Origin of the sequence: Corallococcus terminator (genome assembly GCF_003611635.1) — a bacterium.
Lineage (GTDB): Bacteria > Myxococcota > Myxococcia > Myxococcales > Myxococcaceae > Corallococcus > Corallococcus terminator.
The window spans coordinates 1-57,112 of the sequence record NZ_RAVZ01000005.1; the positions used below are offsets into that span (position 1 = coordinate 1).

General features: G+C 69.3%; 47 protein-coding genes (1 of these 47 cut by a window edge). 29 read left to right on the forward strand and 18 right to left on the reverse strand.

The genetic code is table 11. From position 1 onward, the window contains the following. Window positions 1-119: 119 nt before the first annotated feature. The 3 genes from D7V88_RS01480 (at window position 120) to D7V88_RS01490 (ending at window position 1,311) form a co-directional block, all read left to right on the forward strand. Entirely contained in the window at window positions 120-458 is a 339-nt protein-coding gene (locus D7V88_RS01480; RefSeq protein WP_120538786.1) for an ArsR/SmtB family transcription factor, read from the forward strand. After that, window positions 439-939, forward strand: a complete 501-nt coding sequence (locus tag D7V88_RS01485) for an SRPBCC family protein (RefSeq protein ID WP_120538787.1) — start codon at window positions 439-441, stop codon at window positions 937-939. The genes D7V88_RS01480 and D7V88_RS01485 overlap by 20 nt, the downstream gene beginning before the upstream one ends. Before the next feature lie 84 nt (window positions 940-1,023). After that, window positions 1,024-1,311 carry a hypothetical protein gene (locus tag D7V88_RS01490; protein ID WP_120538788.1) on the forward strand — a complete coding sequence of 96 codons (288 nt, stop codon included), beginning with the start codon at window positions 1,024-1,026 and terminating at the stop codon, window positions 1,309-1,311. Here the strand turns inward: D7V88_RS01490 and D7V88_RS01495 are convergent. The 5 genes from D7V88_RS01495 to D7V88_RS01515 all read right to left on the reverse strand — a co-directional run bounded on the left by D7V88_RS01495 (window position 1,306) and on the right by D7V88_RS01515 (window position 6,307). Next, window positions 1,306-1,971: a TetR/AcrR family transcriptional regulator gene (locus D7V88_RS01495; RefSeq protein WP_120538789.1), complete on the reverse strand. Its 666-nt coding sequence runs from the start codon at window positions 1,969-1,971 to the stop codon at window positions 1,306-1,308. The two genes, D7V88_RS01490 and D7V88_RS01495, sit on opposite strands and share 6 nt — an antisense overlap. Beyond that, entirely contained in the window at window positions 1,971-3,062 is a 1,092-nt protein-coding gene (locus D7V88_RS01500) for a saccharopine dehydrogenase family protein (RefSeq protein ID WP_120538790.1), read from the reverse strand. The genes D7V88_RS01495 and D7V88_RS01500 overlap by 1 nt, the downstream gene beginning before the upstream one ends. Window positions 3,063-3,151: 89 nt before the next feature. Next, on the reverse strand, window positions 3,152-3,907 hold the full coding sequence (locus D7V88_RS01505) for a class I SAM-dependent methyltransferase (RefSeq protein ID WP_120538791.1): 756 nt from the start codon (window positions 3,905-3,907) through the stop codon (window positions 3,152-3,154). 76 nt (window positions 3,908-3,983) lie between these two features. Then, a complete protein-coding gene (locus tag D7V88_RS01510) occupies window positions 3,984-5,144 on the reverse strand; it encodes a glycosyltransferase family 4 protein (protein WP_158624964.1) in 1,161 nt (386 codons plus the stop codon). A 17-nt stretch (window positions 5,145-5,161) separates the two neighbouring features. Next, a complete protein-coding gene (locus D7V88_RS01515) occupies window positions 5,162-6,307 on the reverse strand; it encodes a glycosyltransferase (protein ID WP_158624965.1) in 1,146 nt (381 codons plus the stop codon). A gap of 517 nt (window positions 6,308-6,824) precedes the next feature. Here D7V88_RS01515 and D7V88_RS01520 point away from each other — a divergent pair. The 3 genes from D7V88_RS01520 (at window position 6,825) to D7V88_RS01530 (ending at window position 11,999) form a co-directional block, all read left to right on the forward strand. Beyond that, a complete protein-coding gene (locus D7V88_RS01520; protein WP_244237901.1) occupies window positions 6,825-8,990 on the forward strand; it encodes a DUF4082 domain-containing protein in 2,166 nt (721 codons plus the stop codon). A gap of 34 nt (window positions 8,991-9,024) precedes the next feature. After that, window positions 9,025-10,467, forward strand: a complete 1,443-nt coding sequence (locus tag D7V88_RS01525) for a PDZ domain-containing protein (RefSeq protein ID WP_120538795.1) — start codon at window positions 9,025-9,027, stop codon at window positions 10,465-10,467. A gap of 74 nt (window positions 10,468-10,541) precedes the next feature. Continuing rightward, a complete protein-coding gene (locus D7V88_RS01530) occupies window positions 10,542-11,999 on the forward strand; it encodes a S41 family peptidase (protein WP_120538796.1) in 1,458 nt (485 codons plus the stop codon). A 64-nt stretch (window positions 12,000-12,063) separates the two neighbouring features. Here the strand turns inward: D7V88_RS01530 and D7V88_RS01535 are convergent, their stop codons facing one another. Further along, window positions 12,064-13,329: an RNA polymerase sigma factor gene (locus tag D7V88_RS01535; RefSeq protein WP_120538797.1), complete on the reverse strand. Its 1,266-nt coding sequence runs from the start codon at window positions 13,327-13,329 to the stop codon at window positions 12,064-12,066. Between the two features lie 136 nt (window positions 13,330-13,465). Here D7V88_RS01535 and D7V88_RS01540 point away from each other — a divergent pair, with 136 nt between their 5' ends. The 3 genes from D7V88_RS01540 to D7V88_RS01545 all read left to right on the forward strand — a co-directional run bounded on the left by D7V88_RS01540 (window position 13,466) and on the right by D7V88_RS01545 (window position 16,314). Next, window positions 13,466-14,095: a hypothetical protein gene (locus D7V88_RS01540; protein ID WP_120538798.1), complete on the forward strand. Its 630-nt coding sequence runs from the start codon at window positions 13,466-13,468 to the stop codon at window positions 14,093-14,095. 261 nt (window positions 14,096-14,356) lie between these two features. Continuing rightward, window positions 14,357-14,515, forward strand: coding sequence for a hypothetical protein (locus D7V88_RS42845; protein ID WP_158624966.1), 159 nt, complete (start codon window positions 14,357-14,359; stop codon window positions 14,513-14,515). A gap of 272 nt (window positions 14,516-14,787) precedes the next feature. After that, window positions 14,788-16,314, forward strand: coding sequence for a phospholipase D-like domain-containing protein (locus D7V88_RS01545; protein ID WP_120538799.1), 1,527 nt, complete (start codon window positions 14,788-14,790; stop codon window positions 16,312-16,314). Between the two features lie 98 nt (window positions 16,315-16,412). Here D7V88_RS01545 and D7V88_RS01550 read toward each other — a convergent pair whose 3' ends face one another. Next, a complete protein-coding gene (locus D7V88_RS01550) occupies window positions 16,413-17,219 on the reverse strand; it encodes a helix-turn-helix transcriptional regulator (protein WP_120538800.1) in 807 nt (268 codons plus the stop codon). A 207-nt stretch (window positions 17,220-17,426) separates the two neighbouring features. On the opposite strand from D7V88_RS01550, the gene D7V88_RS01555 reads away from it, so the two are divergent. From D7V88_RS01555 to D7V88_RS01580, 6 genes are read left to right on the forward strand one after another with little or no spacing between them, the layout of a single operon-like run. Then, entirely contained in the window at window positions 17,427-18,482 is a 1,056-nt protein-coding gene (locus D7V88_RS01555) for a hypothetical protein (protein ID WP_147448563.1), read from the forward strand. After that, window positions 18,455-19,729: a condensation domain-containing protein gene (locus tag D7V88_RS01560; RefSeq protein ID WP_120538802.1), complete on the forward strand. Its 1,275-nt coding sequence runs from the start codon at window positions 18,455-18,457 to the stop codon at window positions 19,727-19,729. Before D7V88_RS01555 ends, D7V88_RS01560 begins: the two co-directional genes overlap by 28 nt. Then, entirely contained in the window at window positions 19,726-20,337 is a 612-nt protein-coding gene (locus D7V88_RS01565; RefSeq protein ID WP_120538803.1) for a methyltransferase family protein, read from the forward strand. Before D7V88_RS01560 ends, D7V88_RS01565 begins: the two co-directional genes overlap by 4 nt. A 6-nt stretch (window positions 20,338-20,343) precedes the next feature. After that, a complete protein-coding gene (locus D7V88_RS01570) occupies window positions 20,344-21,327 on the forward strand; it encodes a fatty acid desaturase family protein (RefSeq protein WP_120538804.1) in 984 nt (327 codons plus the stop codon). Beyond that, window positions 21,324-22,553, forward strand: a complete 1,230-nt coding sequence (locus tag D7V88_RS01575) for a CapA family protein (RefSeq protein ID WP_120538805.1) — start codon at window positions 21,324-21,326, stop codon at window positions 22,551-22,553. The genes D7V88_RS01570 and D7V88_RS01575 overlap by 4 nt, the downstream gene beginning before the upstream one ends. 1 nt (window position 22,554) lies before the next feature. Next, the gene (locus D7V88_RS01580) at window positions 22,555-23,163 is read left to right on the forward strand and encodes an iron-containing redox enzyme family protein (protein ID WP_120538806.1); all 609 of its coding nucleotides are present in this window, start codon (window positions 22,555-22,557) and stop codon (window positions 23,161-23,163) included. Window positions 23,164-23,421: 258 nt separating this feature from the next. On the opposite strand, the gene D7V88_RS01585 is transcribed toward D7V88_RS01580, so the two are convergent. From D7V88_RS01585 to D7V88_RS01595, 3 genes are all read right to left on the reverse strand, one after another. Then, a complete protein-coding gene (locus tag D7V88_RS01585; RefSeq protein WP_244237902.1) occupies window positions 23,422-23,898 on the reverse strand; it encodes an SRPBCC family protein in 477 nt (158 codons plus the stop codon). A 10-nt stretch (window positions 23,899-23,908) separates the two neighbouring features. Continuing rightward, the gene (locus D7V88_RS01590) at window positions 23,909-24,268 is read right to left on the reverse strand and encodes an ArsR/SmtB family transcription factor (protein WP_120538808.1); all 360 of its coding nucleotides are present in this window, start codon (window positions 24,266-24,268) and stop codon (window positions 23,909-23,911) included. A gap of 118 nt (window positions 24,269-24,386) precedes the next feature. Then, window positions 24,387-25,292, reverse strand: a complete 906-nt coding sequence (locus tag D7V88_RS01595; protein ID WP_120538809.1) for a LysR family transcriptional regulator — start codon at window positions 25,290-25,292, stop codon at window positions 24,387-24,389. Window positions 25,293-25,739: 447 nt separating this feature from the next. On the opposite strand from D7V88_RS01595, the gene D7V88_RS01600 reads away from it, so the two are divergent. Further along, window positions 25,740-26,738, forward strand: coding sequence for an aldo/keto reductase (locus tag D7V88_RS01600; protein ID WP_120538849.1), 999 nt, complete (start codon window positions 25,740-25,742; stop codon window positions 26,736-26,738). Continuing rightward, the gene (locus tag D7V88_RS01605; protein WP_120538810.1) at window positions 26,735-27,577 is read left to right on the forward strand and encodes an SDR family oxidoreductase; all 843 of its coding nucleotides are present in this window, start codon (window positions 26,735-26,737) and stop codon (window positions 27,575-27,577) included. Before D7V88_RS01600 ends, D7V88_RS01605 begins: the two co-directional genes overlap by 4 nt. Before the next feature lie 150 nt (window positions 27,578-27,727). Here D7V88_RS01605 and fusA read toward each other — a convergent pair whose 3' ends face one another. Next, a complete protein-coding gene (gene fusA / locus D7V88_RS01610; protein WP_120538811.1) occupies window positions 27,728-29,833 on the reverse strand; it encodes an elongation factor G in 2,106 nt (701 codons plus the stop codon). Between the two features lie 457 nt (window positions 29,834-30,290). Here fusA and D7V88_RS01615 point away from each other — a divergent pair, with 457 nt between their 5' ends. Together D7V88_RS01615 and D7V88_RS01620 are read left to right on the forward strand one after the other, a co-directional pair. Continuing rightward, on the forward strand, window positions 30,291-31,547 hold the full coding sequence (locus D7V88_RS01615) for a hypothetical protein (protein WP_120538812.1): 1,257 nt from the start codon (window positions 30,291-30,293) through the stop codon (window positions 31,545-31,547). Window positions 31,548-31,751: 204 nt separating this feature from the next. Next, on the forward strand, window positions 31,752-32,993 hold the full coding sequence (locus D7V88_RS01620) for a zinc metalloprotease (RefSeq protein WP_120538813.1): 1,242 nt from the start codon (window positions 31,752-31,754) through the stop codon (window positions 32,991-32,993). A 100-nt stretch (window positions 32,994-33,093) separates the two neighbouring features. Here the strand turns inward: D7V88_RS01620 and D7V88_RS01625 are convergent, their stop codons facing one another. Then, entirely contained in the window at window positions 33,094-35,733 is a 2,640-nt protein-coding gene (locus D7V88_RS01625; protein WP_120538814.1) for a DEAD/DEAH box helicase, read from the reverse strand. Window positions 35,734-35,905: 172 nt separating this feature from the next. On the opposite strand from D7V88_RS01625, the gene D7V88_RS01630 reads away from it, so the two are divergent. The 3 genes from D7V88_RS01630 to D7V88_RS01640 all read left to right on the forward strand — a co-directional run bounded on the left by D7V88_RS01630 (window position 35,906) and on the right by D7V88_RS01640 (window position 38,947). After that, complete coding sequence (locus tag D7V88_RS01630) at window positions 35,906-37,411, forward strand: zinc metalloprotease (RefSeq protein ID WP_120538815.1); 1,506 nt, start codon at window positions 35,906-35,908, stop codon at window positions 37,409-37,411. Between the two features lie 137 nt (window positions 37,412-37,548). Beyond that, a complete protein-coding gene (locus tag D7V88_RS01635; RefSeq protein ID WP_120538816.1) occupies window positions 37,549-38,577 on the forward strand; it encodes a prephenate dehydrogenase/arogenate dehydrogenase family protein in 1,029 nt (342 codons plus the stop codon). A 130-nt stretch (window positions 38,578-38,707) separates the two neighbouring features. Beyond that, complete coding sequence (locus D7V88_RS01640; RefSeq protein ID WP_120538817.1) at window positions 38,708-38,947, forward strand: hypothetical protein; 240 nt, start codon at window positions 38,708-38,710, stop codon at window positions 38,945-38,947. Window position 38,948: 1 nt separating this feature from the next. Here the strand turns inward: D7V88_RS01640 and D7V88_RS01645 are convergent, their stop codons facing one another. Both D7V88_RS01645 and D7V88_RS01650 read right to left on the reverse strand, forming a co-directional pair. Beyond that, a complete protein-coding gene (locus D7V88_RS01645; RefSeq protein WP_120538818.1) occupies window positions 38,949-40,292 on the reverse strand; it encodes an alpha/beta hydrolase family protein in 1,344 nt (447 codons plus the stop codon). Between the two features lie 82 nt (window positions 40,293-40,374). Continuing rightward, the gene (locus D7V88_RS01650) at window positions 40,375-41,154 is read right to left on the reverse strand and encodes a class I SAM-dependent methyltransferase (RefSeq protein WP_120538819.1); all 780 of its coding nucleotides are present in this window, start codon (window positions 41,152-41,154) and stop codon (window positions 40,375-40,377) included. Window positions 41,155-41,254: 100 nt separating this feature from the next. Between D7V88_RS01650 and D7V88_RS01655 the strand changes: the two genes are divergently transcribed. From D7V88_RS01655 to D7V88_RS01670, 4 genes are all read left to right on the forward strand, one after another. Continuing rightward, entirely contained in the window at window positions 41,255-42,553 is a 1,299-nt protein-coding gene (locus D7V88_RS01655) for a citrate synthase family protein (protein WP_120538820.1), read from the forward strand. Window positions 42,554-42,698: 145 nt separating this feature from the next. Further along, window positions 42,699-43,238: a hypothetical protein gene (locus tag D7V88_RS01660; RefSeq protein ID WP_120538821.1), complete on the forward strand. Its 540-nt coding sequence runs from the start codon at window positions 42,699-42,701 to the stop codon at window positions 43,236-43,238. A gap of 51 nt (window positions 43,239-43,289) precedes the next feature. Next, window positions 43,290-43,838 (forward strand): hypothetical protein, encoded by a 549-nt coding sequence (locus D7V88_RS01665; protein ID WP_120538822.1) that lies wholly within the window; start codon window positions 43,290-43,292, stop codon window positions 43,836-43,838. 120 nt (window positions 43,839-43,958) lie between these two features. Beyond that, window positions 43,959-46,730 carry a PQQ-dependent sugar dehydrogenase gene (locus D7V88_RS01670; protein WP_120538823.1) on the forward strand — a complete coding sequence of 924 codons (2,772 nt, stop codon included), beginning with the start codon at window positions 43,959-43,961 and terminating at the stop codon, window positions 46,728-46,730. A gap of 154 nt (window positions 46,731-46,884) precedes the next feature. Here the strand turns inward: D7V88_RS01670 and D7V88_RS01675 are convergent, their stop codons facing one another. Beyond that, window positions 46,885-47,403 carry a GNAT family N-acetyltransferase gene (locus tag D7V88_RS01675; RefSeq protein WP_120538824.1) on the reverse strand — a complete coding sequence of 173 codons (519 nt, stop codon included), beginning with the start codon at window positions 47,401-47,403 and terminating at the stop codon, window positions 46,885-46,887. 359 nt (window positions 47,404-47,762) lie between these two features. Here D7V88_RS01675 and D7V88_RS01680 point away from each other — a divergent pair, with 359 nt between their 5' ends. Continuing rightward, on the forward strand, window positions 47,763-49,301 hold the full coding sequence (locus tag D7V88_RS01680) for an ice-binding family protein (RefSeq protein ID WP_208726057.1): 1,539 nt from the start codon (window positions 47,763-47,765) through the stop codon (window positions 49,299-49,301). 209 nt (window positions 49,302-49,510) lie between these two features. On the opposite strand, the gene D7V88_RS01685 is transcribed toward D7V88_RS01680, so the two are convergent. Beyond that, a complete protein-coding gene (locus tag D7V88_RS01685) occupies window positions 49,511-50,374 on the reverse strand; it encodes a hypothetical protein (protein ID WP_244237912.1) in 864 nt (287 codons plus the stop codon). 211 nt (window positions 50,375-50,585) lie between these two features. Between D7V88_RS01685 and D7V88_RS01690 the strand changes: the two genes are divergently transcribed. After that, complete coding sequence (locus D7V88_RS01690) at window positions 50,586-51,620, forward strand: oxygenase MpaB family protein (RefSeq protein ID WP_147448564.1); 1,035 nt, start codon at window positions 50,586-50,588, stop codon at window positions 51,618-51,620. An 84-nt stretch (window positions 51,621-51,704) separates the two neighbouring features. On the opposite strand, the gene D7V88_RS01695 is transcribed toward D7V88_RS01690, so the two are convergent. Continuing rightward, window positions 51,705-53,426 carry a hypothetical protein gene (locus D7V88_RS01695; protein ID WP_147448565.1) on the reverse strand — a complete coding sequence of 574 codons (1,722 nt, stop codon included), beginning with the start codon at window positions 53,424-53,426 and terminating at the stop codon, window positions 51,705-51,707. Between the two features lie 383 nt (window positions 53,427-53,809). On the opposite strand from D7V88_RS01695, the gene D7V88_RS01700 reads away from it, so the two are divergent. Continuing rightward, window positions 53,810-55,591 carry a M4 family metallopeptidase gene (locus D7V88_RS01700; protein ID WP_120538851.1) on the forward strand — a complete coding sequence of 594 codons (1,782 nt, stop codon included), beginning with the start codon at window positions 53,810-53,812 and terminating at the stop codon, window positions 55,589-55,591. A gap of 192 nt (window positions 55,592-55,783) precedes the next feature. Here the strand turns inward: D7V88_RS01700 and D7V88_RS01705 are convergent, their stop codons facing one another. After that, a protein-coding gene (locus D7V88_RS01705) for a protein adenylyltransferase SelO (protein WP_120538828.1) crosses the window boundary here: on the reverse strand, window positions 55,784-57,112 show its 3' portion. Its footprint extends 240 nt past the window's final position; the window shows 1,329 of its 1,569 coding nt (coding positions 241-1,569); its start codon lies off the right edge, out of view — the gene reads right to left on this strand; it ends in the stop codon at window positions 55,784-55,786.

The following is a 57,112-nucleotide window of genomic DNA, read 5'->3' on the forward strand; positions in this document are numbered from 1 at the left end:
CCCCTTCACGCTATCGCCCCCTTCCCACGCAGGCTGGACCGGAGCCCTCCCCCAGGGGGCACCCTGGCGAAGCATTATATTCCTTGACGAGAATATACCTCGTGAGGAATATATGAACCATGATCGAGACGTTCGCCGCGCTGTCCGACCCCCACCGTTTCCGCATCGTGGAGCTGTTGCGCTCCGGGCCTCGCGCGGTGAACGACATTGGCGAACGGCTGCGGCTCCATCAGCCCCAGGTGTCGAAGCACCTGCGGGTCTTGAAGGAGGCGGGGCTCGTCGACGTGCAGCCGCGGGCGCAGCAGCGCCTCTACGAGCTGCGCGCGCAACCGCTGCGCGAACTTCACGAATGGCTCGAGCGCTACCACCAGCTCTGGGATGCGCGCTTCGAGGCAATGGACGAGCTCCTGGAGGAGCTCCAGCAAGAGGAGAAGCCCCATGGCCGAAGCAAGAAGTGAGACCCCGAGGAGCGTCACCACCCTGGAGCTGAAGTCCGACCGGGAGGTCATCATCTCGCGGACGTTCCGGGCCCCGGCGCGCATCGTGTTCGACGCGTGGACGAAGCCTGAGTTCGTGAAGCGCTGGTGGGCGCCCCAGTCCCGCTGTGTCGAATTCGTGGACTGCCAGGCGGACGTCCGCGTCGGCGGCGCCTACCGCTACCACCTGAAGCACGACGGCAACGAGTTCAGCTTCTACGGCACCTATTCTGAAATCACGCCGCACACGCGGCTGGCCTACACGCAGATCTTCGAACCGTTCCCGGACGCGGCGGTGCAGGTGACCGTCACCTTCGAGGAGCGTGACGGCAAGACGCACCTCGTGTCGCATGAGGTGTATCCGTCGAAGGAAGCGCGCGAAGGCGCGCTGTCGTCCGGCATGGAGCACGGCCTGCGCGAGACGATGGATCAGCTCGACGAGCTCGTCGCGTCGCTTACCTGAGTGGCGAGCTTGGACAGGGGCCCTTCACCCGGCGTGGATTCTCTGTAGGATCCAGGCCTCCTCACCTGGCCCCTGGAGGCTCGCATGCTGCGTTCCCTGTGTTTCGTGGTCCTGTGCACCGTTGGACTCACCGCTTGCGGTCCGGAAGCCGTTGACGCGAACAGTGAGACGTTCGGTGAAAGCCAGCAGGGCCTCGCGTGCGAGACGGGCACCGGCGATTGCCCGAACTCCACGACGACCTGTGCCTGGTTGAGCAATGGCTCCGGTGAAGGGCTGTGTCGTCCCAAGTGCAGCCCCACCGGCACGTGTTCCTCCGGCACCTGCTGGTCGCAGCCGAACGGGCAGCCGTACTGCAACGGCGTCCGGCTATAGCGCCGGCTGGGGCAGCAACACCTGCTCCAGCAGCACCCGCAGTTCCTGCTCCAATCCCGGCACCGAGGCGGCGCGCAGATTTCCGCCGCCCCGAAAAAGGGACAGTCCTTCGAAGAAGGCGACCAGCAACGCCGCGCGCCGCTCCCGGCGCGCGGGCGTGAGGTCGGGGCAGAGCTGTCGCAGCAGCTCCACCACACCCGCGCGGTAGCCGGCGTAGAAGACCGCGAGCGCGTCCGCCACCATGGCGTCCCTCGCGGCCAGCGCCCACAGCTCCGCGAAGAACTGGCAGGCCTGGGGTGAGTCCTGATCCTCCAGCACGGCGTCCACGGCGTGCCGGAGCCGCTGCGCCGGTTCACCGCCTCCACCCTCCACCCGTGCATGGACCCGCTGGAGGGCCTGCTCCAGGTAGCGCGCCAGCAGCGCGCGCACCACGTCCTGCTTCGTGGGGAAGTAGTACTGGAGGTTGCCCAGGCTCACGCCCGCGCGCTGGGCCACGCCCCGCAGGCTGAGCCCCGCGTAGCCGTCCTGGACCAGGACATCCATGGCCGCGTCGAGGATGTGGCCCACGCGCTCGGTGCCCTTGGCGTGCACCGCCGTGCCCTCGCGGGGGTTGGACGAGGGAAGCTCCCCGGCGACCTTCTTGCTCGCGCGGCGCGGCATCACGCCACCTCGCGCGCCAGGGACTCGTCGATGCGGACCTCGACGCCGCAGGCGCGCAGCGTGGCCAGCGTCTCTTCGGGGCGGGGTTCGTGCTCCGGGAACCACACGCCCGCGGGCGGCGGCGGCGCTCCATCCAGCCCCAGGAGCCGCTCGGCGCCCAACAGCGCTCCGACCGCGGTGAGGTGGGCCTGTCCCTTGGGGTCCACCACTTCGATGCGGACATGGCCCCGTTCGCCCTCCACGTCCGCCACCCACGCGGCTTCGCCTCCCGTGTTGCTGCCGGTGAGCAGCGTCCGGCGCAGCGCCGTCCAGCGGGGGTGCTGGAGCAGCCGCAGGATGCCGAGCCGCTGGAGCACGACCAGCGTCCAGGTCGCGGAGCCCGAGTCGAAGCCCAGCCGCGTCGCCACCGTGCGCGCGCCCAGCACCCGGGGCAGCGTCGCCTGTTCAGGCGTGTCCAGCCGGAAGACCCGGGTGGCCCGGCCGTCGGAGAACGTCACCCGCCGGCCGTCCGTCAGCGGCTGCACCTGCCGCTCGCGGCCGTCCTCCGTCACCTCGAAGGACAGGCCCAGCCGGTCCATGTACTCCAGGGAGTCCGGCCCGGCTTGATCCGCGAGCGCGAAGCGGATGGCCACCTCCACGCGCTCCAGGCGCCCCACCCTTCCCGCCGCCAGGGCCACGAGGCGCGGCACCAGCCCCGCCATCCACGCGGAGCCGAGCAGCACCGGCGCGCGCGGCGGCGCCCCGGACAGCCGCAGCACCGTGGCCATCATCCGGGAGGTCCACCGGGTGATGTCCAACACGGGCACGCCGTCACCCGACGCCGCCATCAGCAGGACATCGTCCGGGTCGTTGACCAGCGACAGCACCGCCCGGGGCCGTCCCCCCAGCGCCGCCAACGCACCGGGTGTGCGGACCTCCAGCGCGACGCCCTCCGCCCCGCCCAGCCGCGCGGCCAGCTCCCGGGCCGGTTCTTCCCTGCGCCCGGCGATGAGCAGCGGCAGGTCCGGGTGACGCTCCCGCAGGAGCCCGGCGAGCTGGGCGCCCACCACCCCATAGCCCCCCACCAACACGACGCGGCCTTCGGCTCCCATGACGACTCCCACGTTCGGGCACGGCCGCTTGCCGTGCCCCACGGGGACAGATATAGGTCATATGACCTAATTCTTCACGACAATCGACTTCACGCCCGGGAGATGAGGATGAGGTCCTCGTCCTGCTCCAGGCGGTACACCCCGTCCGCGCCACGGCAGCGTTCGGCGTGCATGCGAATCTTCGCATCGAGTTCACGCACCTGGGCCGCGTCCAGGGCGGCGAGCTGCGCCGCGGTGAAGCAGCCTTCGAGCACGAGGAAGCGGCAGAGCGTGTACATCTCCTCGAAGCTCTGGGCGACGAACCCGCTCATCGTCGCGAACACCTCGTGCGGCAATCGCATCCGCTGGACTTCGGCGATCACGGCCTCGCTGAAGAGCAACGTCTCCGAGAAGTCCCTGCACAGCTCATAGGTCGGTCCCCTGCCCGCGGCCATGGCGATGAGACACGTTCCCCCGGGACGCACGAACGAGAGCAGCGTGTCGATGAACGCGCCCCATTCAGCGACAGGCACGTGGTACAGGACGTGCGAACACACGACGAGTTCATACCTGTCTTGTGATTCGAAGCGGGCCAGGGACTCGTGGTGGATTTTCGCCTTTGGATGGTGGAACCCGGCGATCTGCTCCGGATTGGGCTCCAGCAGGGTGAGCGAACCGAAGTGCGGTGCCAGCCTTTCGGCCACCTTGCCCGACCCCGCGCCCACGTCGAGCAGCGCGGGCTGCGCCGGCAGTCCGGGGAGGAGTCGCTCCTCGACGAGCTTCGCGATGTTCTGGGGATGCCGGGCGCCGACCGTGAGCAGGCGGAACGCCGTGGCGTATTCGTGCTGCGACATCGTGATTCCCATGGGAGGCCCGCTCTCCTGGTGGGACGGCCACGCCCCCACTGCCCCCGGGGCGTCGCTCGTCCGGAACCCGCGGACTCTACACGCTCATGCGCGGAGGATTCCCCTCCCCCATCACCGTGTGCGCGGCGGGGGCCTCCAGCGCCGGGAGGTAGAGCGCTTCGACATAGCGCTCCGCCATCCGCTCCGGCGCATGGTGCGTCACCACGTATTCGCGCGCGGCGCCGGCCATCCGCTCGCGCCAACCGGGCGCCGCCAGCAACCCCGCGAGCGCGGAGGCCAGCGTGCCCGCGTCACCGGGCGGCACCACTAGGCCGCGCCCCGTGCCCAGCACATGGGGCAGCTCACCGACACCGGAGGCGATCAACGGACGCCCCGCCGCCATCGCCTCCAGCGCGACCAGCGGCATGCCTTCCCGGAGGGACGGCATCACCACCGCGTCCGTCGCCGCGTACACCTCCCGCACGTCCGAACGAAACCCCAGGAAGTGCACCGGCAGCCCCTGCGCCTGGGCCTCCAGGGACTGCCTCAAGGGGCCATCCCCCACGAGCAGCAGCGTGGGCACCGTGGCGCCGGGGGTCCGGGCCAGGATGCGCAGGGCATCGAAGAGCACCTGGGGTCCCTTCTCCACCGACAGGCGTCCCACCAGCGCGATCACCGACACGTCGGGCGCCAGGCCCAGCACCTCGCGCGCGCGCAGGCGTTCCTCATGCGTGCAGGCCTTCGCGAGCGGCAGCGCGTTGGGGATGTAGACCACCGGCGAGCGGTGGACGTACCGGCGCAGGCGCGTGGCCAATTCCCGGGACACCGCCGCCACCGCGGTGGTGCAGTTGCCCAGCACGCGCGCCAGTCCCTCGTAGGCGACCAACGCGGGCGTGGCGCCCGTGTCCCCGTGGTAGGTGGCCACCAGCGGCACGCCCGACAGGGTGCTCGCGGCGGCGGCCAGGGTGAGGGACTTGTAGTCGTGCGCGTGCACCACGCCCACGCCGCGACGGCGGACCTCCGAGGCGAGCGTGGCCACGGCCATCGCGCTGAACCGTCCAGGCACTTCCAGCGTCAGGGCGTCCAATCCCTGCTCACGCGCGGCGCCCGAAAGGACATCCGCCCGGCCCGGGGACACCAGGCTGCACACCTGCGCCCGCCAGGGCGACGGCGTCGCTCCCGCCAGCGACAGCAACGCGCGCTCGGCGCCATACAGGCCGCACGTGCTGCGCACATGGAGGATGGTGGAGTGCGGCACCCGTGCACCTCCCGCGCTCACGCCTGGGCGTGCGCGGCGGCGCCCCGGTAGAGCTTCGCGTACGCATCCACCATGTTGGCGAGCGAATAGCGCTGGGACTCGAGCTTCGCCGCCGCGCCCAGGCGCGCACCCAGCTCCGCGTCGTGGGTCAGCCGCTTCACCGCGTCCGCGAGCGCCACCACGTCACCGGTGGGCACCAGGAGCGCCGTCTGGCCATCGCGGTGCACCTCCCGGATGGCCGGGACGGTGTGCGAAACCGTGGGCAGCCCCGCCGCCATCGCCTCCAGCAGCGACAGCGAGCGACCCTCGCGACGGGAGGGCTGCACGTAGACATCGAAGGCGGGCAGCAGCTTGCTCGCGTCCAGCAGGGCGCCCGTGAAGTGCACCCGTCCGGCGAGCGGCGACGCGGCGGCGCGCGCTCGCAGCGAAGCCTCCATCGGGCCGGGGCCAATCATCACCAGGTGCGTGTTCGGCTCCCGAGCGAAGTGGCCCAGGAAGGCGTCCACGAGCAGGTCCGGGCCCTTCTCCTCGGACAGGCGTCCCAGGTAGCCCACCACGGTGGCGTCCTGGGGAAGGCCCAGGCGCTCGCGCGCGTCCCGGCGGGCTTCGGCGCCCGTGGACACGGTGAGCGGCACGCCGTTCTCGATGGTGACCACGCGCGAGAGCAGCTTCGGGCTCCAGCGCTCCAGGCTGGCGCGCACTTCACTGCCGCACGCCACCAGCGACTGGGTGAAGACGGCGGCGGCCATGGCCGCGGGGCGCAGCTTGCCCTGCGGTTCCACCGTCTGATGGAAGGTGCCCAGCACGGGCGTGCGCGGACGCAACGTCCGGGTGGCGACAGCGTTGAGCCAGGGGCCCACGTCGTGGCCGTGCACCACGTCCGCGCCAAAGGCGTCCACCTCCTGCGCCAGCCGGCGGATCGCCGTGGGCGTCATGCCCGCCAGCCCCCCCAGCCACACGGTGGGGATGTTGGCCCGCTGGAGCAGCTCGCGCACCGGGCCATCCGGCCCCAGGGCCAGCACCACGGAGTCGATGCCCCGGGAGCGGCCATGCTCGGACAGGCGGACCACCAGTTGTTCCAGCCCGCCCATCTCCAGGCCGTACATCACATGAGCCACGCGCGTGGGACGCGCCGCCGCCGCCGGGTGCAGTTCGTTCTTCATGGACGCGGCCAAGCTAGGCACGCGCCCAGGGCCAACAACCCCCGCGACGGGCGCGCGTTCCGGTGGATGTCGGGCAGTGGAAGCTTTCGCCCACGGAGATTCGCGGCGGGCTACGGAAGCTCCGTCCGGATGGATGCATGACGTGCCACCGGGAAACACGTCCCGCGTACGAAAGGGCATCCGGCGCTGCCGGGCGCACACGCCCTGTCCGACAGCTCCGGGGCCGCCGCCACGAGACCGTCCCGGCTGCCGGTTGCGCGAAAGGGGCGCCCCGGAAACAAACGGCGGGACGTCCTTGCAAACCCGCTGCGCTCCGCCGGCAACGGACAGCACGCGCCCCCAACGGATGGACATGCCGCGCCACCACCATCCTCCACGCGCACTGAAACACAATCATGTCACCTTCGCGTGAAAGGCTCGACTCCCGAACAGGCGATGTGAGAACCACCGCCTGTCTTCACCTTCAAGGGAGTCCGACGTGCTTCGACTGGCATCACGCTGGGTCACGACATGCGCAGTGGGTTTCACGTGGGCATTCGCGGGCTGTTCTCCCGCGGAGCCCACGCTTCCGGAAACACAAGACACCCCCGAATCCGTACAGCCGCTGCTGACGGGGGAGCGCGCCCTCTTCGGCGACTCCGCGCTGCCGGCCGTGGCGGCCGCGAACGACAGCGCCGCGGTGGAGCTGGGCGTGCGATTCCGCAGCGATGCGCCCGGTCGCATCATGGGCGTGCGCTTCTACAAGGGCGCGGGCAACACGGGCACGCACACCGGCAGCCTGTGGTCCGCTTCCGGCTCACTGCTGGGCACCGTGACGTTCCAGGGTGAGACGGCCTCCGGCTGGCAGGAGGCGCGCTTCGCCACGCCGGTCACCATCGCCGCGGACACGAACTACGTCGTCTCGTACCACGCGCCCGCGGGACACTACGCGGTGACGGACAACGGCTTCGCGTCCGCGCTGGCGGCGCCGCCCCTGCACGCGGCGGCGAACGTGGCGGGCGCTGGCAACGGCCTGTACCGCTACGGCGCCAGCGGCTTCCCGACGGACAGCTACCAGGCCAGCAACTACTGGGTGGACGTGGCCTTCCAGCCCAACGACACCACGCCCCCGCGCGCGCCCACCAACGTCACGGCGGCGCCCAGTTCGCCCACCGCCATCGACCTGACCTGGTACGCCTCCGTGGACGGCAGCGGCGAGATGCAGGGCAATGCGCGCGCGCACCTGGTGTACCGGGGCGGCAATCTCATCGCGGAGCTTCCCGGCACCACCCTGCGCTACCGCGACGCCGGCCTGACGCCCGCCACCGCGTACGCGTACACCGTGCGCGGCCGGGACGCCGCCGGCAACGTGGGCCCGGCCTCCGCGACCGTCACCGCCACCACGCTGGCCAACACCGCGTGCAACCCGTGCAGCCTGTGGAGCACCGCGACGGGCAACCCGCAGTACGAGAACGCCGACGCCACCCCCACCGAGGTGGGCGTGAAGTTCCGGACGGACGTGGCGGGCACGGTGACGAAGGTGCGCTACTACAAGGGCAGCACCGACAACGGGCCGCACGTGGGCCACCTGTGGAGCGCCACCGGCACGCTGCTGGCCACCACCGAGCAGACGCCCGCGGAGAGCGGCTTCGGCTGGCGCGAGCTGACGTTCGCCACGCCGGTGAGCCTCACCGCCAACACGACCTACGTCGTGTCGTACTTCGCCACCGGGGGTCGCTACGCCATCACGCCGTACTACTTCAACACCGCGGGCGTGGACGTGCCGCCCCTGCACGCGCCGTCCACCGTGGCGGCCAGCGGCAACGGCGTGCGCAACCTCAACGGCAGCGCCTTCCCCACGGAGGCCTGGCTCAACACCAACTTCTGGGTGGACGTCACCTTCGTCCCCGCCACGACCGGGACGCAGGCCCCGGTGGACCTGGCCGTGAGCCAGTCCTTCCCCGCGGGCACGGGCGCCAACGGCGACATGATGTTCTACGACGTCACCGTGACGAACAACGGCACGCAGACGGCCACCGGCATCGTGCTCGACGTGCCCATCCCCACCGGCCTCAACTACTTCTTCTACAGCGCGACCCCGGCCAGCAACGGCGGCTGCTCGTTCGGCAGCGACCTGCAGTGCACGATTCCCAGCCTGGCGGCGGGCGCGAGCGTCACGATTCCGGTGACGGCCTTCCCCATGTCCTCCGGAACGTTCCAGAGCGTGGCCACCGTGTCCGCCGCGCAGACGGACTCCGTGCCGGGCAACAACACCAGCACCCTGGCCATCCCGGTGGGCCCGTCCACCAACCTCATCACCTTCGACACCTTCCCCGGACAGGATGAGGTCATCACCGGCCTGCACGGTCCGCTCCACTTCATCCAGAGCGACTGGTACATCGCGTCGCCCTGGGGCGGGTTCACCACGAAGAGCGTCTCCTTCAACGGCGGCGGCCTCACCCAGGGGCGGCTGTCCGTGAACGGCCAGCGCCGCGTCATCGGCATGGACGCCTTCACCTGGGACACGGGCGCGACGCTCACGCTCGCCTGCCTCGACCTGCCGACCCGCACCTTCCCCCTGACGGCGGGCCAGGTGACCCACGTGGTGACCAACTGGACGCAGCCCTGCACCGTGTTCACCATCTCCACGTCCAACGGCTGGGACACGAACCTCGACAACATCGAGCTGTCGCCGCGCCCCTGAGCGTGACGGACGGGACGGCGGGTATGCTGGGAGGATGCCCGCCGTCTGCCTCCTGTTGAGCGCCGCGACGTCCCTGTTCACCACGACGTGGCTGCTCGCCGCCGCGCCGTTCACCGTCGCCGTGGAGCCCGTCGGGTTCTCCGTCCGCTCCGACCGCGCGGGGGTGTCCATCACCCGCGTGGTCCCCGGTCGCCCGGCGGCCCAGGCGGGCCTGGAGCCGGGGATGCGCATCCAGCGCATCGTGAGTCCCGTGCGCACGTTCGCCCAGGGCTCCCTCGCGAAGCTGGGCCGGGTGGACCTGCGCGACGCGCTCATGCCCACCTGGGACGAACCGCTCATCCTCGAAATGGGGGAGACGCCCCAGCAAGGCCACTACGTCACGGTGCAGCGCGACGACCCACGGCCCGCGCAGGAGTTTCCCCCGGGCCCCCTGCCCCTGAAGAAGCTGGAGCGCCTGACGCTGACGCAGCAGGCGATGTACGGAGCGCGACTCCCGCTGCGCAGCCGCGACCCCGGGGACGAGCCCTCGCTCACGCTCCACCACGAGGCCCGCGCCTGGGTGAAGAAGGGCCAGTTCCAGGGCATGACGGGAGGCGGGCGCACCGGGCTGTGGGTGCATCCCCAGCTCCAGTTGGATTCGAACTGTCCCGGCCGCATCGACCAGGTCGAGCTGAGCGGCCCCGGCCCCGGCCTTCCCCGGACGCTCAAGCCCGAGCCCGGGGAGACGAACCCCTGGAAGCAGTTCGACTTCGACCTGCCGCTGTGGTCGCTCCGGGACGTCACGAAGGCCTGCGCCCAGGGACGCAAGGAACTCACGGCGACGCTCCGTGCCCGGCTGTCCTGCCAGGACGAGCCCGTCCTCCAGAAGTCCCTCCCCGTGAAGCTCGCCCTGACGTGCAACCAGACGCCCGAGGAAGGCGTCTCGGATGAACTCGACCTGATGGCCGTCCGGGGCGAGGAGGAGTTCCTGGTGGGCACGAAGGCGGTGGTGACGGTGGAGGTGATGCGGCTCGACACGGAGGTCCCCCAGGTCGAATCCGTCACGGTGGTGGAGGTGGACGAACGGGGACAGGAGCTGCGCCGCATCATCACGCTGCCGGTGCCCGTAGGCACCGAAGAGCTGAAGACGGAAGTGACGCTCGACACGTCGGCCCCGCGCACCGTGCGGCTGGCCGCCGAGCTGAAGTTCCCCGACGGCAGCACCCGGCGGACGCCCGCGCAGCAAGTGCCCATCATCACCCCGGAGTTCGTGGCGGCGCGGCAGAAGGAGGAGGAAGCGGGCGGAGAGCGGCTGCATGCCTTCACCTCCCGGTTCGACAAGGAGTGGAAGTCCCCCTGCGCCAACGTCCCCGCCACGGTGGCGTGGCTCCAGAAGCAGCCCGAAATCGAGTCCGCCTCCGGGGACAAGGGCGGCCACCACTTCAGCTACAAGGTGAAGGGCTCCATCCTCATCCTCTTCGACTGCCATCCGCAGTAGCGCGAACGGGAGCCTCCGCTCCTGGAGCCGTGCCTGGAGTATGGGAAGGATGGGACGGCGGGTATGCTGGCGGGATGCCTGCCGCCTCCCTCCTGTTGAGCGCCGCCGCCTCCCTGTTCACCACGACGTGGCTGCTCGCCGCCGCGCCGTTCACCGTCACCGTGGAGCCCGTCGGGCTCTCCGTCAGCTCCGATGGCGAAGCGGTGGTCGTCACGAAGGTGGTGCCAGGAAGTCCGGCGTCCCGCGAGGGGGTGAAGCCCCAGATGCGCCTTGAGCGCATCGGAGCTCCGATGCGTGTCTTCAGCATGGGCTCCCTCACCAAGCTGAGCCAGGAGGACCTCCAGGCCGCGCTCACGCCCACCTGGGATGAGCCGCTCATCTTCACCGTGGCGCCCCAGGGCAAGAAGCCGGAGCAGACCTTCACGCTCAAGCGCACGGACCGGGCGCCCCGGGTGGAGTTTCCCGTCGTTCCCCTTCCCGACGAGCAGGTCCGGCGACTGACCGTGATGCAGATGCAGCGCTATCACATCCGTCTGGCGCAGGTGATGAACGGAGAGCCCACCTTCCCGGAGGCGCCGTCGCTCGAACTCCAGCAGGAGGACACGGCGGCCTGGGTGACGCAGGGCCAGTTGCGGGTGATGGACGGGGGCGGGTTCACGGGGCAGTGGGTCCATCCCCGGTTCGTCATGAAGTCGGCCTGTCCCCTGGGCAAGGGGAAGCTCGAGCTGCGCAAGGCCGGCCCCGGCCTTCCCCTCACACTCAAGGTCGAGCATGGCTCGCGACGCCCCTTCGATGACTCCACGGTGGACCTGCCGCTCTGGTCGCTCCAGGACGTCACGAAGGCGTGCGCCCAGGGACGCAAGGAGCTCACGGCCTCCGTTGCCGCGACGCTGTCCTGTGAGGAGGACCCCGCCCTCAAGAAGTCCCTCCCCGTGAAGATGGCGCTGACGTGTGAGCAGCCGCTGCCCGTGGGGCGCTCGGGCGAACTCGAACTGCTGGCCAACCGGGGCAAATACACCTACCTCGTGGGCGAGCAGGCCGTGCCGGAGATGGAGGTGCTGCTGTCCACGCTCTTCCCCAAGGCCGCCTCCGTCACCCTGGTGCAGGTGGATGCCCAAGGACAGGTGAGCCGCCGCTTCGCCACGTACCCGGTGCCCCCGGACGCGCGCGGGGTGCCGATGCAGGCGACGCTCGACACGACGATGGTGCGCACCGTGCACCTGGCCGCCGAGCTGAAGTTCGCCGACGGCAGCACCCGGCTCACCAGCGCGGAGCAGGTGGCCATCAGCACCCCGGAGCTTGAGACGAAGAAGGACCAGGCCCGGGTGGCGGCCACCAGGAGCTTGATGGAGATCTCCGCCCGGCTCACCCAGGAGCGCAAAAGCGCCTGTGACGACCCTGATGGCTCGGTGGCCTGGCTGGAGGCGCAACCCGAGGTCGAGTCCGCCTACAACCATGAGGGCCACTCCATCAGCTACCGGATGAAGGGCACCGGCGAGTCGCTCTCCATCATGTGCCACCGCCGCCGGTGAGCCCCGGTCGGCCCCGCGCGAAGAACGTGGGGCCACCGTCAGGCGTCGAGCCGCTCGGAGTTCCCTACGAAGGAAGCGGCCGGGAGCAGGCCTCGGCGCGCGCCAGCAACAGCTCCTGTTCGCGGACATTGCGCGTGAGCGACGCCGCGCGCTCGAACTCCGCCCGGGCCTCCTTCAGGCGCCCCAGCTTCTGGAGCAGGTCGCCGCGCACGCTCGGCAGCAGGTGGTAGTGCTTGAGCGCGGGCTCGGATGTGAGCTGATCCACGAGTTCGAGTCCCGCGGCGGGACCGAACGCCATCCCGAGCGCGACCGCGCGGTTCAGCTCCACCACGGGCGACGGCACGAGGCGCGCGAGCACGGCATAGAGCGCCGCGATGCGAGGCCAGTCCGTCGCGTCCGCCGTGCGCGCCCGCGCATGACAGGCGGCAATGGCGGCCTGCACCGCGTAGGGGCCCTGCTCGCCGCCCAGCTTCTGCGCTCGCTCCAACGCCGTGAGGCCCCGGCGGATGAGGAGCTGATCCCACAGCGCTCGGTTCTGCTCCAGGAGCAGCACGGGCGCCCCTGAGGGCCCCACCCGAGCGCGCGCCCGCGACGCTTGAATCTCCATCAGCGCCACCAGCCCGTGCACCTCCGCCTCCTGTGGCACCAGTTCCGCGAGGATGCGGCCCAGGCGGAGCGCGTCCGCGCACAGCTCCGGGCGCATCCAGTCATCTCCGGCGGTCGCCGAATAGCCCTCGTTGAAGACCAGGTAGATGACCTCCAGCACGGAGGCCAGCCGCGCCGCCAGCTCCTCGCCCCGGGGCACTTCGAAGGGGACGTGCTTCTCCGCCAGGGTCCGCTTGGCGCGCACGATGCGCTGGGCGACCGTCGGCTCCGGGACGAGGAACGCGCGGGCGATCTCCTCCGTCGTGAGCCCCCCCAAGAGCCGCAGCGTGAGCGCCACGCGCGCCTCCGGGGACAGCACCGGATGGCAGGAGGTGAAGACGAGGCGCAGGAGGTCATCCCCCACGTCGTCGTCGAGCGCCGCGTCCAGGTCGGGCACTTCGGCCTCTTCCAGCCCGTGTCCCAGCTCCTCGTGCTTGCGCGCCAGCAGCTTGTGCCGGCGCATCTCGTCGATGGCGCGTCTCTTCGCGGTGGCCATGAGCCAGGCGCCGGGGTTGTCCGGCACGCCCGACACCGGCCACTTCTCCAGCGCCGCCACGAGCGCGTCCTGCGCCAGTTCCTCCGCCTGCCCCACGTCGCGCACCATGCGCGCGAGGCCGGCGATGAGCCGGGCGGACTCGATTCTCCAGACCGCGTGGACCGCGGCCTGTGCATTGGAAGCCGTCACGCGGCGGACTCAATCACCTCTGCCCTCCGGTGCAAGCCCCCAGGGGTCCCATCGTTCGCCTCCGGGAACAATGGGGGACACGGGCCACGGGAAGGACTGTTGGCTTCCACCGCAGTCCTCTCATTCGGAGTCCACCATGTCCCTGTCCTCTTCGAAGTCCCCTCGCACCGCGGGTGTCCGCCGCGCCGCGCCGCTGGCCGGCCTCGCCGTCTTCTCCTTGCTGGTGGCGCCCGTGGCCCAGGCCGCCCCCACGCCGGAAGCGCGGTCCCGGGCCTCCGTGATTCCCACCACCCTGGCCGTCGCGTGCCTCACGGGCTCCAGCACCATCACCTACAATCCCGGGCTGACGAACACGCCCCAGAACGTCACGAGCCAGACCAACTCCAGCTACTCCCTGTGCCTCAACCTCATCGGGTTGCCCTTGACGCTGGCGGCGGGCAGCGGCTCGGGCGACGTGGCGATCCCGAACGCCTCCTGCGGGGGCGCGCTCAATCTGGGCAGCGGCCTGCAGGAAACCTTCTACTGGAGCGACGGCGCCGACAAGTTCACGACGGTGCAGTTCAATCAAATCACCCTGGAGCCCGGGCAGGGCAACACCGTGGCCACCCGGACCGGCACGGTGGTCTCGGGGCGGTTCAAGGGCGCCGTCGCGGTGAAGGCCACCACCTACGTCAACGCGCAGGGCAACCAGGCCTGCAACGCCCCTGGCGGACTGACCTCGATCTCGGGCCCGTCGACGCTCACGCTGGCCTTCCCGACCCCATGATCCTGCAAGCCCGCTCCGCCTTCCACGCAAGGCGGAGCGGGCAAGGCCGCCCACCCGGATTTTCTACGCTCCTTGCCGCCGTACCTACCCAACAAGGAGCACTTCCATGGATGACGTGCGGAGGTGAGCGCTCGATTCGAAGCAGGAGGAGCGCGTGGCCATGGATTCGAAGGAGCTGGCAGCGAAGCTGAAGCAGGAGGTGGAGGCTCAGCGGGGTGGGGACGACAGGGAGGGCCTGTGCGACGCGGACGGCCGGCGCGAGTGTCGCCGGAGACAAGCACCGCGGCCTTCCACCGGGTAGCGGTGAAAGGCGAGGAGGTGGCCAGGGGAGCGCTGGTGGTGCACGGGCCTGATGGCGTGCGGGTGGAGGGCCTCGGCGTGGTGCAGGTGGTGCAACTGCTGAAGGGGCTCAGGGGATGATGGGCGCCACGCGCAGGCTGTGGGTGTACGCGTACGCGCGCCCGTGCGACATGCGCAAGTCCTGCGACACGTTGGCCGCGCTGGTGCCGACTCACCCAGCACGCACTCGCCGAACCTCTTCGTCAACGTCGCTCGCGACGGGCCCGGGCGGGGGCTTACCAGGTAGCCGTTCAGCTACCTGTCCGAGGCTCCACCGAAGAGGGATCCTCGCGCCGCTCTGAATCGAGCGCTGCAACCCAGCACCCTTGCCACGAATAAAGGAGTGGAGCCCCATGCCGCTTACCGTCGCGCACCTTCATGCGACCTTGAAGTCTCGCCTGCCGCAATTCAGTGATCGTTTGTTCGGCCAGGCCGGCGACACCTTTGTCGGCGGTTGGGAGGAATACCTTTTCGACACGCCACACGGTTGGTGGACCACGTCCAATCACGAGTTTCCCGACCGAGGACACTCGTCTCAGCCGGCCCGGGCCATGAAGGCCTGCATCGAGAAGGCGACGCACTCCATCGACATCGTCACGATGGACGAACCGACAGGGGACTTCCGTAAGAACGTCGAGGACGGTTTGATTGCCCTTGCCATGTCAGGGCGTCCCGTGACCGTTCGGTTCCTGCTAGGGCGCCAGGCCGGCGGCCCCAATCTGCACACGTGGATGATGCTCAAGCAACTGGCGGACCGAATCCGTCAGGCGGAGCCGCGAGCTTCGCGGTTGAACGTGTACCTGGCGCAATTCCGCTGGGAGTCGGCGTCCTGGAACCACGCCAAGCTCATCGCCATCGACGGCGGCGTGCTCATCACCGGCGGCCACAACATGTGGGACAGCCACTATCTCGCAAGGAACCCTGTCTTCGACATCTCCATGCGCTTCGACGGGGGCATCGCGAGGGGCGGCCACCGGTTCGCTGACGCCCTGTGGAACTTCGTCCGCGCCAACAATCGGCGCCCCCTGGCCGGCGCGACCTACTCCAACCACCTCAACCCGGACTTGGAGATCGATGAAAGCGCGCCGCCACCTCGCAGCGAGTCATTTGAGGCCGTCGCGGCCGATGCCTCACCCGCGGCCGATGCCTCCAACCGTTTCCCGGCACTCTGGGTGGCGAGCCCCGGATGGGGGGTCTACACCGATCCCCGGGTCCTCGAAGGCGCCATGATGATCGCCCTCGTCGAGGGCCTGAAGCAGGCGAAGCAAAGCTGCAAGATGTCACTGCAGGACCTCGGCTCGCCTCACATGAGCGCCGTCGATTTCAAGACCTGGAGGCCGAGGGACTATCCTTTCGATCTGATTGGATGTGGCGGCTCCTGGTTCATCCTGCCCCTCATCGACAATTTCGCGGAATTCCTGCATAGGAACGCCAGCGCTACACTGGAGATCATCTTGTCGGCGCCGACCGATGGCGCCCACGGCTATGGTCACGGCGTCAAGCTGCAGACGATCTTGAACCTGCTGTCGCAGCGGATGAACGCCCAGTTCCAAACGTCCAAGAACGACGCCCTGAAGATCCTGAACGAGCGCGTCTTCCTCAAGACCATCGCCTTCAGCGACGGCCGGGAAGCGTGGCGCGACGGGGCAAAAAAAGACAATCACGCCAAGTTCTGGATTCTGGACGACAAGATATGCCACGTCGGTTCGGACAATTGCTATCCCTACGTACAGGGTATCGGACAGGCCGCACTTCAAGAATTCGGTGTGATCGGGGAGTTCCCCCCTTCAGTCACAGACATGGTGATGGAGGGTTACTACAACCACGCGAGCCGACACGGCGTCCGCACGGACGCGAAGCTCGCTGATTTGACCTGGTAGGAGAGCTGACCGGGCGGAAACCGGCCCCGCGACGGGGCCGACCTGCCAGCGGCGCTGGAGGACCCGCGCCGCTCAGGTGGAATCGGGTGGAGCTGAACCTACCTGATCCAGAGTGCCATCAGCTCGGCGCGGCTCGACACCGCGAAGGCGCGATAGACGTGCTCGATGTACTTGTGCGTCGTGCGCAGGCTCAAGCCGGTGGACGCGGCGATCTGCTTCTCGCCGCGCCCGGTGAGGAGCTGTTCGAGGATGGAGCGGTGGCGCGGCGGCAAGCGGCTTCGGACACCGCCCAGGCGCAGGCCCCCCTGTGCATCATGCTCCGGCTCCAGCCAGTTCCGGTAGCACCACGACGCGCTCCGGAACATCAACTCGAGCAGTTCGCGCTCGCGCTGGCCAAAGCGCCTCTCGCCCCAAGGGCGCACCGCCACGAAATAGGCCGCGGCTCCGGCGCCGAGCGGTACGGCGCTCACGAGGATGTCGTCGTAGCCCAGCCCGCGCCCCCATTCCGCGACGTGCGGGTGCGAGTACCACTCCTGGTCGGAGACCAGCTCCTCGCGACACGCGCTCCGCAAGCGACCGGCGCCCCGGGCGAAGGGGCCCCACATCGGGTGCTGGCGATACCCGGATTCGACAAGGTAGGCCCTTTGCCAGCGCAGGAGCGTGCTCTCGTCGACTCCGTGGACGTACGAGTGGGTGATGATGGCGGCGTTATCGCGCGACGGCGGCGGCGGATCGCCCACGATACTCCACCACAGCACACCCGCACCGATGAGCGCGCCCGTGGACTCCGTCAGGTGGCGGAGGGAAGCGTCGGGTCGGTGGTCGGCGCTGGAGATCTCGCCGAGCGCGCCAACAAACTGCGACACCGCACGGTAGTCTGCAATTGAGGGTCGCGACTTGCGCATGTTCAGCCGTACGATAACAAGCGTCAGGGCTCCGGAGAAACGGTCGCAGGAGCACGCCTCGCCCGAACCCGGCCGGAGGCGCCTCGGCTGTGCAGGGGGCTTCACACCCGTGTGCCAGGCGCTGCACGAAAGGCTGGGCGAGCGAGGTTGCGTCCGGGCGGGAGCGGGGCCTTCCCGGCTGGCCTCAAGGATGCATTGCTAACGCACATGGGCCGGGACCGAGCTGTTTCCCTGATGGACGACCTTCGCGCCGCCAACCCCAGCGAGCACACGCGCTGGCTGGCCGCGCCCGATGAGCCGGCCTTGCGCGAGCTGCTTCACGCGCGCTACGCGGAGACGTATTCCTACCCGCTCCTCTACGAGCCCGGCGGAGCCGTGCAGCTCTGGAAGGACGGGGCGCTGCTGAGCCTCGGCGAGTTCGACGCGCGGGGGGCGCTGCTGTGGCACACGGGCCTGTGGAGCAAGCCGGGGCGGGACTCGCTGGACTCGGGGCTCTCCGTGGCGCTGCCGAGCCGCCGCACCCTCATGGGCCGCGCCGAGCACGAGGCGCTGTGGGGCTCGCTGCTGGAGCGGCTCGGGCGCTGGGTGGGCTTCCTGCACCAGAACACCTCCACGCTGCACGTCATGGCGCAGCGCTACGCCTCGCGCTTCATGCGGGCGAGGCCCATGGGCCTCGTCGTCAACTACACGCGGGGCGAGACGGTGATTGGCGTGGAGGAGGGCTCGGGCGTGCCCATGCAGGCACTGGCGATGACGACGGTGCTCGCGCCCCCGCCGCCACGCCGGCGCTACCTGCCCGAGGGCCCGTGGGGGGAGTGGCTCGCGTCCATCCTGGCCGGGGTGGGGCTCGCGGAGTCGGTGGCCTTCACGCCGCTGGAGCGCCGGGCATGGAGGCAGGGCGCCGTGCTGCGTCCGCTCGACTGGAACGCGTCGCTGCGTCTGGAGCGGCGGGGCCTCGTGGGATTCAGCGCGGAGGGCACCCCGGCGCTCACGTCGGAGCGGGCACGCGTGGACCTCATCCACCTGCCCATGGGCGAGCCCCAGCGGGTGGCCGAGGGGACGCCGGTGCTCCTCGCGGCCGGCTTTCTTCCGACGGGCATCCGCCTCCACCAGCGCGAGCCGGATGAACTCGTCTTCCAATACGTGGCGGACCCGAGGGCCGCGTGCGAAGTCGTGAGCCGCGCCCGGCTGGACGGCGCGCGGGCCCGGGAACTCTTCGCGGGATGGAGGGAGCGATGCGCGCGAACTTCGTGGACACGGTGATGGCACGGCTGGACGGCGAGGTCGCCACCATCTGGGCCACGGTGCTGCTGCGGCTGGAGGACAGGCCCGACGTGGCGCTCCTGCACCGGGGGCTGCGCGCGCTGGTGCGGGAGAGCGAGCGCCTCAACGTGGCCTGGAACGACGCGCGCCGCGCATGGGTGCCCGCCGTGCGCGGGGACGCGGAGGTGGACGCGGCCCTGGTGCAAGGCGCGGAGCCCCTGTCCGAGCCCGACGCCGTAGCGCGAATCATCAACACGCGGGTGGACCTCACGCGCGACGTGCCGCTGCGGCTGCACTTGCATCCCATGGTGGACGCGGCCCAGGGGCCCTGGCTGCTGGGCATCCAGTTGCACCACGCCATCGGGGACGCGAAGGCGCTGGCGCACCTGCTGGAGCGGCTGTGGTTGCTCTGCGCGGGACGCGGGTCGGAGTCGCGCCCGCTGGAGCCCTCGACGCTCACGGATGGCAAGGTGCTGCTCGCGGCGCTGCGCCAGCCGGGCGTGGTGCTGGGGCTCACGAGTCCGCGCCGGCGGCTCCTGGCGCAGCGGGGAATGGGGCTGCGCCGAAGTGGGGACACCGCCGGACACGCGCTATCGGCCACGGCGCGGCTCACGCTTCCCCAGGGCGACACGGACCTCCAGGCGTCGGAGGTCTTCTTCTGCGCGCTGCTCGCGGGCGTGGCGCTGCGAGAGTCCCCGGCGGACGGACTCATCCGCCTGCGCATGCCGGTGGACCTGCGGCGGATGCTGGGGCTCGGGCGGACGCTGGGCAATGGCTGCTCCACGGTGCCGATTGAGTTCTCCCTGAAGGAGGTCCGCGCCCGGCTGGAGGCCCCGCGCGAGCTTGCCCGCTTCCTCCGCTCCGAAGTGCAGCGGGTGCTCGATGAGGGCGTGCACTGGACGACGGCGCTGGAGTGCATGGCGGTGGCCCGGCTCGCACCGGCGCGGGTGCTGCGCAAGAACGCGCGTCCCGGACTCATCGCCGAGCCCCGGACGAACACGCTCGTCGCCACCTACCTGGGACGGCTGGACAAGCACTTCACGCAGGCGCCGCTGCGCATCCGCTCCATGCGCAGCCACACGGCAACCTGGGGCGCCACCGGCCTGTCGTTCGCGGACACGCTCAACATCAGCACGGCGGCCTTCGAGGGCCTCTGGACGCGCGAGGAGTTGCGCGACTTCACGGAGCGCGTCGCCGGGTGGGCGTCCTCGGGCTTCGGCCTGCGGGCGGAGGTGCTCGCGCCATGATGGGGCTGCGCGAGGCGCCCGGGGTGTACCTGGGCTTCATCTGCCTGCACGTGCTCGCGGGGCACCTGGGCTCCAGCCTCGTCTACCGCCTGCGCTTCGGGCGCAGCCCGCTGGCCTACCGGAGCGCGGCGGCGGATTCCGCGCACACGCGCGTCACGCGGCGCATCTGTGGCGTCTCGCTGCTCTGGGCCGGCTCCGTGCTCGCGGCCGCGTTCTGGCCCGCGTGGTCCGCCATGCCCTGGGGACGGCCGCTGCTGCCGATTCCTCCGCTCGCGGGTTGGGTGCTCGGTGTCGTGGGGCTCATGGGCATGCTGTGGGCCCAGTATGGGATGGGCCCGGCGTTCCGCATCGGCGTGGACGCGGGGGAGGCCCGGCCCGAGTTGCACGAGGGGGGACTCCACCGCTACTCGCGCAACCCCATCTACGTGTTCTCCTACCTGTACCTCGTAGGGGCTTCGCTCTGGGCTCCGTCCGTGGTGACGCTGGGCGCCTGTGCGGCGCTCGGGGGGCTCTTCCATCAACTGGTGCTCCAGGAGGAGCGGTTCCTCGCGGACCGCCTCGGTGAGCCCTACGCGCGCTATTGCCAGCGCGCACCTCGCTACTTCTGACGCGCCATGCAGCCAGCCCTCTTTCGTCCCGCTGATTCGCCCGGTGCCGCACCCCCGGAGCCCGGCCTCTCCCGCGCCGAGCTGGTGGAGTTGCTCCGCATCCGTCCTCCGCGCGCGGTGGGCATGGCGGCACTGCACCTGGGTGTCTGGGTCGCGGCGGCCGTGGCCATTGCCCACGCGGGCAGCGTCTGGGTGAAGCTGCCGCTGTGGATGCTGGCGGGTGGGGCGGTGATGGGGCTCATCCAGCTCGACCACGACGCGTGGCACGACACTCTCTTCCCGAGGCCGTGGCAGAACCGCCTCTTCGGCAACGCGCTCAGCCTGCTCGTGGGCATCGCCTACGAGCCCATGCGCCATGACCACCTCGCGCACCACCGCTGGAACCGGACGCAGAAGGACCCTGACGCCTACAACGCGGGCCGCCGCTCGCTCGGGCTGTGCGCGCTCTTCTACGCCACCGTGCTGCTCGGCATCCCGCTGAGCCTCATCTACTTCAACGTCCTCTATCCGCTGCAGCACTTCTGCCGCGCGCGATTGCGCCGCCATGGCGCGGTGCTGCTCTGCTACGCGGGCTTCTACGCGGGGCTCTTCTGGCTGCTGTCGCGGCACGGGCTCGTCCCCGGCGCGGTGGAGTGCTGGCTGCTGCCGGTGCTCTTCGCCAGCCCCCTCAACGGCCTCAAGTCCATCGCGGACCACTATGCCAACACGTGGCGCGGGGACCGCTTCCACACCGCGACGACGGTGCGCGGCACGCGGCTCGTCACCTTCCTCTGGAACGGGCTCAACTACCACCTGGACCACCACCTCTATCCGCGCGTGCCCGGCTACAACCTCGCGAGGCTGCACACCCACCTGCGCCCCGGGCTGCTCGCGCGCGGCGCCCCCGTCTTCGACAGCTACCTCGACGTCATGGGACGCGCGCTGCTCGCCGGGCCCACCGTCGTGGACGAGGACGTGCGGCTCGTCACCCTGGAACGAAAGCGCCCATGAACGCCCTGCGCAAGCTGTACGCGGACATCCGCTACGAGGACGGCCGCTGGCCGCTGTCCCGCTGGGACCTCAACCTGCGCTACATCGCCAAGAGCCTCCTGCACGTCCCCGAGCCGCGCCGCACCGAGGACGTCGAGCACTTCGCGCGCGTCGCCCGGCACCTCGCCTCCGGGAGCTGGAAGCCCGACGCGCCCGCGGCGCTCAACCTGTGCGCCGTGGGCGATGTGATGTGGATTCGCAGCGGCTTCCGCGAGGCCCTCTCCCCGGGCGTGCGCGCGCTGATGGCGGACGCGCACGTGGCCTTCGCCAACCTGGAGACGCCCGTGGACCCGACGCGGCCCGTGCCCCGGCGCGTCTACGAGACGCTCCACTACAACGCGCCGCCGGGCTACCTGGACGCGTGGGAGGGCACCGCGCGCCACCGCGTGTTCTCGCTGTGCAACAACCACGCGCTGGACCAGGGCGCGCAAGGGCTGGAGCGCACGCGCCAGAGCGTGCTGGCCCGCCCGGAGCACCGCTGCGTCGGAGGCCCCCGGGCGGAGGACGCGGTGGCGGGCCTGGAGGTGGCCGGGGTGCGCCTGGGCATCGCCGCGGTGACGTATGACATCAACCACCTCGCGGGGGCGCCGCCCGGGGGCGTTCCGGTGACGCGCCTGGGCAGCCCGCTGCATGCGCCCGACTGGGAGCGGCTGGGCGCCCTCATTGACGCGGCGCGCGCGGTGGGGCCGGACCTCGTGGTGCTCATGCCGCACTGGGGCTTCGAGTACGAGTACTGGCCCGAGTCCCTCCAGCGCGAGCACGCCTACCGCCTCATCGAGCGCGGGGCGGACATCCTCCTGGGCTCCTCGCCGCACGTGCTGCAGCCCGTGGAGCTGGTCTCCATCGACGGCGGGGACCCCACGTGCCCCGCGCAGGTGCGCCGGGGAGGGCCGCCGCGAGTGGGGCTCATCGCGTACTCGCTCGGCAACTTCCTGAGCATCATGCCCACGCGGGCGTGCCAGACGGGCGCGGTGCTGAAGCTCGCGCTCGCGCGGGACGCGGGGGGCTCCCTGCGCCCCGTGGACGTGCGCGCGGTGCCCACGGCGTGCGGGCGGGGCCTGGGCGGCGAGGGCTTCCTGGACGCGGGGGTCGTGGCGGTGGACGAGCTGGGCCTGGAGCGCGCGGCGCCGCACCTCGCGCACGCGTGGCGCACCCTGGGCGGACTGATTTCAACCCGGAGGGACTGAGATGGCGTCGATGCGGGAGCAGTTGGAGGCACTCACCGTGGGCATGGCCCGGCAGGTCGCGGGCTGGCTGCCGGCCGTGACGCCCGAGCGGTACGTGGCCTTCCTGGACATGATGTACCACTACACGCTGCGCAGTGGAGACCGGCTGCGGCTCGCGGCCGAGCGCGCCACGCGCCCCGAGCTGAAGGCCTTCTTCGCGGAGCTCGCGGCGGACGAGCAGTCCCACTACCAGCTCGCGAAGGCGGACCTCGCGGCCTTCGGGCGCACGCCGTCGGACGCCACGCCCCGCGAGGTCTCCGCGTTCCACGCCTTCTGGGAAGGCATCCCGGCGGAGCGCCAGCTCTCGTTCCTCGGCGCGCTGTACGTGCTGGAGGGCGTGGCGCGGCACCTCGGGGGCGACACACGCCAGGGGTTGGGGCGGCTCGGCCTGGACAGGACGCGGGCGCGCTTCCTGCTCGTGCACCTGGACGTGGACGTGGAGCACGGCGCGCGGGCCCAGGCGCTCTGCGAGTCGCTCGGTGCGCACGGCCCCGAGCCCCTGCTGGACGGCGCGCGCCAGGCGGCGGACTTCTGGGTGGCCATCCATCGCCGGGCGCTCGCGGAGGCATAGACCGGGCCCCCGCAGGCCAGCCAGGGTCGAGCCCCTCCCCGAGTCTGGGCTGTCACCGTCCGGCCAACGACGTGCCGGAGGGCTTGAAGGCGGACGGACGTCGTGCTCGACGAGCGGCACGACGGATGGAGACGCGAGGCGGAGGGAATGCGCGGCGTCAGGAAAGGTTTCCACCGCGCGTACCCCGCACGCCGCGCCTCGCCCAACCACGCTTCAAAGGGCCTACAAGACCTCGTGGGTCTTGCTCGCGGACACGCTCTAGACGCCCAGGGCGACGAGTAGCTCGTCCAACTGCTCGAACGTCTCGCCCATCCCACAGGTGCTCCCGGAGGCGATGGCACCGTCGAGAGCTTCCTTCGAGGGATAGAGGTCGTGCACGACGACCCGCGTCTTGCCGCCTTTCTCTTCGAAGGTCACCGTGGTGACGGCCCCCTCCGCACTTTCCTCATTCGTCCAGGCGAGGCGCGAGTGCGGCGTCACTTCGATGTACTTACCGAAGAACGCCATCGGCTGCTCCGAGGCAGGGTGGCCGAACACGAAACGGTACGTGCCCCCGACACGAACATCGGCCTCGCAGGAAATGAAGGCAATCCCAAACGACTTCGGTGCCCACCACCGCTTGAGCAGCTCGGGCGTGGTCCACGCCTCGAAAATGATGCGCGCCGGGCCGTTGACGGTTCGCGTGACGACGAGCTCGCGGTCGGATTTCCGCTCCGTCGTTGTGACGTTCTTCACGGGTTCACTCTCACTTCTTGCGTCCATTGACCTTCTCCTTTTGTTTCAGTTCCTCGACAACCTTGTCTAACTCATCGAAGCGTGAGGCCCAGAGCTGGCGGTACCTCTCGAGCCACGCCGTCTCTTCTTCCAGTTGGAGTGGCCCGAGCTTGCAGGTCCGCACGCGCCCGACCTTCATGGTGGCGACGAGCCCGGCCTGCTCCAAGACGCCGACGTGCTTCTTCATGCCCGTGAGGGTCATGTGGAACTTCTCGGCGAGGTCCGTGATCGAAGCGTCTGAACGTCCGAGCTGCTCCAGGATGCCGCGTCGGGTCGCGTCCGAGAGCGCGGCGAACGAGGCATTGAGGCGGGCACCTGGATGCTGAACCATGTGGTGCAGTATTGTCGCGCGATCTGGCGGAATGCAAGGGGGAGGCGCCAGGCCGTGCTCGCCGTGGGCTTGGAGCTCAAAGACCGGGGCCGCGTCTAGAGCGTGTCCGCAAGGGACTTCACACGGCCTTGATGGACAGCTCACGTGCCGCTTCGACGAAGAGGCGCAGTGGCCCGGAGCGCCGCGCGCGGCTGGGGAAGTAGAGGAAGAGTCCGGGAACGGTGGGCGCGTACGCCTCGAGCACCACCTTCAGCCGTCCGGTGCGCAGTTGCTCCTGCACCTGTGGTTCGAATGCGTACGTGAGCCCGGCGCCTGCCTCGGCCAGGGACAGCATCACGTGGCCGTCGTTGGTGACGACGCCCCCGCGCACCGGCACGCGCCAGTTCCTGCGGCCGCGCTCCAACTCCCAGGCGTAGATCGTCCCGCTCGTCTGCGAACGGTAGGCGATGCATTCGTGGCGCAGGAGGTCCTCGGGCTTCTGGGGCGTCCCGTGGCGTTCGAGGTAGCTGGGGGCGCCCACCACCACGAAGCGGAAGGCCTCGGTGAGACGCACCTGCACCATGTCGCGCTCGATGGCTTCGGTCAGCCGCACGCCCGCGTCGTAGCCCTCCGCCACGATGTCCACGAAGCGGTCCTCGACGACGACCTCCACCTCCACTCGCGGGTGTCGCTCGCGGAAGGCGGGAAGCACGGGTGTGATGACGAAGGGCACCGCCATCTGGGGGGTCGACAGGCGCAACCGGCCCACCGCCTCGCCCGGCTGGGCGGACGCGGTGGTCAGGGCCGCCTCCAGTTGACGGAGCCCCGGGCCCGCCTCCTCCACGAGGCGCCTCCCCGCATCCGTCAGCGCCACGCTGCGGGTCGTGCGCGTGAACAGCACCACGCGCAGTTGCTCCTCAAGCTGCTTCACCGCCTGGCTCACGGCGGATCTGGAGACGCTCAGCTCGTTCGCCGCGCCGCTGAAGCTCCGATGGCGCGCCACGGACAGAAACGCCTGGAGCTGTGGGAATGGAACCGTGTTCATCAGTGCCCCACCTTCGATGACCGCGTCTGACTCACTTCTATCCGAACGCACCTGCCCGCCCCTTCAGGGGGCTGAGCCAGGGCGCTTGCCCGGCCGCCCTCTCGAAGGCACGCGAAGCTACCTCGGGGTCCGAGGCGGATTGTCGAGTTGGGCTTAACAGCCCGTACACACCGTCGCGTCTAGTCCGTTGGGGAACCGGCGCCTATCTCTACAGGTGTCGCTCCAACGCGCTCGTTGGCAGCACGGGAACGAAAGGGACCCTCGATGAAGAAGAACCAGCAGACAGCGGACACGTCCCCCCAGGAGCGTCCAGCCCTCGGTCGCCGTGAGCTCCTGGCGAGCAGTGCCATGATCGGGGCAGGTCTGGCGGTTGGCTCATGGGCCTGCGCCACATCCTCCCGTCAGCCCACGGAGAACACCCGCGAGCTGGCGGGAAGGGAGAGCAAGATGAGGACGCGAAAGCTCGGCGGCCTCGAGGTCTCGGAGCTGGGGCATGGATGCATGAGCATCAGTGCCAACTACGGCCCGCCCGCCGACCGAAGCCAGGGCATCCAGGTCATTCGTTCCGCCCATGAGAAGGGCGTCACGTTCTTCGATACGGCCGAGGTCTACGGCCCCTACACGAGTGAAGACCTTGTCGGAGAGGCGCTCGCGCCCATTCGCGACAAGGTCGTGATCGCCACCAAGTTCGGCTTCAATCTTGAAGGTCCCCCAGGGCTGAACAGCCGCCCTGAGCACATCAAGAAGGTGGTCGAAGGTTCGCTCAAGCGCCTCAGGACCGACCGCATCGATCTCTACTACCAGCACCGGGTTGATCCGAGCGTACCCATCGAGGACGTGGCGGGTGCGATCAAGGAGTTGATCGCCGAGGGAAAGGTCCTGCACTTCGGCCTCTCCGAGGCGAGTGCGCGAACGATCCGCCGAGCACATGCCGTTCAGCCGGTGGCTGCGGTCCAGACCGAATACTCGCTCATGGAGCGAGACCCCGAACGAAACGGCGTGCTCGCCACATGCGAGGAACTGGGGATCGGCTTCGTTCCGTGGGGCCCGCTCGGAATGGGTTATCTGCCCGGGACCCTGAATGCCCAGACACGGTTCGACCCCAAGACAGACCTGCGGTCCGGGTTTGACCGCTTCCGTCCCGAGAACCTGGCGGCCAACGCCCCGTTCGTCGATTTCCTCAAGGGCTTCGCGATCCAGAAGCATGCCACGCCCGCCCAGATCTCCCTGGCATGGCTCCTCGCGCAGAAGCCGTGGATCGTCCCGATTCCAGGCACGCGCAGATTGAACCACCTGGAGGAGAACCTGGCCGCGGTCCGTGTGCAACTGACGCCAGCGGACCTTCGCGAGATCCACACAGCACTGTCGAGACTCGAAGTGCACGGTGGCCGCATGAATGAAATGCAGATGCGCGCCGTTGACGAAGAAAAGAGGAACACCCCATGACTGACAAGAAAGTCTGGCTCATCACCGGCGCTGGCCGGGGGCTGGGCGTCGACATCGCCAAGGCAGCACTTGCTGCCGGCCATGCCGTTGTCGCCACCGGCCGCGACCCCGCGAAGGTCAAGGCGGCGATTGGCGACCACGACGACCTGCTGGCCCTCAAGCTCGACGTCACCCGTCCCGAGGACGCCCAGGTCGCGGTCGAGACCGCCCTCGGAAAGTTCGGTCGGCTTGACGTACTGGTCAACAACGCGGGCAACTTCTACGCCGGCTTCTTCGAGGAACTCAGCTCCGAGCAGGTCCGCAACCAGATCGAGACGCTGCTGTTCGGCCCGATGAATGTCACCCGCGCCGTGCTGCCGACGATGCGCAAGCAACGCTCCGGCCTGCTGCTCACCATCTCCTCGACCGCCGGTATCGTCGGCGGAGCGTTCTGCACGGCGTACGCCGCCGCGAAGTTCGGCCTCGAAGGCTGGGTCGAATCCCTCACGCCTGAGATCGCCCCCTTCGGCATCCGCACGATGCTCGTCGAGCCTGGCTTCTTCCGCACCGAACTGCTCACCGCGGGCTCCACCACCTACGCCAGGCCCTCCATCGACGACTACGCGGAGCGCACCCGGGAGACCGTCGCGGCCTGGAACAGCATGGATGGCAAGCAGGGGGGAGATCCGGCCAAACTCGCCGACGCCATCGTTCAGCTCGCTGGAATCGATGCGCCGCCTGCGCGCTTCGCCGCAGGTGCGGACGCCGTGCAGACCTTCGAAGCCAAGGCCAGGCTCCTCCTTGAACAGGCCGACGCCCACCGCAAGCTGTCCTCATCGCTCGCCCTACAACAGGGCTGAGTTTGGTGTGAACGGGTTCACCGAAGCGCTCCGGCAGCAGAACCCCAAGAAGCACGTCCGGGTGACAGGGCCGGGTCCCTGTATCGCAAGGGCCAGCCGCACCACGACCCCGGGACCCTGACATCGGATCCCGGGGCCGCCATTTTCACCTCACGCCCGCGCTTCGGACACGGACGCCTGGAGCGCTTCGGGCACCGGCTCGTACGTCCCCAGGCGCATGCTGGCCTGGGCGCGTCCCTGCGTGCGGCCGCGCAGCGCCGTCACGTAACCGAAGAGGCTCGCCATGGGCACGCGCGCTGACACGCTCCGCGCAGGGCCCTTCGCCTCCATGCCCAGCACCCTGCCCCGCCGCGACGACAGGTCGCCCAGCACGTCGCCCAGGAACGCCTCCGGCGTGGTGACCTCCACCTCCATCACCGGCTCCAGGCCCAGGAGCCCCGCGCGCCTCGCCGCCTCCTGGAGCGCCATCGAGCCCGCGATGGCGAACGCCTGCGGGGTGGAGTCCTTCATGTGCATGTCCCCATCCACCAGCCGCACCTCCACGTCCACCAGCGGCACGCCGTCGCGCAGGCCTCGCGCCATGGCACCCGCCACGCCCTTCTCGATCGCGGGAATCAGCTCCCTGGCGATGATGCCGCCCTTCGTGTCGTCCACGAAGATGAGCCCCGCGCCTCGCGGCGCCGGCCCCACGTCCAGCACCACGCACGCGAACTGTCCGGGCCCGCCAGTCTGACGGACATGGCGGTACGTCTGACGCACCGCGCTCCGGAGCGTGTCGCGGTAGGCCACCTTGGGCTGTCCCACGCGCGCCTCCACGCCGAACTCCGTCTTCAGTCGTTCCACGATGACCTCCAGGTGAAGCTCACCCATGCCGGACAGCAGCACCTGGCCGCTCTCCGGATCCACACCCACGCGCAGCGACGGATCCTCCGCCGCCAGCCTCCGCAGTCCCTCCTCCAGCTTCGGCAACTCCCCGGGTGAGCGCGCCTCCACGGCGAGCTGCACCACCGGCTCCATCACCCCCAACGCCTCCAACATCACCGGCGCGTCCGGGTCGCACAGCGTGTCGCCCGTCCGCACGCCCTTGAGGCCGAGCACCGCGCAGAGGTCACCCGCGTGCACCTCCGCCACCTCCTCGCGGCGGTTGGCGTGCATGAACATCAGGCGGCCCACCCGCTCCTTGCGACCGGTGGCGGGATTGAGCAGGACGGTACCGGCCCTCAACGTGCCGGAGTACACGCGCAGGAACACGATGCCGCCCACGGACTTGTCGCTCATCAGTTTGAACGCCAGGGCCGCGGGGGGCGCCGTGTCGGACACGGGACGGGACACCTTCTCTTCGGTGCCCGGCAGACAGCCCTCCACGGAAGCGAGGTCCGACGGCGCGGGCAGGTAGTTGACGACAGCGTCCAGCAACATCTGCACTCCCTTCTTCTTGAAGGCCGACCCGCACAGCACCGGCACCAGCGTTCGCGCGAGGGTGCCCGAGCGCAGCGCGCGCTCCAGGTCCTCCGCGGTGATGTCCTCCAACCGCCCTTCCACGAACTTCTCCAGCACCGTGGCGTCCACGTCCGCGCACGCCTCGATGAGGCGCAGGCGCAAGGGCAGCACCTCCTCCAGCAGCGCCCCCGTCACGGGAGCGTCGTCGTCGAACCGGCCCTCCTCACCGTCGAAGCGGACGGCACGCATGCGCACCAGGTCCACGAGGCCGTGGAACTCCGCGCCGTCGCCCAGGGGCCACTGCACGGCCACCGGGTTCGCGCCCAGTTTCTCCTCCAGCGACTTCACGCTCATGGCGAAGTCCGCGCCCACCTTGTCCATCTTGTTGATGAACGCGATGCGCGGCACGCCGTAGCGGTCCGCCTGACGCCACACCGCCTCCGACTGGGGCTCCACGCCCTGGCTCGCGTCGAACACCGCCACCGCGCCGTCGAGCACGCGCAGCGACCGCTCCACCTCGATGGTGAAGTCCACGTGGCCCGGCGTGTCGATGATGTTGATGCGGTGGAGCGCGCCCGCGGCGCGCCCATGTCGGGGTTCCCAGAACGCGGTGGTGGCCGCGGAGGTGATGGTGATGCCGCGCTTCTTCTCCTCCGGCATCCAGTCCATCTCCGTGGAGCCGGAATGCACCTCGCCCATGGAGTGGATGCGGCCGGTGAAGAAGAGGACGCGCTCGGTGAGCGTCGTCTTGCCCGCGTCGATGTGGGCCATGATGCCGATGTTGCGGTAGCGCTCGATGCGAGTGGTGCGGGACATGGAAGTCTCCTGATCCCGTCGGGCAGCGAGGCCCGCGGGTTGGGTTCTGGAAGCACTGGTCGAATGAAAGGAATGAGGCGACGCGGGCCTTCAGGCGCACGCACGCGCGACACTCCGGAGGGGCACGTCAGGCCCGCTCAGGAACGCGTGAGGACACACGAAGGCACCACGGGAGTCATCGGGCGGAGACGGGACTCACGGCACACGGGAACCAGCCACCCCGCGCACCGGAATACACCGGTCCGCCTGCTCAAATATCGAGCAGAACCTCGTGACGGGGGGCGAGGCGCACGTCCGCCGCCGGCGCGAAGGCGCTCAGGGTCGGCAGGGCATGTGAGAAGACGGGCCTCATGATGATTCATAAGTAACCGCCCAACCCGACCTTGTCAATCCTGTCACCAATGAGGAAAACCTGTTTTCCTTGGCACCCTCAACCCTTGAATCCCAAAGGATGGGTATGCCCAGGTTCCACAAGACCTTGCTGACGGCTTCCATGACGCTCATCGGCTTGAACGGGTGCGGCGGCGACCCGCTGGACGCGACGACGGACGGCCCCGCCCCGGAGGTGACGGAGGCCCGGGCTTCAGCGCTCCAGCTCGCCGTCGTGTGCGCGCCGGGCGCACCGGACGCGGACGGCGACGGCATCTGCGACGCGGCGGAGGCCGACTACGGCACCAACCCCAACAGCTCCGACACGGACGGCGACCGGCTCAGCGATTACGCGGAGCTGTTCGGCTCCGGCGGCGTGAACCTGCCCGCGCTGGGCGCGAACCCGCGCAGGAAGGACGTCTTCATCGAGGCGGACTACTACGCGAACCGCAAGCCCACGCAGGGCGCGCTGGACCGGGTGATTGCCGCCTTCGCCACCGCCCCGGTGCCCAACCCGGACGGCTCCACGGGCATCACGCTGCACCTGGCGTTGGATCAGCAGATCGCCACGGCGGACGCGGACGCGGACCTGAACCCCGTGTGGACGGACTTCGACCGCATCAAGACGAAGTACTTCGCCGCCAACCGCGCGCCGTTCTTCCACTACATGGTGTTCGCGAACACCTACAGCGGGGGCACCTCCAGCGGCATCTCGCGCGGCATCCCCGCGCACGACTTCCTGGTGACGCTGGGCGGCTGGTCCACGCCGGGCGGCACGGAGTTGCAGCAGGCCGGCACCATCATGCACGAGCTGGGGCACAACATCGGCCTGCGCCACGGCGGGAACGATGACAGCAATTACAAGCCCAACTACCTGAGCATCATGAACTACGAGTATCAGGTGTATGGCTTCCGCATTGGCGGCGTGAACAACGTGTTCGACTATTCGCGCGTGCGCGTCGCCTCCTTCAGCGAAGCGGCTGTCAATGAAGTCTCCGCCTTCGCCCCCGTCGCCCCCACCACCGAGGCGGACCTCGCCCTCATCGGCGGGCTTCGCTTCAACAGCGTCCAGGTCAGCGGCACCGCGAGCGCCAACCTCGACTTCAACGCCAATGGCAGCATCCAGACCGCCGCCTACGCCCGGGACTTCAACCGCAGCGGGACCGCCACCAACGTGTTCCCCGCGTCGCAGCACGACTGGCTGGCCCTGAGGTACGACGGCGCCGGGCAGATTGGCGACGCCGCGCTGGGCACCTCCCGGACGCTGGAGCGCGAGGAAGCGTTCCTCGTCGTCCCGGAGAAGGTGGAGTCCTGCCTCACCTCGGAGCAGTTCCTCGCCCGGTAGTCGCTACCTCCCCTGCTGAAAGTCGCATACCGCCGCCGGGCCCTCCTTCAGGGGGACCCGGCGGTTTCCGCGTCCACGGCAATCAATGCCTGATTCCCTCAAACCAAATCAGTCAGGCGAGAAAAGAAGATCCGTAAAAGCCGGTGAATCTCAAGAATAGGGTGATTGGCGCGAAGCCAATCCTTTGCGAACAAAGGGATTCACATGTCCAAGCTTCATCAGACCCTGCTGACCGCTTCCGTGGCACTCCTCGGATTGAACGGTTGTGGCGGCGCCGACCTCCCGGAGGAGGAACCGGTCATCACCCAGCAGGGCATGGAATTGGCCATCCCGCTGCCGATCCCCGCCTGCGCGGGCGCGCTGGACTCGGATGGCGACGGCGTCTGCAACCTCGTGGAGACACTGCTGGGCACCAACCCCAACAACCCCGACACGGACGGGGACCGGCTCAACGACTACGCGGAGTCGTTCGGCTTCGGCGGCGGCCTGGATCTGACGGCGCTCGGCGCGAACGCGCGCAGGAAGGACATCTTCATCGAGGCGGACTACTACCCGGGGCAGCAGCCGACCCAGGCGATGCTGAACCGTGTCATCACGGCCTTCTCCAAGGCGCCAGTGTCCAACCCGGATGGCTCCACGGGCATCACGCTGCACATCGTGGTGGACCAGCAGATCGCCGCGGCGGACGCGGACCTGGACCTGAACCCGGTGTGGACGGACTTCGACGTCATCAAGGGGAAGTACTTCGCCGCGAACCGCGCGCCCTACTTCCACTACATGCTGTTCGCGCACCGGTACGCCGGCGGCAACTCCAGCGGCATCTCGCGCGGCATCCCCGCGCATGACTTCGTGGTGACGCTGGGCTTCGCCGCCGGCATCACGGAGCTGCAACTGGCCGGCACCGTGATGCACGAGCTGGGGCACAACATCGGCCTGCGCCACGGCGGCACCGACGACGCCAACTTCAAGCCCAACTACCTGAGCATCATGAACTACGAGTACCAGTTCTATGGCTTCGGCATTGGCGGCCTGAACAACGTGCTCGACTACTCGCGCGTGCAGGTGGCCTCCTTCAACGAGCTGAGCGTCAACGAGGTCTCCGGGTTCGCGCCCGTCGCCCCGACGACCGAGGCGGACCTCGCGAAGATCAGCGGGCTTCGCTTCAACGACGCCCAGGTCACGGGCAACGCGAGCACCAACATCGACTTCAACAACAACGGGGGCATCGAGGCCGCGACCTATAGCCGGGACTTCAACCGCAACGGCGTCGCCAACGTGTTCCCCGCGTCGCAGAACGACTGGCTGGCGCTCGCGTATGACGGCGGCGGGCAGATTGGCTTCGCCACGTCGGGCCTCACCCAGGACCTGGGCCGCCAGGACCTGTTCCTCGTCGCCCCGGAGAAGATGGAGCCCTGCCTCACCGTTCCCGAGCGTGACGCCCGGTAATCACTGCCGTCCCCGCTGAACCGTCGCATTCCGCCGCCGGGTCCTCCTTCACGGGTGGGCCCGGCGGTCGTGTCTCCAGTCCCGGACGCGACGCCGGAACTCAATACCGGCGCCTGCGCCGGCCGGGGCCCTTGCGCTTCCCATGCGCGGTCCCCGACTCCTCCGGCCAGACCCGCCGTCCGGGCGTGGGCCGCACCCGACCCGCTTCGGCCACTTCGTCCGGCATCCACGGCCTGTCGAGCATCTCCTGCAACTCCAGCAGGGACTCCGCGCGGACCATCCCGCGCCGCCCCCGCGCCACGCAGAAGCGGGCAGGACGGTCGAGCACGGGCAGCTCCTCCACCACCAGCGTGCGCGCCAGCTTCTCCGGCAGGTGCAGCCACACCGCGCCTCGGGCCGCTCCTTCCGCGTCCGTCTCCACGTCGTACTCCAGCGGGACGTCCTGTTCGCGCACGGAGGCCGTGTCCGGCAGCGCCAGGAGCGCCTCCCGCGTCTCCGGGGAGGCGAACCGGTCCAGGTTGAAGAACAGCATGCGGTCGCGGAAGTCCTCCATGGAATCCACGCCGTCCAACTGGGCTTCGTAGTACGCGGTGAGCTCCGGCAGCCCCAGCCTCGGCGTCCGCCCCCCCGAGCGGCGCCACAGCTCGCGGGCCTGGGCGATGGAGACGCGGTGGCTGTCCACCGCCGGGTGTGCGGCCTCCCCCCGGGCCAGCGCCTCCGCGAGCGCGTGACGGGCCAGCACCGTCAGCTCCGGACCCCAGGCGCGCAGCACCTGCTCCTCGTGCGACAGCTCGAAGCCGAAGTAGTCCAGTTGCTGTTCGAACACGAGCGCGCGGGCGCGCGGGTCATACACGGGCGTGGCCGCGTTGCGCTGGGCGTACTTGCGCAAGAGCGACAGGGGAAGCTGGGTGCCGTCGATGCCGGCCTGCGAGTTGCCATTGCGGTCCGCGAAGTAGCGCAGCACGCCCGCCACCGCGCCCTGGTCGCCGCACACGCTCGACTTGGACACCCGCGCGGCGTCGCCCCAGGCGGTGCGCTCGTCGATGACCAGGTCGAAGGGCATGTAGCGCGCGAGCAGGTCGCAGAAGCGCTGGTGGATGCGCGTGTTCGCGAAGGGCATCTGTCCGGGCAGCGGCAGGCCCACGCTGCGGTACACGCTCGACAGCGCGAGCGCCGCGTCCTCCACCGCCTTCACCAGCACGCCGCGCGAGTCCGCCCAGGCCAGCAGCCGCTCCGCATCGAAGACGTGGCGCGGCAGCCCGTGCGCCTCCCCCATCGCGCCCGCCGCGCGGAAGGCCTCCGCGTACAGGTTGTAGGCGGTCAGGTGGTCGCTTCCGGCGACGAGCACCCCCTCCAGGTTTCTCTCCTCGCGCGTCATGCGGTGCAGCGAATCAATGCTGCTGCACACCGCGAGGAAGGGAATCAGCGCCTCGTCCGCGTTGACGATGAGCTCCGCCCACGGACGGTCCACCGGCAGCGCCTCCACCGCGCGTCCGTAGTCCGTCAGCCGCCCCTGCGCATCCACGATGTGCCGCGCCTGCAACTTCGTCAGCGCGCGGCGGTAGGCCACCTTGTCCAACGGCACCGGCAGATCCAACTCATCCGCCCACACGCCCAGCGCGGCGGCGGTGAGCGCCACCCGCTCCGGCTCGCCCGCGAGCTGGAACTCCGGCTCGGTGGGCTTGAGCGACGCGAAGTGGACGGCCCGGTCGCTGAGGATGAAGACGCGCCCGCCCTCCACCCGTCCGTGCACGCGTCCGGCCATCTGCAACAGTTCGTTGTTGCCCAGGTGCACGCGCACCAGCACGTTGCGCCCGCCCTCCACCCGGGTCGTGAAGCGCACGTCCTCGATGACGACGGTGTCCAGCCCCGGCACGTTGAGCGCGCTCTGGCCGGCCGCCGTCATCGCGAGCAGGAAGGGCCGGGGCGTGGTGCCCTCCAGGAAGGGGCGGATGGCGCGCAGCGGTTCCCCACCGTGGTAGTGCGCGGCGTGCAGGTCCGGGAAGCGGTCGCGCACGCTGGACGCGGTCTCCTCCACCGCCGCGCGCGTGGCCAGGAACACGCCTACCCCGCGCTCCCCCTTGCGCACGTCCCGGAAGAACGCGTCGTCCAGGAACGCGCGCGACTGCCGGTGCTCGACGATGACCCGGGCCGCCTTCGCGGGGTCGAACGTCGTCACGCGCAGCACGTCCGCGCTGCCCAGGTAGGACGCGTAGAAGGCCGGGTCCACCGTGGCGGACAACCACACGAAGCGGCAGCCCACGCGCTTGCCCAGGGCCAGACACAGCTCCAGCTCCGCGGACGTCTGATGGATTTCATCGACGATGAGCGTGTCGTCGCGCCGGATGGCGCCGTCCTGGAACCACCGGCGCGCGATGCCGGTGGTGACGATGAGGACGTCACACAGGGACGTCTCCGCCGAAGCCTCGCGCTCGCGGTTGACCACGGCCACCGTCAGAGGACGTCGGTCCAGCACCTCCTCCGCGATGGTGCGGATGGCCAACGTCTTGCCCGTCCCGGTCCCCGCCACGATGCCGAAGCCCTCCCCGCTCCGGGCCAGCGCGCGCAGGCGCTCCCCGTGGTGCTCCTCCAGGTAGGTCTTCATCCGAAGGCCCATCGCCAGTTCGATGGTCTCGCACGCGGCGCGCGTGGGCGCGATGACCACCACCCGCCCGCGTGAGGACGACACGGAAGGGGACGACGTTCGGGGCGGCAGGTAGCGGTCGGTGGGCGTTCGCACGAACCCCGTTGATACGCACTGCCGGCCCCCAGGGATAGCTCCGTGTGCAGGAAGCAGGCCCGGAGCCCCGGGACAAATTGTCAGGGTGGGTGAGGAATATTTATTCCGGCCTTCGTAGATGTCCCGGCTGGCGAGAAGCGCCCAGCCCTTGACTCCTTCGAGGGGGACTTCCATGTCCATGTTTCACAAGAATCTGCTGACGGCCTCCATGGCCCTCATCGGTCTGAACGGTTGTGTCTACGGCTACGTCTACGACGCGGCGACGGGCAGTCCCGTCCAGGACGTGACGGTGACGGTCGCGTCCGGCCTCTGCTCCGGCACGGGCTGTGGCAGCAATCCCACCTTCCAGAAGACGGACACGGAAGGCTTCTATGTCTTCGACGCCTATGGCAACCGCCATGGCGACGCCAACGTGCAGATCATCACCGTGGCCTCCGGACAGGAAGCCACCCGGCTCCTCATCAGCCGCACGGGCTACCGCTCCGTGAACGTCTACCACCGGCCCAAATACGAGCAGGTGACGCAGGACGGACAGTCCTACGACGTCTCCCTCGTCCAGCCCGTCTACCTGTGCGCGACGAACGCCGTCGACTCCGACGGGGACGGCGTCTGTGACGCGGCGGAGCTCAAGTACAAGACCAATCCCTACAACTCCGACACGGACGGGGACCGCATCAGCGACAGCGCGGAGCTGTTCGGCTACGGCGGCGTGGACCTGCGCTACTTCGGCGCGGACCCGAGGAAGAAGGACCTCTTCGTGGAGATGGACTACTACCCCGGCCTCAAGCCCACGCAGGGCGCGCTGGATCGCGTGACGGCCGCCTTCGCCGCCGCGCCGGTGACGAACCCGGACGGCTCCACCGGCATCGCGCTGCACCTGGTGGCGGATCAGCAGATCGCCGCGGCCGACGTGGACCTGGACCTGAACCCGGTGTGGCCGGACTTCGACGTCATCAAGGCGAAGTACTTCAACGCGCGCCGCGCGCCGTTCTTCCACTACCTGCTGGTGGCGGACCACTACGACGGGGGCGGCTCCAGCGGCATCTCGCGCGGCATCCCCGGGCACGACTTCATCATGACGCTGGGCAACTGGGGCACCCCCGGTGGCACGGAGCAGCAGCAGGCCGGCACCCTCATGCACGAGCTGGGGCACAACATCGGCCTGATGCATGGCGGCAACGAGAACGCGAACTACAAGCCCAACTACCTGAGCTTGATGAGCTACAGCTACCAGTTGGGCGGCCTGCGCGTGGACAACGTGAACGGCGTGCTCGACTACTCGCGCCTGCGCATCGGCACCGTGTACGAGTCGTCCGTCAACGAGGTCTACGCCTTCGCGCCCCTGAGCCCCACCACCGAGGCGGACCTGGCCCACTACGGCGTGCGCATCAACAACACCTTCGTCAGCGGCACCGCGAGCGCCAACCTCGACTTCAACAACAACGGCGCCATCCTGAACGCGTACGTCGCCCAGGACCTCAACGGCGACGGAGACAAGACGGACGTCTACGCCGCGTCGCAGAACGACTGGACGGCACTCGTGTACGACGGCGCGGGCAGCATCGGCGACGGCTGGCTGGGCAACACCCAGGGCCTGGCCCGCTCGGAGCCCTTCTTCGTCGTCCCGGAGAAGACCGAGGCCTGCATCACCGAGTCCCAGGCGCGCGGCGGCCGATAGTCCGCCTCCCCCTTCACTGAAGCGCAGTTCCCGCCGCCGGGTCCCTTTCGAACAGGAGCCCGGCGGTCCTGCTTTCTCCCGCCGCCCTACCCTCCAGGACATACCGCCCCGCGCCGCCAGTGATGTAAACTTACAAAATGCCGAAAATCGCCCTCGTGGGATACGGACGGTTTGGACGTGCGCTGGGAGCGCTGCTGGAGGCGGCGGACCTGGGCTACCGGGCGATGGACCCGGGGGCCGCGCTGCCGGAGGCGATTCGGGCCGGCTCGGTGCCGGAGCTGCTGGAGGGGGCGGAGCTGGTGGTGGTGGCGGTGCCGGTGCCCCAGATGCGGGAGGTGCTGCTGGCGCTCAAGCCCCACCTTCGGCCGGAGCACCTGGTGCTGGACGTGGGCAGCGTGAAGGTGAAGCCGGTGGAGGCGATGAAGCAGGTGCTGGGGGCGCAGGCGCCCTGGGTGGGCACGCATCCGCTCTTTGGCCCCTTGAGCCTGGCGATGGCGGAGCGGCCCATGCGGGTCGTCGTCTGCCCCAACCCGCTGCATCCGGACGCGGCCCCGCGCGCGCGGCGGTTCTACGAGGCGCTGGGCTGTGAGGTCATCGAACAGACGCCGGAGGGGCACGACCGGGTGATGGCGGAGACCCACGCGCTCACGTTCTTCGTGGCCAAGGGGATGGTGGATTCGGGGGTGGCCGTGGACGTGCCCTTCGCGCCGGCCAGCTTCAAGGCGCTCTCGCGCACCATCGAGACGGTCCGCTCGGACGCGGGCCACCTCTTCACCGCCATCCAGCAGGAGAACCGCTTCGCGACGCAAGCGCGGGAGCGCCTGCTCGAAGCGCTTCAGGCCATCCACCGCGACCTGGCGGCCCTGCCCGCCGTGGCCAGCGCGCGGCAGACGGAGGGCATGGCGCTGCCGGGGCTCGCGTCCGGGCCGCCGGAGCCCCGGGAGACGCGCGAACACATCGATCAGCTCGACCGGGAGTTGGTGGAACTGCTGGCCCGCCGCAGCGAGCTGGCCCGCCGTCAGAGCCGCGCCCACGCCCCCGAGGAGCCCGCTGGGACGAAGGCGCTGTTCGCCACGCGCCGGGCCTGGGCGAAGGAATTGGGATTGGACCCGGAGGAGGTGGAGGCCCTCTTCCGGATCATCGTCGAAGCGCCGGGCGTCGGGTAGCCTGCGCGTCGCCATGGCACGACGGCCTCCGAGCCCTCCCGCGGTCCAGTACGGTGAAAAGGCCCGGCGCCGCTCGGACCGGAAGCGCCATGCGCGGACGACCCAGCGCCAGCAACAGGACGCGGCAGAGATGAAGCGCTGGCTGGAACAGCAGTCCCTGCGGGGGCAAGAGTACGCGCTGGTCTGTGGACTCCTCCAAACGTGGATGCGGACCCCGGACGGCTACCTGACCGGGGTCATGGACATGCTCATGGAGGAAGACCTGCGCAGGCGGCTGAAGCACTACCTGGAGCGCCACGACCGGGCGTTCTCCACGCACGAGGAGGCGGACTTCGTGATGGTCGGTGGATCCAGCAAATGGGTGGACTGACTCAGATGTATTCGTCCAGCCAGTCGAACATCCGGTGGTTGGCCACGGCCTGCGCCGCTTCCTGGCAGTGCAGCAGGCCGGTGTCCTCCTGGGTGAAGAGCAGGTAGTCCTTCGGGCAGTTCAAGGCGTCGAAGAGCAGCCGCGCCTGTCCCTGGGAGAAGGCCTCGGCGGTGCCGTCCATCACCAGCGTGCGGCAGCGGATGCGGTGGACGACGGGCTCGTTGTTGAACTCCCGCAGCTTGAAGAGCAGGTCCGACGGCGAACTGGCGCCGTGCTTGTTCATCGAGTCCTTCATGTACCAGCGGAACAGGAACACCTGCGCCATGAGCTGGGCCATGCCCGCATCGAAGGCCTGGGGGTCGCTGTCCAGCAGCGGCATCAGCTCCGGGAAGTACATGTTGAACTGCTCGAAGGAGGACGCGCCCCAGTTCAGCACGCCGGGATTGGGGATGAGCAGCTTGATGCGCCGCTCGAAGGCCGCGGCACGTGGCACCAGCGCACCACCCATGCTCCACCCCAGCAAGGCGATCCGCCGTGAGTCCACGCCCGCGATGCACAGGGCGAAGTCCACCACCGGCCGGATGACCTGCTCCCAGTCGGGCCGGAAGGGCAGTCCCTGCTCGCGGATGGCCATGCCCTGTCCGGGCGCATGCACGATGAGGCAGTGGTAGCCCCGCGCCAGCGCCGCATCAATGACATACTTGGACTCCTCCGGCCAGGCGTCGCGGCCCTGCTGGAAGATGAGCAGGGGCGCGAGGCTCCGCGAGTTCGGGGCGCGGAAGAAGTAGCCGGGCAGCGTCGTGCCTTCATAGGGGATGCGCACCGCGACCCCGGGAATCTTGAGCAGCGTGAGGGCCTTGTTGTACGCGTCCACCGCCTTGCGCCCGGTGGCGAGCACGCTCGGGTCGCCCGGTTCGGGGTGGTGGATGAGCGCGGCGCGGTAGTAGTTGGCGGCGCGCAGGTAGGCATTGCCGGCGCTGATGGCATGACGCCGGAACAGGCTCGCGTCGCCCATGGTGCGGATGCGGTCGGCGGTGCGGACCCACTCGTTGGGCCAGCTCCAGTCATCTCCCGGGACGATGCGGCGCGCGGTGTCCAGCACCTCGCCAATGTCCGCCTGGGCGCTGTAGGTCGCGGCCAGGAAGTGGAGCAGTTGGCTGTCCATGATGGGGTCCTCCATCATTCCCAGCTCGTACCAGGGGCGCGGTTCCTCCTGGGGCGAAGCGGCAGCGGAGACAGACGGCGGGCGCGCGGCGAGGGCCGGCGTGCCCCGGAGGAGCGCGAGGCCTCCCGTCAGCCCCAGGCTGGCTTGGATGAGGGTGCGACGGTCCAGTGAACTGCCCATGGTCTTCGACCTCCAGCAATCGGGTGCTGGTGGGTCGAACACCGGGGGCCTCATTTCCTGTCACCCGTCACGTGCCCCCTCGTCAGGGCCGGGTGGCCAGGAGCGCGAAGACGCGATGGGGAATCGCCAGGGGCTCCTCCGGGAAGCGCTCCGCGAGGAGCTGGGCGTGCGCGAGTTCGAAGCGAGCCGCCTCGTCGGCGGGGAGCGCCGCCCCCACCTTGGCGCTGGCACGCACGCGGCCCCTCCACGCTTCGTGGGAGTAGTGGACGACGGTGTCGAAGGAGAAGGACTCCAGCGCGGTGAAGCCCGCCGTGGCCACATCGTGGAACCACCGGGGATAGATGCCGACGTCATGGCCGAAGCTGACGTAGGGCGCGACCTGGGAGGGATTGAAGGTGTCGATGAGGGCGTGGACGACCTCCACCGCGTTGCCCGGCAGGGGCAGCCAGTCGAAGTGCGCGATGACCAGCCGGCCGCCCGGAGCCAGCACCCGCCAGGCCTCCCGGGCCGCGGCGGCGCGGTCGAACCAATGCCAGCACGTGCCGGCGGTGACGAGCTCGAAGGCGTTCGAGGCAAGCCCGGTCGCCTCCGCCGGGGCCACCCGGAAGTCGATGGACAGACCTTCGGAGGTGGCGAGCTGTCGGGCGGACTCCAGCATGGAAGCGGAGACATCCAGCGCGGTGACCACGCCTCCGCGCTTCGCCAGTCCCCGGGCCAGGGTGCCCGTCCCCGCGCCCAGGTCGAGCACGCGAACCCCGGGGCGGACGACACCCTCACGGACGAGCCGCTCGAAGAAGGCCTCTGGAAAGCCGGCGCGATGCCGTGCGTAGTCTTCAGACGTGCGGCCAAAGTCCACCTGCATGGGGGTCCTCCTCGGTTGGGTTCCGGGCCTTCCGGTGGGCTGACACATCGACAGCGACCCGGGCCGCGTCGACACTCACCCGCCAGAAGGTGGAGGGAGCATGGATAGACGTCGGGGTGGACGCTCTCAATCTCGATTCGACCATCGACCTGAGCGCGAGGAGGAGCTGATGTCGGCGCGGGACGCGGCAGCGCTGCTCCGCGTGAAGCGCGCGACGCTGTACACCTACGTGAGCCGGGGACTGGTGCGGTGCTTTCCGGTGCACGATTCGAAGGAGAACCGTTACTCGCGCGCGGATGTGGAGCGGCTGAAGACGCGCCACGACGCGAGGGCGGGGCACGCGGCGGTGGCGGCCGGGGCGCTGCGGTGGGGCGAGCCCGTCATCGACTCCGCCGTGTCGCGGGTGGAGCCGCGGGGACTTGCGTACCGGGGAACCCATTCGGCGGTGGTGCTGGCGACGGAGGGCCGGTCCTTCGAGGACGTCGCGGAGCTGCTGTGGTCGGGCACGCTGCCAGAGCCCGGAGCAACGAGGTGGCGCGCGCCCCGGGTGCCCTTCCCTCCCGCGACGCTGGCGAAGCTCCTGCCGAAGGGGACCCCGCCCGCGAAGGTGCTGGCGACCCTGGTCTCCCTGATGGCGACACGGGACACGGTGCGCTTCGCGGCGCCCCCGGAGCAGGAGCTGGAGCGGGCCCGGAGCCTGCTGCGACAGCTTGCGGCCTGGGTGTGCGTGGCGCGGGCCCCGGCGCGCGTGACGCAAGCCCTGCGGGCGAAGAGCGTGGCGGCCTCCCTGGCGGTGGCGTGGGACGTGGCCTCGCCCCGGGCCCAGGCGGCGTTGGACCAGGCGCTGGTGCTGTGCGCGGATCACGAACTGAACGTGTCGACGTTCGCCGCGAGGGTGACGGCTTCGTCCGGTTCGGACCTGTACGCCTGCGTGGGCGCGGGAATGGCGGCGCTCTCCGGCGCCTGGCATGGCGGCGCCTGCGACCGCGTGGAGACGCTGCTCCGGGAGGTCGGTGCGCCGGAGCATGCAAGGGACGCGGTGTTCGCGCGCCTGCGCACCGGAGCGCTGGTGCCGGGCTTCGGGCACCGCCTGTATCCAGCGGGAGACCCCCGGACGCCCTGCCTGATTCAAGCCGCGCGGGAGCTGAAGCCAGACGCGCCCGGGGTCCGCGTGGCGTCCGCGGTGCTGGAGGTGATGCGGAAGGCAGGACACCCCGCGCCGTCGATGGAGGTCGGGCTGGTGATGCTGGCGAAGGCCCTGGGGCTGCCGGCGGGAGCGGCCTCCGCGGTGTTCGCGGTGGGGCGCTCGGCGGGCTGGGTGGCGCACATCCTGGAGCAGCGCGAACAGGGCCACCTGCTGCGTCCCAGGGCCCGCTACGTGGGTCCACCCTCCTCCTGAACCGGCAGGCGGACAGGCACGCGCAGGGACACAGGGGTCGCTGGGTGGGAGTGCGGCGCGGACCGCCGAAAGTAGTCGGGATGCGGTGCGGGATTCTCGCGGTTGATGGGAGCCATTGATGCCACTCTTTCAAAGGACCCACCGCATGAAGATGACCGCACTGCTCACGTGCCTCCTGGGACTGTTGGCCGCCCTCCCCGCCAGCGCCTCTGACTCCGACTCCAAGGATGTGTTCGGTCAGGAGGTCCCCATCGGACAGGGCCGCCCCACGCTGGTGCTGTACACCAACCGAGGCACCCAGGAAGAGCTCCGTAAGCACGCCTACCAGTTCATCTATGAGATGCGCGCCGAGAAGCCCATCGTCGTCGTCCACGTGGACCTGCGCGACGTGCCGGGCCTCTTCAAGGGCATGGCCCAGAAGAAGATCCGCAAGGGCCACGACGAGTCGATCAGCGAGATGCGCGAGCTGTTCCGCAAGAAGGGCGAAGCCCCTCCCCCCGAACTGGAGTCGTCGCTCTACATGGTCGCGGACACCAAGGGTGAACCCCACCAGTCCATGGGCCTGAAGAAGGGCTTCGAACAGGTCTTCGCCCGGGTGCTGAACACCTCCGGCCAGGAACTCGCCCGGGGTCCCTTCTCAGAGAGCGTGCGGAAGCTCGGTCAGGTCATGATGGCGGCCCGGTAGTACGCATCCACTCGGCGCTTGCCCGTTCATGGGTGGGGCTATGCTGCGCGCATGCCCACGCACTCCCCGCTGTCCTCCCGCCCTTCGAAGTTCGTCCCCGTCCTTCGCATCCCCGTCCTGCTGGCGACCGCCCTGATGACCATGGGAAGCGGGATGGGCAATCCCGGCTGCGGCAGTGGCTCCAGTTCGTCCCCCGCGGAGCCGACGTGTGAGAAGGGCTGCGCCATCGCAGGCAGCTACCAGCTCGCGTTCGACGACGCCTCGCCGCTTCCGGACGGCTGCAAGGCGATGAACGTGACGCTGCCCAGGGGGCCGCTCGAGTTGAGCTACGCGAACACGGAGCTCACCGCCACGCTCAACGGCGTCGACCTGTCGGGCTACTACTACGGCGCGCCGGACCTGACGTTCCTGCTCGGTGGCAGCCACGACGTCACGGACAAGACCTGGTACCACGTCAGCTTGAAGGCCGACGTGTCGCCCTCTCCCGAAACGGACGCCACGCCCGTGACCCTCCGCGGCACCTACGAGGTGTCCACCTACACGAGCGAGGAGAACGGCCCCGCCTGTGTCTTCAGGCGCACCTACAAGGCATACAGATAGCGCTCGTGTTCCAGGCTCCGGCAGCGGGGCTGGAAAAAGCCCGCGAAGATGCAGCCACAGGGTGACTTCACGCGGATGAGGGACTGAACGCCCACGGCCCGTGCGGTAGCTTCGCAGGCCATGCGATCCCCCCTCGTTGCATCCCTGTTGTCCCTGCTGCTGAGCGCACCGGCCTGGGCCACGGTGCCTGGCGGCTTCACCGAAACGAACTATTCGTCCAACACGCTGACCCCCGCCACCGGCATGGCGTGGGCTCCGGATGGTTCGGGCCGGCTGTTCGTCACCCTCAAGAACGGCACCATCCGGACGGTGGCGATGAAGGACGGCGTCCTGGAGACGCAGGCGGGCAGCCTGGTGACCCGCGTGTTCGCCACAGAGCCCACCGTCCACACCAACAGCGAGTGTGGCCTCATCGGCATCGCGTTCGACCCGAACTACGTGGTCAACCGCTACGTCTACTTCTTCGTCACCGTCTCCGCCTCCGAGCAGCGCATCGTCCGCTACACGGACTCCAACGGCACCGGCATCGCGCGCACGGAGGTCGTCCGCAACCTGCCCACCACGGGCAACAACCATGATGGCGGCGGCATCGGCTTCGGCCCGGACGGCAAGCTGTACTGGGCCATTGGCGACCTGGGCAACGGCACGGGCGTGGACGCGGACCTCACGTCGATGGCCTCCAAGGTGAGCCGCGCCAACCTGGACGGCACGCCCGCCAACGACAACCCGTTCAACGACGGCGTGGGTCCCAACAACGAATACATCTGGGCGCGCGGCTTCCGCAATCCGTTCACCCTCACCTTCCAGCCCACCACCGGCAACCTGTGGGTCAACACCGTGGGCACGGGCTACGAGCAGATCTTCGTCGCGGCCGCACGCAGCCACGCCGGCTACAACGACTACGAGAACAACCAGCCCGTCGGAAACAACTACATCACCCCCGTCATCAAGTACCGCACCAACGGGACGGACACGCGCAACCTGATCGCCACGGGAGGCGCCGTGCGCACCGGGGGCGTCACCACCTTCACCACCACCAACTCGCATGGCTTCCGCAAGGGCGAGCGCATCACCTTCGAAGGCGTGGGCGACGCGAGCTTCAACGGCGACTTCTACGTCGCCAGCGCGGCCAACGCGCCCAATACCACCACCTTCACCGTGGCCCAGCCGGGGCTGCCCGACGCGAGCAGCGGCGGGGGCACCGCGCAGACGCAGGCCCTGGGCGGCTCCATCACCGGCGGCACCTTCTATGACGCCACCCTCTTCCCGCCGGAGTACCGCGGCAACTTCTTCTTCGGCGACTTCAACTCCGCGCAGGTGACCCGCGTCACGCTCGGCGGGGACGACTCCGTGGCGACGGTGGACGCGTGGGGTTCGAGCTTCAACTCCAACGTGGACATGTCCGTGGGCCCGGACGGAGCGCTCTACGCGCTCGGCTACACCAATGGCGTCGTGCGCCGGATCACGCCGAGTTCGTCCGCGCAGAAGCTGGTCGTGACCTCGCTCAACCTGCGCCTCGTGGAGGGTGGGCGCGCGGCCTTCACCGTGCGGCTCTCCCAGGCGCCCACCGCGTCCGTGACGGTGCAGGTGACGCGGGCCCTGGGCGGCTCCGAGGACCTGAGCATCGCGAGCAGCACGCCCCTCACCTTCTCCCCGACGAACTGGAGCGTGCCCCAGGTCGTCACGCTCGTGGCGGCGGAGGACGCGGACGCGGTCGCGGACACGGCCACCTTCGTGGTGTCGGCGGCGGGCCTTTCAGATGAGTCCGTGGTGGCCACCACCATCGACAACAACGCTGCCCGGCTGGTGCTGTCCACCACGCGGTTGATCGTCCCCGAGGCCGGCACCGCGACGTTCGGCGTGTCGCTCTCCCAGCAGCCCTCGTCGAATGTCACCGTCACCGTGGCGCGCACCCAGGGCGACGAGGACATCACCGTGGACGCCGGGGCCACGCTGAGCTTCACCACCTCCGACTGGGCCACGCCCAAGAACGTCACGCTGCGGGCCGCGGCGGACGCGGACAACGTGGACGGCGTCGCCACCATCACGCTCGCCATCCCGGGCCAGGATGCGCGCTCCCTGGAGGCGGTGGAGGCGGATGACGAACCGCTCCCCCCCTCCATCACCTCCACGCCCGGCCTGTCCGCCGTGGTGGGCGTCGCCTACCCGTATGACGTGGAGGCCGTGGGCCGTCCGGCGCCGACCTACGCGCTGGTGGGCACGGTGCCTCCGGGCATGGCCCTGGACGCGACCACCGGCCTCATCACCTGGACGCCCTCCGCGGCGGGCACCTTCGACGTGACCGTGCGCGCGAGCAATGGCGTGGTACCGAACGCGGACCAGAACTTCACCCTCACGGTGAAGCTGGATGAGCCGCCGCGCGCCATCCTCACGCGGCCCACCGAGGGCGAGCGCGTGTCCGGCGCCATGGCGGAGTTCTTCGGCGACTGCGTGGACGACGTGGGCTGCACGCGCGCCGAGTTCTTCGTGGACGGCGTCGAGTTCTACACGGACATCCGGTCCGACAATCACTTCCACTTCGGCGGCGAACACAACCGCTGGGACACCACCGGACTCCCGACGGGCCTGCACACCGTGCGGTTCGTCGTGGTGGACACCGCCGGAGCGCGAGCCGAACAGCAGGTGACGGTGTGCGTCGGGGACGCGCCGTGTGAAACGGCGCAGCCTGACGCGGGCACCGACTCGGACGCGGGCATGGGCTCGGACGCAGGCATGGGCTCGGACGCTGGCACTCCGGACGCCGGGGCCCAGAAGCCTCCGCCCGTGGAAGATGAATCCGGCTGCGGCTGCGGCGCGGCCCCGGTGGCGCCGCTCGCGTGGCTGGCACTCGCCGCGCTGGCGTTCCGGCGGAAGCGGGCGCGCGCGGAGTAGTCGCAGGCGGGCTTGAGCCCTGGCTGGACCTGAAGCCCGGTGTCCCCACGAGGGTCACCGGGCTTCGTGTCTTTCGACGCCCCCCGCCTTCGCGCTCGGCCGTTGTTGCGACACACGCTGTAGCGGGCGCGGAACGGCGGTCACGGCGCCAGGCTCAGGCGGGCACGTACAGCCTGCTGGGGACGCCTTCGTAGTCGATGATGCGGTCGAGCCTCATCCCGAGCCGCGTCGCGACACGAATGGAGGCCTCGTTCTCCGGGTGGATGACGGCCACGACGGGGGTTTCCGGCAGGTGTTCGCGGGCCAGGGCCAGGGAGGCCCGGGCCAGCTCCGTCGCATACCCGGAGCCCCACGCCTTCGGAGCGAAGCGGTAGGCGAGGTTCAACACCTGCTGGCCTTCGAGCACCTTGTGGCGCAAGCCGCCGAAGCCCACGAGCACTCCCGGGTCGTCGATCCGCTCCACCACCCAGTACCCGAGCCCCCGGTCCGACCAGTCGCCCAGCCACACGGCCAGTTGCGTCTTCGCGGCGTCCAGCGAGCGCATGTGCCCGGAGACAGTGTAGCGGTTCGTCTCCGGATCCCCATGGAGGGCGAACACCGCCTCCACGTCGCTCGCGTGAACGGCGCGCAGTCGCAGCCGTTCGGTGGTCAGGTGCTCGAAAGCCTGGGTCATGATCCGCAGCCTGCATGCAGTGCGGCTCCGCACGCCACCACGTTCATTCTCGCGAGGGACGACCCGCACCTCCTCGGTCTCCTCCCCCTCCACATCGGCCGGGTCCCCGTCGCGGGCTGGACGCATACACAGGATGTGCTGAAAGAACACCGACCCCCACCGTGAGGTCACTGCTCATGCCAGAGCAGCCACCTGGCACGGAGGCCTCTGCCCTGGTGGCGGCGCCACAGTGACACGCCCTGTTGGGCGATTGTGGGTTGACCTTCTCCACCCCAGATCCTTGCCAGCCAAGCAGCCATCACCCACACGGAGAGGCAAGAATGAGAGAGCCCCAGATTCAAATGCGGGCGGTTGGACGCATGTTCACAACATTGATTTCCCTTATCGGGGCCATGGCGCTCCTTCCCGCCTGTGGCAGTGTTCAAGAGGTGCGTGAGGGGGAGGAGCCTGGTGTCTCCGAGGCAGCCATCGCCGTCGCGCCGCCGCTGGGCACGGCCCAGAGCTTCGCCGTGCTGGGTGCGACAACGGTGACCAACACCGGTCCGACCGTCATCACAGGGGACCTGGGTGTCAGCCCGGGCACCGCGATCACAGGCTTCCCTCCTGGGAACGTCATCGGGACGATTCACGCGATGGACGCGGCGGCGGCCCAGGCCCGGAACGACGCCGCGGTGGCGTACGCCAACCTGGCGGGGCAGGCGTGCGACTTCACGTTTCCGACCTCGGAGCTTGGGGGGCTGACGCTCGGGCCGGGCGTCTACTGCTTCGCAACCGGCGCGGCCACGCTCAACGGAACGCTCACGCTCAATGCACTGGGTAACCCCAATGCCGTCTGGGTCTTCAAGACCGCGAGCACCCTGATCACGGGGAGCAATTCGAACGTCCTGCTGATCAACGGCGCTCAGCCCCGCAACGTCTTCTGGCAGGTGGGAAGCTCCGCGACCCTCGGCACGAACTCCACCTTCGCCGGGAACATCCTCGCGCTCACGAGCATCACCGTGACGACCAGCGTGGCTGTCAACGGGAGAGCCCTGGCGCTGAATGGCGCGGTCACGTTGGACTCCAACACGATCACCGTCGATGTGGGTGGCGGGCCGGTCCCCCCCGGTTCTCCCACCCTCAGCAAGGCCTTCACCCCTTCCATCATCTCGGCGGGCGGCGCTTCGAACTTGACCATCACCTTGAGCAACCCCAACCCGGCGATCGCCCTCCTGACGGCGCCGCTCGTTGATACGTTGGCTGCCGGTTTGACGGTCGCCGGCACGGGCAGCACCACGTGCGGCGGGCTCGTCACGGCCAGCGCGAACACGGTGACGCTGCTTGGCGGCTTCATCCCGGCCAACGGCTCCTGCACCGTGACGGTGCCCGTGACCTCCCCTGTCGCCGGCCGCTTCGTCAACATCCTGCCCGCGGGCGCCCTGCGGACGACCAGGGGCAACAACGCGGCCCCCGCCGTCGCGCTCCTGATTGTCACCCCCGGTGCTGGCGTTGCCGCGCCCACGGTCACCAAGTGCTTCAGCCCCTCCACCATCAAAGAGGGTGGCACCTCGACCCTGGTCATCACCCTGACCAACCCGAACAGCACGCCCGCGGCCCTGACGGCGCCGCTCATCGATACGCTGCCTGCCGGTTTGACGACCCTCCCCGGCCCGGCCGCCAACACGTGCGGCGGAGTCGTCACGACCACCCCATACGAGGTGACACTGAAGAGAGGCTCGATTCCGGCCAACGGCTTCTGCACGGTGACCGTGAATGTGACCGCGAAGAATGAGGGCAGCTACTGCAATGAGATCCCGCGGGGCGCCCTCCAGACCGACAAGGGCAGCAACCTGGAACCGGCCACGGCAACCCTGACCGTCAAGCACCGCACGAAGCCCCCTCCCAAGGTCACCGAGTAATTGACCACGCCGCGGGTCGACGACTTCCCCAACCAGCGGACGCCACCCTGAGCGTCTACTGACGGCAGGTCCCTTCCTCGACGGGATCGGATCTCGTCAAGGCAGGTGAAGCGCGGGGCTGGACGGGCCACACCGTCCAGCCCCGTTTGTTCTTGTCGGCTTGCCCTGAGGGACACGTGCGGTGCCGCCCGGCACGCCACCGGGCTCCCTCAGGGCATCACACTCCCCTTCCGGACCGCCCATCCGTCTGGCGTCTCCTCCAGGAGGAGCTGCACGGTCCCGGACAGTGACGCCCTGCGCTCACCGGAATGGATCCTGTATCTGAAGTGCCACGTCTCAAGGCCCCAGGTGATCTCTTCGAGGGTGAGCTTGATGCCCTCGCGGAGGTCGTGTCCCCCGCTTCGCAGCGTCCAGCCCGGAACGTGGAGGACCTCCTCGATGGGCGCATCCAGGGAGAAGGGCTGGGTCCAGAGGGCACAGAGGCGGTGGGGGGTCTTCTCCATCAGGCGCTCCAGCACCCAGGCCACGGCGCACTGGAGGCGCGGCCCATCCTCCTCTCGTTCACGAATCGCAGCATCCCACTGCGCACCTACCGGGCGAGGACCGCCATCCAGCGCCGCGCTCCTGTAGGACGACCGATGCGCCTCCACGAGGGGACTGCGCACCTCGGGCCCCCGCACCTTGCGCAGGGTGCGGACCGGGGTGTGCGCAATCGTGGACTCCACGGAGGACAACCCCGCCACGGACTCCAGGTGCCACCAGCGATCGAAGGTCGCCACGGTCAGCGGCGCAGGGCCCAGCAGCTCCGAGAGCACCCGCCGCGTCACCGCGTCAGGGTCCACCGTGGAGTCCGGACTGGCGCGCTCCAGGTCGCGCAGGAAGCTGGCGAGGACCGCGAGCTTGAGGAACGTCTGCTCGTCCTCGCCCTGCCCTTCGTAGTCATGATCCCCGACCTCCCGCTGACTCCAGAGGTTCGGACGCTCCAGTCGCATCCACGCGGGAACGTCTCGCTCCTTCAGCCACGCTAGGAGCGCTGGCGTGGGGCGCAGCACGTAGAACGCATCCATCAACATCGGCAAGAGCGACCTCCATCCGCGGACGCCGCCAAGGGTAGCCGCTCCCGGGTCTTGACCGTGAAGGTACGCCCCTGAAGACAGAGCAGGGCTGTGCCCCTGAACTCGCTCCACGGATGTCACTTGGGGATCGTGTCCCGACAGAAGGGGGTGTGGTAGCCATTCCGTTGCATGCGACAGCGGCGGCCGTGAACCGCTCGGAGGGAGAATCGTGAATCCGCAGGAGCGCCCGAGCTGGCGACAGCAGTCTCCGGAAGTGCAGCAGCAGGTCCGCCAGGACAGCGAACATTTCCGCAAGTGTCTCGACTACCTGCGGGAGCACTCAGCAGGTGAGCACGAGGGCTTCTACGGCCCCGACAGCATGACCTGGGTCATCTATCGCGAGCCGGTGATCCTCCTCGGCGGACTTCGCGCCATCCTGCTGCAGATCGCCCATCCGGCGGTGGCCATCGGCGTCGCCCAGAACAGCAACTTCCGGGGTGACCTGCTCGGCCGCGCGCGACGCACCTATACGGCGATGTACCAGCTTGTCTTCGGGGGCCTGCCCGAAGCCATGGGTGCCGCCAAGCGGGTCCACAGCCTCCACAGTCGCGTCAACGGCGCACTTCCAGCCGGGGCGGGTCCGCAGGGTGAGGGCCGCTATCGCGCGAACGATCCCCTGCTCCAGCGTTGGGTGCTCGCCACCCTCATCGACGGCGCCATGGAGGTCTTCGAGACCTTCGTGCGCCCGCTCAGCACCGAGGAGAAGCGCCGCTTCTATGAGGAGTCGCGGCTCGCCGCAGCGCAGTTCGGGCTCCTGCCGGAGCAGATGCCGCCCACGCTCGAGGCCTTCTACGCGTGGTATCACGAGCAACTGGCGGGAGATGCGCTGCGCGTGGGAGACACCGCGCGCGAGTTGGCGGGCCTGCTCTTCAATTCACCGTTCACCCGGGGACAGCTCGATGAGTTGCTCACCGCCGGGCTCCTGCCGCAGCGCTGGCGCGAGGCGTACGGGCTGGCCTGGGGACTGGGACAGCAGCGCGCGTGGAGGCTCCTGAAGGGCACGATGCGACGGGCCATCAACCTCACCCCGCCAACGCTCCGCTGCGTCACGGCCTGGCATCAAGCGCAGATGCGGCTGGCCCAGGCGAGAGGAGCGCGGCCGACGGTCATGGCCCGGGTGCTGAACACCCTCGACTCCTACGTCGACGTGCCCTTCAGCATCCGGCCCGTCGCGGCGAAGACCCCAGCGGCCGACAGGGATTGATGTCAGGGCAGTTGAAGCACGGGGCTGGACGGGCCCACCCGTCCAGCCCCGTTTGTCATTGTGTGGTGGAGGGACGCTCGCGCGTCAAGGTCCCACCAACCGGAAGAGCGAGACGTTCGAACGGTTCCAGCTCCCTCCCGGATAGGAGAGCTGGGACGTCGCCGTGAGGGAGCCCGGCACGCCGCTGATGCCATTGACGGTGAGCGTCCCCGCGGACTGGATGTTCGTGGACGGGCTCCCCGTGCAGCCCGGGCACAGCGTCGTGCTCGTCAGGTAGTTCAGGGGCACGGACAGCGACGTGGACGCACTGACCACGGAGCCCTGGAGCCAGACCGGACGACTGCCCGCGAAGGCACACACCGTCGCCACCTGGGTCGTCCCGCGCGTGGCGAAGAGCACGCCCCAGCCGGGCTCCTCGGGGCGATACCAGAGGCCATTGAGGTTCATCGTCGTCGCGCCTCCGCCGAAGTCGGTCCGCACGATGGGCTCCTCTCCCGACAGCGCGCCCAGCGTCCATTTGAAACGCCACTGGTTGTTGGTCACGAGCAGCTTCGCGGTGCCAACGTTGCGGAACGTCGCCGTCGAGCCGGTCCAGGTGCTCTCCGTGAGGGGGCCCACCCACTCCCCCGTCTCCCCGGACATCGTGCTCAGATACCAGATGGGCTGCCCCGAAGCCGTATAGGTGAACCAGGTGAGGGAGACGCCATCCGTCCCCAGACGCTGCAGGTCCCAGCCCTGTCCGGAGCGCGCGGGGTTGGACCAGGGGCCCGTGAGGGGCTGGGGCGGCCTCGCCACCTCTCCGCGGACGGTCACCGACGCCAGCACGTTGAACGGCTCGCCCGTCAGGATCTGGGTGAAGACATAGCTCTGGCCCGCGACAATCCATGGCACCGTCTGCGTGCCGCTCTTCCCGCTGAAGACCAGCGCCGAGCCCTGTCCATTCACGGAGACCAGGATCTGCGTGTCGATCGCATTCTTGCTCGTCCATTGGAGCACCGTCGAACCCTGCCCCCCCAGGGGGACACTGACCGGGTTGGGGGTCGCCGTCAGCGTGCCACTGGCGCCCTCACGGACGATGACCTCCCGCTCCGCCACCAAGAGGCCATTCGCGTGGAGTTGGAAGACGTAGGTATAGTTCGGTGCCAGTTGGGCATACGCCCGTGAGCCCGTGAGCGCCGTGGACAGCACGGTGGCGGGCGCGCTGGAGTTCTTGATCTTCACGGACACCTGCGCCGTGGTGGCCACCGTCGTCGACCAGGAGAGCGTCGTCGTGCCCAGACGCCCCGGTGCGACGTACAGGTCCGACGGCGTCGCGCTGATGCTGCCGTTCACGCGAGGCTGGTTCACGCGGATGCGGCGCTGCGTGCAGACCATCTCCGAAGTCCACGAGCCACCACAGGGGGAACCCGCAGCGCGGAAAGCCTGGACGCAGATGTTGAACTCGATGTCCTGCGGTCCCTGCGGGAGGACCTTCAGGTCCACGAACCTGAAGAGCCTCCGGTCTGGAGCCGTCGGGTCGCTGACGAGCGACGCCTGGATGCCCTTGTAGGCGTCCAGACCGGTCAACGTCACGACGGCCGACACGGCATCGCCACACAGGCATCCGCGCAGCTCGTTGCCGGCTATGAAGCGGACGTAGTCCCCTACGTTCGCGGGGACCGCGATGTCATTGGGATTGACGAACGGGTTGAAGCAGCCCCCCAACGCGGCGTTCGCCGTCTGGGCATGCGCCCCCGGCGCGAACAGCAACAGTGAAAAAAGACAAGCCAGGAATGTTGTCCTCTGGACAAGCGTGAATCGGACCATGGTGTTCCCATCCTCATGCGGTGTGCGTACGGAGCAGCAATCGACCTGGAATGCCTGTCGGCCCCGGGCCCCCGTCTGCCTTTCTTGACCGGGAGTGAATACCACGCGGACGCAAGAACACCGGGATGGATTGACAATCATTCGGGCGAAAGACGGTCCGAAAACAGCCCCCCGCTACGTAGGCATGAGAAGTCATTGAAATCCAACGGGAAACCGCCCGCGGGTCGGTGCCACCCCGGAGCAGCCCGCCCCGTTCGCGCTGGACGGGTCCGCCGGACGGTATGCCCTGGATTCAAAAATCCTTGTGGCCGGTGCGGGGCGTGCCGGGTCTCCTGGACAGCCCGGCATTTTTCACGGGCTCCGCCACCGAACCGGAGCATCCCTTGCGCATCCGCCGCCTTGTCTCGCTCGTCCCCTTCCTGTTCCTGGGAAGCGCCTGCGGTACCAGCACCGTCGACGACGCCCAGCCCCTCACGCAGGACAGCGCCCTGGCGACGAAGCCGGCCCGGGGCGAAGGCCTGCGCCGACTCCAGGCCCAGCGCCCGGAGTTCCTGCGGGGCGCGGGGGAGCTGTCCGCCCGCCGCCTCCTGGTGGACCCCCAGGGCAAGGCGCATGAGCGCCTGGCGCAGACCTTCAAGGGCGTCCCCGTCTTCGGCGCCGCGGCCATCGTGCACCTCGCGGAGGACGGCACCGTCGCCAGCGTGACGGACCGGCTCGCCCGCGACCTCAAGGTGGACACCACGCCCCGGCTCAAGCGGGATGAAGCCATCCAGAACGCCCTTGGCACGCTGGAGGACGGAAGCGTGCTGGTGGGCGCGCCCAAGGCGGACCTGCAGATCCTCGCCGACAGCCGGGACACCCGTCTGACGTGGCGGGTGCAGTTGGAGACGGTGAAGACGGACGGCGGGCCGGCGATGCCGAACATCTTCATCGACGCGCACACCGGGGAGACGGTCCGGGACTTCGACAACCTCCAGACCAGCCGCAACCGCAAGACGTACACGGCCAAGAACCGCACGTCCCTGCCCGGGACGCTGGTGCGTTCGGAAACCCAGGGCCCCACGAGCGATGCGCTCCTGAACCAGGCCCACGACCACGCGGGCTTCACGTACGACTTCTACGCGACCCTCTTCGGCCGTGACAGCTACGACGGCCTGGGCACGGACCTCATCTCCACGGTCCACTACAGCAAGAACTACGTGAACGCGTTCTGGAACGGGACGCAGATGGTCTACGGCGACGGCGACGGCGTGCAGTCCTCCGCGCTGACGGTGCTGGACGTCGTCGGCCACGAATTGACCCACGCCGTCACCGACACGTCCTCGGAGCTCATCTACGCCAATGAGTCGGGCGCCCTGAACGAGGCCATGTCCGACATCTTCGGCGCCTCCATCGAGGCGTACCGGGATGGTGCCGTCAGCGCCAACACCTGGAAGATTGGCGAGGAGTGCTGGACGCCGGCCACCGCGGGCGACGCCCTGCGGTACATGAACGACCCGGCCATCGCGGGCGACTACGACTACTACCCCACGCGCTACACGGGCACCTCCGACAGCGGCGGCGTGCACTGGAACTCCGGCATCGCGAACCTGGCCTTCCACCTGATGGTCTCCGGTGGAACCCACCCGCGCGGCAAGACGAGCAACGTGGTGCCGGCGCTCGACGCCAACAGCTACACGGGCATCCTGAAGGGCGCGGCCATCTTCTACCGCGCGAACACCGTCTACCTGACGGCGGGCAGCACCTTCGCGGACGCGCGCGCCGCCACCTCGCAGGCCGCCTCCGACCTGTATGGCGCAAGCGCCGTCGCGTCCGTCAACGAGGCCTGGAGCGCCGTGGGCGTGGCCGCGCCCCCGACCTGGACCGTCCTCACCACGCTGAGCAACGTCGCGGGCAGCCGCAACGGCAACACGAACCTCAGCTACGTCACGCCGACCAACGCGACCGCGATGCGCTTCGCGCTCTCCGGCGGCACGGGAGACGCGGACCTGTACGTGAAGTTCGGCAGCGCGCCCACGACCAGCAGCTACGACTGCCGCTCGGCGGGTGCCAACAACGATGAGAGCTGCACCCTCAACCTCGCGAAGCAGGGCACGTACTACGTCCTGATCCGCGGCTACTCGGCCTTCTCCGGCGCCACCTTCCAGGTCAGCTCCGGCCAGTAATCCCAGAGGGGTTTGCTGCCCCGCCCCACCGGCGCGGTCGCCATTCCCTGGCGGCCGCGCCGGTTTCTTTCGCGGGCTGTTCCAATCGGCTCCCATTGCGACGCGGTGTGACTCCAAGGCGCGTCCCTCCCCGCGCCCCCGAGCGACTGCGGTCCTTCCGCATCACCCCGTAGCCCCGGCGCGCCCGGGCCGTCAGGAGCTACACGAGAGCGCGGAGCAGCCGGGCTTGGACCGGGCCCAGTCGGGCCGCCGGGCCGCGTAGGTTTCGCGGCCCGGTTGCTCGTCGAAGGGGCGTCGCATCACGTCGAGCAGCAGGTGCACCTTCGAGTCATCACCCGCGTGGGCCGCGTCGATGGCTTCCTGCGCCAGGTAGTTGCGCAAGACGTACTTCGGATTCACCGCGTCCATCCGGCGTGCCAGCTCCGCGGGCTCCACGCCCTCGCGCCGCGTGCGCTGCCACCACGATGTGAGCCATTGGAGGCCCCGCGCGAGGTGGGGCTCGGATACGGGCTTGTAGAACGCCTCACGCAGCACGTCCGGAAACGCGTCAGGCGCCGTGGGAGAAAGCACCACGCGGGACAGGCCCCGGAAGAAGAGCGTCATGTCCGTCTCCTCTTCGCCCAGCCAGGCCAGACACGCGTTCACCCGCTCGACGTCCGCTTCATCCTCCAGCGAGGACAGGCCCAGCTTCGCCGCGTAGCGCGCGAGCATCTCCGCGTTCAGCGTGCGCTGGTATTCGAGCATTCCCGCGTGGAGCAGGGTCTCATCCCCTTCGAAGAGCGGCATCAGCGCGACGCCCAGCCGCTCCACGTTCCACATCCCGATGGCGGGCTGGTTGCCATAGCGGTAGCGGCCGTGTTCGGCGTCCGTGGTGTTGGGCGTCCAGTTGGGGTCGAAGTCGTCCACCCAGCCGTAGGGCCCGTAGTCGATGGTGAGCCCGAGGATGGACATGTTGTCGGTGTTCATCACGCCGTGCACGAAGCCCACCGCCTGCCATTGCGCCATGAGCCTCGCGGTGCGGCGCGCGACTTCCTGGAAGAAGGCGGCGTAGGTGTCCTTTGACGGCGCCCCCAGCTCCGGGAAGAACTGCGTCAGCGTGTAGTCCGTCAACTGCTTGAGCAGCGCCACGTCGCCACGGCTCGTGCACAGCTCGAAGTTGCCGAAGCGCAGGAAGCTGGGAGCGACGCGGCAGACGATGGCGCCGGGCTCGTCCTGGGGGTGCCCGTCGTAGAACATGTCCCGGACGACCGAGTCCCCCGTGGCCACGAGCGACAGGGCGCGGGTCGTGGGCACGCCCAGGTGGTGCATGGCCTCGCTGCACAGGAACTCGCGGATGGAGGAGCGCAGCACGGCGCGCCCATCCGCCCGGCGCGAATAGGGCGTCCGGCCCGCGCCCTTGAGTTGCAACTCCAGGAGCCCACCGTCGGGGGTCCGCAATTCCCCCAGCCCGATGGCCCGGCCGTCCCCCAACTGTCCCGCCCAGTGGCCGAACTGATGGCCGCCGTAGTTGGCCGCGTAGGG

Bases quoted from the DNA above. Each gene is read 5' to 3' on its own strand.
- D7V88_RS01480 (WP_120538786.1), top strand. From the start codon at position 120: ATGATCGAGACGTTCGCCGCGCTGTCCGACCCCCACCGTTTCCGCATC.
- D7V88_RS01485 (WP_120538787.1), top strand. From the start codon at position 439: ATGGCCGAAGCAAGAAGTGAGACCCCGAGGAGCGTCACCACCCTGGAG.
- D7V88_RS01490 (WP_120538788.1), top strand. From the start codon at position 1,024: ATGCTGCGTTCCCTGTGTTTCGTGGTCCTGTGCACCGTTGGACTCACC.
- D7V88_RS01495 (WP_120538789.1), bottom strand. From the start codon at position 1,971: ATGCCGCGCCGCGCGAGCAAGAAGGTCGCCGGGGAGCTTCCCTCGTCC.
- D7V88_RS01500 (WP_120538790.1), bottom strand. From the start codon at position 3,062: ATGGGAGCCGAAGGCCGCGTCGTGTTGGTGGGGGGCTATGGGGTGGTG.
- D7V88_RS01505 (WP_120538791.1), bottom strand. From the start codon at position 3,907: ATGGGAATCACGATGTCGCAGCACGAATACGCCACGGCGTTCCGCCTG.
- D7V88_RS01515 (WP_158624965.1), bottom strand. From the start codon at position 6,307: ATGAAGAACGAACTGCACCCGGCGGCGGCGGCGCGTCCCACGCGCGTG.
- D7V88_RS01525 (WP_120538795.1), top strand. From the start codon at position 9,025: ATGCCCGCCGTCTGCCTCCTGTTGAGCGCCGCGACGTCCCTGTTCACC.
- D7V88_RS01530 (WP_120538796.1), top strand. From the start codon at position 10,542: ATGCCTGCCGCCTCCCTCCTGTTGAGCGCCGCCGCCTCCCTGTTCACC.
- D7V88_RS01540 (WP_120538798.1), top strand. From the start codon at position 13,466: ATGTCCCTGTCCTCTTCGAAGTCCCCTCGCACCGCGGGTGTCCGCCGC.
- D7V88_RS01545 (WP_120538799.1), top strand. From the start codon at position 14,788: ATGCCGCTTACCGTCGCGCACCTTCATGCGACCTTGAAGTCTCGCCTG.
- D7V88_RS01550 (WP_120538800.1), bottom strand. From the start codon at position 17,219: ATGCGCAAGTCGCGACCCTCAATTGCAGACTACCGTGCGGTGTCGCAG.
- D7V88_RS01555 (WP_147448563.1), top strand. From the start codon at position 17,427: ATGGGCCGGGACCGAGCTGTTTCCCTGATGGACGACCTTCGCGCCGCC.
- D7V88_RS01560 (WP_120538802.1), top strand. From the start codon at position 18,455: ATGCGCGCGAACTTCGTGGACACGGTGATGGCACGGCTGGACGGCGAG.
- D7V88_RS01565 (WP_120538803.1), top strand. From the start codon at position 19,726: ATGATGGGGCTGCGCGAGGCGCCCGGGGTGTACCTGGGCTTCATCTGC.
- D7V88_RS01570 (WP_120538804.1), top strand. From the start codon at position 20,344: ATGCAGCCAGCCCTCTTTCGTCCCGCTGATTCGCCCGGTGCCGCACCC.
- D7V88_RS01575 (WP_120538805.1), top strand. From the start codon at position 21,324: ATGAACGCCCTGCGCAAGCTGTACGCGGACATCCGCTACGAGGACGGC.
- D7V88_RS01580 (WP_120538806.1), top strand. From the start codon at position 22,555: ATGGCGTCGATGCGGGAGCAGTTGGAGGCACTCACCGTGGGCATGGCC.
- D7V88_RS01590 (WP_120538808.1), bottom strand. From the start codon at position 24,268: ATGGTTCAGCATCCAGGTGCCCGCCTCAATGCCTCGTTCGCCGCGCTC.
- D7V88_RS01595 (WP_120538809.1), bottom strand. From the start codon at position 25,292: ATGAACACGGTTCCATTCCCACAGCTCCAGGCGTTTCTGTCCGTGGCG.
- D7V88_RS01600 (WP_120538849.1), top strand. From the start codon at position 25,740: ATGAGGACGCGAAAGCTCGGCGGCCTCGAGGTCTCGGAGCTGGGGCAT.
- D7V88_RS01605 (WP_120538810.1), top strand. From the start codon at position 26,735: ATGACTGACAAGAAAGTCTGGCTCATCACCGGCGCTGGCCGGGGGCTG.
- fusA (WP_120538811.1), bottom strand. From the start codon at position 29,833: ATGTCCCGCACCACTCGCATCGAGCGCTACCGCAACATCGGCATCATG.
- D7V88_RS01615 (WP_120538812.1), top strand. From the start codon at position 30,291: ATGCCCAGGTTCCACAAGACCTTGCTGACGGCTTCCATGACGCTCATC.
- D7V88_RS01620 (WP_120538813.1), top strand. From the start codon at position 31,752: ATGTCCAAGCTTCATCAGACCCTGCTGACCGCTTCCGTGGCACTCCTC.
- D7V88_RS01630 (WP_120538815.1), top strand. From the start codon at position 35,906: ATGTCCATGTTTCACAAGAATCTGCTGACGGCCTCCATGGCCCTCATC.
- D7V88_RS01635 (WP_120538816.1), top strand. From the start codon at position 37,549: ATGCCGAAAATCGCCCTCGTGGGATACGGACGGTTTGGACGTGCGCTG.
- D7V88_RS01640 (WP_120538817.1), top strand. From the start codon at position 38,708: ATGAAGCGCTGGCTGGAACAGCAGTCCCTGCGGGGGCAAGAGTACGCG.
- D7V88_RS01645 (WP_120538818.1), bottom strand. From the start codon at position 40,292: ATGGGCAGTTCACTGGACCGTCGCACCCTCATCCAAGCCAGCCTGGGG.
- D7V88_RS01650 (WP_120538819.1), bottom strand. From the start codon at position 41,154: ATGCAGGTGGACTTTGGCCGCACGTCTGAAGACTACGCACGGCATCGC.
- D7V88_RS01655 (WP_120538820.1), top strand. From the start codon at position 41,255: ATGGATAGACGTCGGGGTGGACGCTCTCAATCTCGATTCGACCATCGA.
- D7V88_RS01660 (WP_120538821.1), top strand. From the start codon at position 42,699: ATGAAGATGACCGCACTGCTCACGTGCCTCCTGGGACTGTTGGCCGCC.
- D7V88_RS01665 (WP_120538822.1), top strand. From the start codon at position 43,290: ATGCCCACGCACTCCCCGCTGTCCTCCCGCCCTTCGAAGTTCGTCCCC.
- D7V88_RS01670 (WP_120538823.1), top strand. From the start codon at position 43,959: ATGCGATCCCCCCTCGTTGCATCCCTGTTGTCCCTGCTGCTGAGCGCA.
- D7V88_RS01675 (WP_120538824.1), bottom strand. From the start codon at position 47,403: ATGACCCAGGCTTTCGAGCACCTGACCACCGAACGGCTGCGACTGCGC.
- D7V88_RS01680 (WP_208726057.1), top strand. From the start codon at position 47,763: ATGTTCACAACATTGATTTCCCTTATCGGGGCCATGGCGCTCCTTCCC.
- D7V88_RS01685 (WP_244237912.1), bottom strand. From the start codon at position 50,374: ATGTTGATGGATGCGTTCTACGTGCTGCGCCCCACGCCAGCGCTCCTA.
- D7V88_RS01695 (WP_147448565.1), bottom strand. From the start codon at position 53,426: ATGGTCCGATTCACGCTTGTCCAGAGGACAACATTCCTGGCTTGTCTT.